Here is a 56176-nt window from a genome sequence, read left to right as displayed (position 1 = left end):
CCTCGACCGTGGCCGAGAGGACCTGCGCGGGCTGCTGGTCGAGCGCCGCCGCCAGCATCGAACGCCAGGGCGTGATGCGGGTCCAGGCCAGGTCCGTGTCGCCCGGCTGGTACGTCCGCGCCCGCACCGCCAGCTCCTCGAGCGGGTGCTCGGCGGAGTAGGAGTCGGTGATACGACGCTGGGCGAGCGCGCCCAGCGGGTCCTTGGCCGGGTCCTCGGGAGCGTCCTCCGGCCACCACACCACCACCGGGGCGTCCGGCAGCAGCAGGGGCAGGACGACGGACTGGGCGTGGTTGGCCAGCTCGCCGTGCAGACGCAGCACCACGGTCTCGCCGGAGCCCGAGTCGGAACCCACCCGTACCTCGGCGTCGAGCCGGGCGTCGCGGCGGGCACGCGGCGAACGGCTGACCCGCTTGATCACCGCGATGATCCGCGAGGGGTGCTCCCGGGAGGAGTCGCTCGCCGCCTTGAGCGCGTCGTACGCGTTCTCCTCGTCGGTGACGATGACAAGGGTGAGGACCATCCCGATGGCCGGGGCGCCTACTGCGCGCCGGCCCGAGATCATGGCCTGGTTGATCTTGCTGGACGTGGTTTCCGTGAGATCGATCTTCATGGCCGGCGCCAGCTCCGTCCGTCGCGTGCGAGCATCTCGTCCGCCTCGGCCGGGCCCCAGGTGCCGGCCGGGTACTGGGCGGGCTTGCCGTGCTTGTCCCAGTACTCCTCGATCGGGTCGAGGATGTTCCAGGAGAGCTCGACCTCCTGGTGACGCGGGAACAGGTTGGCGTCGCCGAGCAGGACATCGAGGATGAGCCGCTCGTACGCCTCCGGGCTCGACTCCGTGAAGGACTCGCCGTAGGCGAAGTCCATCGTGACGTCCCGCACCTCCATGGAGGTGCCGGGCACCTTGGAGCCGAAGCGCACCGTGACGCCCTCGTCGGGCTGGACCCGGATGACCAGGGCGTTGCCGCCCAGTTCCTCGGTCGCACCGGACTCGAAGGGCAGGTAAGGGGCGCGCTTGAAGACGACCGCGATCTCCGTGACCCGGCGGCCGAGCCGCTTGCCGGTACGGAGGTAGAACGGCACGCCCGCCCAGCGGCGGTTGTTGATCGTCAGCTTGATCGCGGCGAAGGTGTCGGTCTTCGACTTGGGGTCGATTCCCTCTTCCTCCAGATAGCCGGGCACCTCCTGGCCGCCCTGCCACGCGTGCGTGTACTGGCCGCGCACCGTGTGCTTGCCCAGGTCCTCCGGCAGTTCGACCGCCGTGAGCACCTTGAGCTTCTCGGCGACCAGCGCCTTGGGATGGAAGGAGCCGGGCTCCTCCATCGCGGTCAGCGCCAGGAGCTGGAGCAGGTGGTTCTGGATGACGTCACGGGCGGCGCCGATGCCGTCGTAGTAGCCGGCCCGGCCGCCGATGCCGATGTCCTCGGCCATCGTGATCTGGATGTGGTCGACGTACGACCTGTTCCAGATCGGTTCCCACATCGTGTTGGCGAAGCGCAGCGCCAGGATGTTCTGGACCGTCTCCTTGCCGAGGTAGTGGTCGATGCGGAAGACCTCGTTGGGCGGGAAGACGTCGTGCACGAGGTGGTTGAGCTCCTGCGCGCTCTCCAGATCGTGACCGAACGGCTTCTCGATGACGGCCCGTCGCCAGCTGCCTTCCTTCTGGTCGGCCAGCCCGTGCTCCTTGAGCTGCTCGACGACCTTCGGGAAGAACTTCGGCGGCACGGACAGGTAGAAGGCGAAGTTGCCGCCCGTGCCCTGCGCCTTGTCGAGCTCCTCGATGGTGGCGCGCAGCGTCTCGAACGCGACGTCGTCGTCGAAGTTGCCCTGGACGAAGCGCATGCCCTGGGCGAGCTGCTGCCAGACCTCCTCACGGAAGGGCGTGCGCGAATGCTCCTTGACGGCGTCGTGGACGACCTGGGCGAAGTCCTCGTCCTCCCAGTCGCGGCGCGCGAAACCGATGAGCGAGAAGCCCGGCGGCAGCAGGCCGCGATTGGCCAGGTCGTAGACGGCGGGCATCAGCTTTTTACGGGACAAATCGCCCGTGACGCCAAAAATGACCAGGCCCGACGGCCCCGCGATGCGCGGGAGCCGTCGATCCTGGGCGTCACGGAGCGGGTTGGCTCCGGGAACACCAGACAAAGTGGTCAGCCCTCCGAAGGGGCGAGGCGCTTGAGCTCCGCCTCGGTCGAGTTGAGCAGGTCGGTCCAGGCCGCCTCGAACTTGTCGACGCCCTCGTCCTCGAGCAGCTGGACGACGTCGTCGTAGCTGACCCCGAGCTTCTTGATCTCTTCGAGGTCGGCACGGCCCTGGTCGTAGGAACCGGCGACGGTGTTGCCGGTGATCTCGCCGTGGTCGGCCACCGCGTCCAGAGTCGCCTCCGGCATGGTGTTGACCGTGTTCGGCGCGACGAGGTCGACGACGTACAGGGTGTCCTTGAGGGACGGGTCCTTCACGCCGGTGGACGCCCACAGCGGGCGCTGCTTGTTGGCGTGCGCCTTGTCGAGAGCGGCCCAGCGCTCACCGGCGAAGACCTCCTCGTACGCCTCGTAGGCCAGGCGGGCGTTGGCGAGCGCGGACTTGCCCTTCGCCGCCTTGGCCTCGTCGCTGCCGATCGCGTCGAGCCGCTTGTCGATCTCCGTGTCCACACGGGACACGAAGAACGACGCCACCGAGTGGATCTTGGACAGGTCCAGGCCCGCGGCCTTCGCCTTCTCCAGGCCCGCCAGGTAGGCCTCCATGACCTCGCGGTAACGCTCCAGCGAGAAGATCAGCGTGACGTTGACGCTGATGCCCCGGCCGATCGTCTCGGTGATCGCCGGCAGACCGGCCTTCGTCGCAGGGATCTTGATGAGCGTGTTCGGCCGGTCGACCAGCCACGCGAGCTGCTTGGCCTCGGCGACCGTGGCCAGGGTGTTGTGCGCCAGGCGCGGGTCGACCTCGATGGAGACCCGGCCGTCCTGGCCGTCCGTCGCGTCGAAGACCGGGCGCAGGATGTCGGCCGCGTCCCGGACGTCCGCGGTGGTGATCATGCGGATCGCTTCCTCGACGGTCACCTTGCGGGCGGCGAGGTCGGTGAGCTGCTGCTCGTAACCGTCACCCGAGGAGATCGCCTTCTGGAAGATCGAGGGGTTGGTGGTGACACCCACGACGTGGCTCTGGTCGATCAGCTCGGCGAGGTTGCCCGAGGTGATCCGCTTGCGCGAGAGGTCGTCGAGCCAGATCGCCACGCCCTCGTCGGAGAGGCGCTTGAGTGCGTCTGTCATGAGAATTACATCTCCTACTTGTCGTATAACGGCGTCAGCGCGTGGCGGCGGCGAGAGATTCCCGCGCGGCGGCGGCGACGTGCTCGCCGGTGAAACCGAACTCACGGAACAGGACCTTGGCGTCGGCCGAGGCGCCGAAGTGCTCCAGCGAGACGATCCGGCCGGCGTCTCCGACGTACCGGTACCAGGTCAGGCCGATGCCCGCCTCGACGGCGACGCGGGCCTTCACGGACGGCGGCAGAACGCTGTCCTTGTACGCCTGGTCCTGCTCCTCGAACCACTCGACACACGGCATCGACACCACACGGGTGGGAATGCCGGCCGCCTGGAGCTCCTCGCGCGCCTCGACGGCGAGGTGCACCTCGGAACCCGTGCCGATCAGCAGGACCTGGGGCTCGCCGCCCTCGGCGTCGAAGAGCACGTAGCCGCCCTTGGCCACGTCCTCGTTCGCCTCGTACGTGGGGACGCCCTGCCGGGTCAGCGCCAGGCCGTGCGGAGCGCCCTTGCCGAACACCTTGGTGTAGCGGTGCAGGATCTCGCGCCAGGCGAGGGTCGTCTCGTTGGCGTCCGCCGGGCGGACGACGTTGAGGCCCGGGATCGCGCGCAGCGAGGCGATGTGCTCGACCGGCTGGTGGGTCGGGCCGTCCTCGCCGAGACCGATCGAGTCGTGCGTCCACACGTACGTCACCGGCAGGTGCATCAGCGCGGACAGCCGCACGGCGTTGCGCATGTAGTCGGAGAACACCAGGAAGGTGCCGCCGTAGATGCGCGTGTTGCCGTGCAGCGCGATGCCGTTCATGGCCGCGGCCATGGCGTGCTCGCGGATGCCGAAGTGGATCGTGCGGCCGTACGGGTCGGCCTCCGGCAGCGGGTTGCCGGCCGGGAGGAACGACGACGTCTTGTCGATCGTGGTGTTGTTCGAGCCCGCGAGGTCGGCCGAGCCGCCCCACAGCTCGGGGATGATGTCGCCGAGCGCCTGGAGCACCTTGCCGGAGGCGGCGCGGGTGGCGACGCCCTTGCCGGCCTCGAAGACCGGGAGAGCGTCCTCCCAGCCCTTGGGCAGCTCGCCCGCGGCGATCCGGTCGAACTCGGCGGCGCGCTCCGGGTTGGCGGAGCGCCATGCGGCGAAGGACTTCTGCCACTCGGCCTTGGCCTCGCGGCCGCGGTCCAGCGCCTCACGGGTGTGCGCGATGACCTCGTCGGCGACCTCGAAGCTCTTCTCCGGGTCGAAGCCGAGCACCCGCTTGGTCGCGGCGACCTCGTCGTCGCCGAGCGCGGAGCCGTGCGAGGCCTCGGTGTTCTGGGCGTGCGGAGCGGGCCAGGCGATGATCGAGCGGGCCGCGATGAACGACGGACGCTCCGTCTCGGCCTTCGCGGCCAGCAGCGCCTTGTACAGACCCGCCGGGTCCAGGTCGCCGCTGGGCAGCTGCTCGACGCGCTGGACGTGCCAGCCGTACGCCTCGTAGCGCTTGAGGGTGTCCTCGGAGACCGCGGTCTCCGTGTCGCCCTCGATGGAGATGTGGTTGTCGTCCCACAGCAGGACCAGGTTGCCCAGCTTCTGGTGCCCGGCCAGCGAGGACGCCTCCGCGGAGATGCCCTCCTGGAGGCAGCCGTCGCCGGCGATGGCCCACACCATGTGGTCGAAGGGGGAGGTGCCGGGGGCCGCCTCCGGGTCGAACAGGCCGCGCTCGTAGCGGGCGGCCATGGCCATGCCCACCGCGTTGGCGACGCCCTGGCCCAGCGGGCCGGTCGTCGTCTCCACACCGGTGGTGTGGCCGTACTCCGGGTGCCCCGGGGTCTTGGAGCCCCAGGTACGGAAGGCCTTGAGGTCATCGAGCTCCAGGCCGTACCCGGCCAGGTAGAGCTGGATGTACAGGGTCAGGCTGGTGTGGCCCGCCGAGAGCACGAACCGGTCGCGGCCGGTCCAGTCCGCGTCGGCGGGGTCGTGCCGCATCACCTTCTGGAAAATGGTGTACGCGGCGGGAGCCAGGCTCATGGCCGTACCCGGGTGGCCGTTTCCGACCTTCTGTACGGCGTCCGCGGCGAGGACGCGGACGGTGTCCACGGCCCGCTGGTCCAATTCGGTCCACTGGAGGTCTGTGGTGGTCGGCTTGGTGCTCACCCTGAGTCAGGGCTCCTCTCCACTGTCGTCAAAACCGGTGACTGTGACGCACCGGGCATGGCCGAGCCTACCCCCGTCAGGACCCGTGATTTCCGGCTCCTTCCAGGGTGCGGGCGGCCCGTCGGATCCGCCTCCCGTATGAGCGCGGAGGCTCACCGATGGGCTCACTCCGATGAGCGCGCGGGCCCACTCCTGAGGCCTCCGATGAGCGTTCCGGGGCACCTCTGAGACCTCTGTGTGAGCGTCCCGGGGCCACGTCTGCGCGGCGCGCCGGAACGCGCCTGAGCGGCGCGCCGGAACACGTCTGTACGAGCGATGCGCGCACCGGCGTCGCGCGGCGATGTGCGGGAGCGGCGCCAGCGGTGCGCGTACCGGGCACGGACGGGAAGGCGTGCGGGCGTTCGCACGTGTGCCGCGGCAACGCCTCGCGCCGCATCAACACGACCCCACCCCCGCGAAGGGCGCCCTGTCCCCAACGTCTACAGTGGTCTGGTTCGCGCAAGTCTTTACCGGGCCTTCACGCCCGGAGCTTGCTGGGATTTCTCTGTCAGGGGTGTGCGTGACGGCCGTCGAGTCCCGACCCGCAGGGGTCGCCTTGACTCCGAGCCCAGGGGGCCATCGCCCATTCGGGGCCCGTGTCAAGGCATTCGTGGCACTGACCAAGCCTCGGATCATCGAGCTGTTGCTGATCACCACTGTTCCGGTGATGTTCCTGGCCGCTCAGGGTGTACCCGACCTGTGGCTCGTACTCACTACCACCATCGGCGGATATCTGTCCGCCGGCGGTGCCAATGCGCTGAACATGTACATCGACCGCGACATCGACGCGCTGATGGACCGCACGTCGCAGCGTCCGCTGGTCACCGGCATGGTGAGCCCGCGCGAGTGCCTGGCCTTCGGCATCGCCCTCGCGGTGGTCTCGACGGTCTGGTTCGGCCTGCTGGTGAACTGGCTGTCGGCGGCCCTGTCGCTCGGCGCGCTGCTCTTCTACGTCGTCGTGTACACGATGATCCTCAAGCGCCGCACCTCGCAGAACATCGTCTGGGGCGGCATCGCAGGCTGCATGCCGGTGCTCATCGGCTGGTCCGCCGTGACGAACTCGATGTCCTGGGCCGCGGTGATCCTCTTCGCCGTCATCTTCTTCTGGACGCCGCCGCACTACTGGCCGCTGTCCATGAAGGTGAAGGACGACTACGCGCGGGTCGGCGTCCCCATGCTCCCGGTCATCGCCTCCAACCGGGTGGTGGCCCGCCAGATCGTGCTCTACAGCTGGGTGATGGTGGCCGTCTCGCTGCTGCTGACGCCGCTGGGCTACACCGGCTGGTTCTACACGGTGGTGGCGGCGCTGACCGGCGGCTTCTGGCTCTGGGAGGCGCACGGCCTGCTGAACCGGGCGAAGTCCGGTGTGACCGGCGGGAAGCTCAAGGAGATGCGGCTGTTCCACTGGTCGATCACCTATGTGTCCCTGCTGTTCGTCGCCGTGGCCGTGGACCCCTTCCTGAGATAGCGCCCGGCGCGCCTCCTCCGTACGACCTGCGACGGGCGGGGAGCGTGGCACAGGCCACGGTCCCCGCCCGTCGCACGTTGTTCTACCCATCGGTAGCATCCTGTGCATGGCAGAGACGGCTGAGACCCAGCAGGTGGACGGCAAGCAGGCGGCGCGCGCGGAGCGCAGGGCGGCCCGGCTGGCCAAGCAGATCGGTGCTTTCGCGAAGGCGCACGGCGGGGCGGAGGGGCAGCTCGCCTACCTCGGGCAGATGGGCGCCCGCATCGTCCTCGTCGGCGAGGACGGCGGCTGGGGCGATCTCGTCGCCCCCTCGTACGCGGTCGCCGAGAGCGCCGCGCAGAAGTCCGGGATCACGATGCACGAGTCCTTCGACGGCGAGTTCGCGGCGAAGGTCCACACGGGCCCGTACGAATGGACCCGGATGGCCGGCATCCAGGTCGGCGGCCCGGCGAACAAGGCCTGACGCGTCACCAGACGTACTGAGGGGCTCCCCGCGCAACGGCTCGCGTGCCGTCGTGCGGGGAGCCCCTCAGTACGTGTGAAGGTCTCCGGGAACGGCGTCAGCCCGCCGTAGCGGGCTCCGGCTGCTGGGCCGCCGGTCCGGGCACCGGGGCGAGCGCCACGGGCCGCTCGCGCAGCGACAGCAGGACGCGCACCACGCCGATCCACACCAGGCACGAGCCGAGCATGTGCACCCCGACCAGGATCTCCGGCGTGTCGGTGAAGTACTGCACATACCCGATCACCCCCTGCGCCATCAGGATCACGAACAGGTCCCGGGCGCGGTGCAGCGGCCCCACGGGCGCGTCGACGGCCTTCAGGACGAACCAGAGCGCGACGGTCAGCGCCACCACGACCCAGGCCAGGTCGGCGTGCAGCTGGGCGATCGTCTTCCAGTCGACCGGGATGCGGTGGACGTCGCTGGAGTCGCCGGCGTGCCGGCCGGCCCCCGTGACCACCGTGCCGACCGCGATCAGCAGCCCCGCCGCGACCCCCAGCAGCCAGGTGAGCTGAGCGACGGCCTTGCCCACCAGAGGGCGCGGCGCCGTGTCGCCCTCCCGGACCCGCTGCCATGTCACCAGGGCGACCGTCAGCAGCGCGGTGGAGAGCAGGAAGTGCGCCGCGACGGTGTACGGGTTGAGCCCGACGAGCACCACGACGCCGCCGAGCACGGCGTTGCCCATGACCACCCAGAACTGCGCCCAGCCGAGCCGGGTGAGGCTGCGGCGCCAGGGCTTGGCGGACCGGGCGGCGATGATCGCCCACCCGACCGCCGCGCACAGGACGTAGGTGAGCATCCGGTTGCCGAACTCGATGGCGCCGTGGAAGCCCATCGCGCTCGTCGCAGTCAGGCTGTCGTCGGTGCACTTGGGCCAGGTCGGGCAGCCGAGGCCGGAACCGGTCAGCCGTACGGCACCGCCGGTGACGACGATGACGACGGTCATGACGACGGCCGACATCGCCGCGCGGCGGACGGTCCGGGGGGACGGCGTCCAGCGCTCGGCGATGAAAAGGAGCGGGTTCCGCACGGCTTGAGCGACATGGGCTCGGGTCAGCTTGGGCACGCGCACCATCGTAGGCCGCCGCTTGTGCAAGCTTTCACGAGGGGGACGAGTTACAGGAGGGCCCGGCGACCGGGGGCGGCGTCGCGGGGCTGGGCACGCGCATCTGCGGCGTTGTCGTCAATCACCAGGGCTCCGCCCTGCCTCAATCCTCCGCCTTGCAGCTGCACGCACCCACCCCCGCTCCGTCACCCACCCCCGGTCGCCGGGCCCTCCTGCCGCCAAAGGGCGACGCAACGCATCCGCGGGCTCACTCCCAGCGGAAGAACCTCGCCGCCGCGCCCAGCCCCAGCACCGTCCACACCGCGAGGATCCCCAGGTCGCCCCACGGCATCGCGGCGCCGTGCTGCAGCACGTCCCTGAGGCCGTCGGAGAGGGCGGCGATCGGCAGCAGCCCCAGCACCGACTGCGCCGCGTCCGGGAACTTGTCCAGCGGCACGATGACCCCGCCGCCGACCAGCAGCAGCAGGAAGACCAGGTTGGCGGCGGCCAGCGTCGCCTCCGCCTTCAGCGCCCCGGCCATCAGCAGGCCGAGCCCGGAGAACGCGGCGGTGCCCAGCACCAGGAGCAGCAGCACGGCGAACGGGTTGCCGTGCGGCGACCAGCCCAGCGCGAAGGCGATCACCGTCAGCAGCACGACCTGGAGCACCTCGGTGACCAGGACCGCGAGCGTCTTCGCGGTCATCAGAGCCCACCGGGGGAGCGGGGACGCGGCGAGCCGCTTGAGCACGCCGTAGCGCCGCTCGAACCCGGTGGCGATGGCCTGGCCGGTGAACGCCGTGGACATCACGGCGAGGGCGAGGATGCCGGGCGTCAGGAAGTCGACCGGCTCGCCCGAGCCGGTGTCCACGATGTCGACCGCGCTGAACAGTACGAGCAGCAGTGTCGGGATGATCACCGTCAGCAGCAGCTGCTCGCCGTTGCGCAGCAGCATCCGGGTCTCCAGCGCGGCCTGCGCGGCGATCATGCGGCCCAGGGGGGCGGCGCCCGGCCGGGGGGCGTACGTACCGGCGCTCATGCGCGCAGCTCCTTGCCGGTCAGTTCGAGGAAGACGTCCTCCAGGGTGTGGCGCTCGACGGAGATACCGGAGGGCATCACGCCGTGCTGGGCGCACCACGAGGTGACGGTGGCCAGCAGCTGCGGGTCGACGTCGCCGGTGATGCGGTACGCGCCGGTGGCGAGCTCGGCCGCCTGCGTGCCGTCGGGCAGCGCCTTCAGCAGGGAGCCGAGGTCGAGCCCGGGACGGCCGGTGAAGCGCAGGGTGTTCTCGGCGCCGCCGCGGCACAGTGCCTCGGGGCTGCCCTGGGCGAGGAGCCGGCCGGCGTCGATGATGGCGACGTCGTCGGCGAGCTCCTCGGCCTCGTCCATGAAGTGGGTGGTGAGCACGACCGACACGCCGTCGGTGCGCAGTTCGCGCACGAGGTTCCAGGTGGAGCGGCGGGCCTGCGGGTCGAGGCCCGCGGTCGGCTCGTCCAGGAAGACGAGCTCCGGGCGGCCGACGACGGCCATCGCCAGCGCGAGCCGCTGCTGCTGGCCGCCGGAGAGCCGGCGGTAGGTGGTGCGGCCGCAGCCGCCGAGGCCCAGCCGTTCGATGAGAGCGTCCACGTCCAGCGGGTGGGCGTGCAGTTTCGCCATGTGGCGGAGCATCTCGTCGGCGCGCGCGCCGGAGTAGACGCCGCCCGACTGGAGCATCACGCCGATGCGAGGGCGCAGCCGTGCCGCGTCGGCGACGGGGTCGAGGCCGAGGACCCGGACCGTTCCGGCGTCGGGGCGGCGGTAGCCCTCACAGGTTTCGATGGTGGTGGTCTTGCCCGCACCGTTGGGGCCGAGGACCGCGGTGACCGCGCCGGCCCGGACGTCCAGGTCGAGGCCGTCCACCGCGGCTTTGCTGCCGTACCGCTTCACCAGGCCGCGGACCTGGACGGCCGGGCCGGAGAGGGGTGGGGCGGGCTCGCTCTTCATGGGCGGTAAGTCTAGGCAGCCACCTGCGGCGGCCCGGTCCGGGGGCTTGATTAGGTAACCCTAAGTGATGAACTGCACCCTTGATCGTTCCGGACCGTGGTTGTCAGGGCCGAGGGAATTACGCAACAATGGCGTTGTGAAATACGAGGGCGAGGCTCCGCAGGAGGAACTCGCGACCGGCGAGCGCTCGACGCGCAACCGGGTCGCGCGCTCCATCCTGGACCACGGCCCGTCCACCGTCGCCGACCTGGCGAAGCGCCTGGGGCTCACCCAGGCGGCCGTCCGCCGCCACCTCGACGCCCTCGTCTCGGACGACGTCGTCGAGGCCCGCGAGCAGCGGGTGTACGGGGCGCGGACCCGTGGCCGCCCGGCCAAGGTGTTCGCCCTGACCGACTGCGGCCGGGACGCCTTCGACCAGTCGTACGACAAGCTCGCCGCGGACGCCCTGCGCTGGATCGCCGAGACCTCGGGCGACGAAGCGGTCATGGCGTTCGCCCGGGCCAGGGTCGCCGACCAGTCGGCGGCCTACCGCGCGGCCGTCGAGGCCGCCGAGCCCGAAGCCCGTACGGAGGCGCTGGCCAAGGCCTTGTCCGCCGACGGGTACGCTGCAACGGCGCGCAGCGCGCCGGGCCCGCAACAGGGTGAGCAGCTGTGTCAGCACCACTGCCCGGTCGCCCACGTCGCCGAGCAGTACCCGCAGCTGTGCGAGGCGGAGACGGAGATCTTCTCCAGCCTCCTGGGGACCCATGTGCAGCGTCTGGCCACCATCGCCCACGGCGACGGGGTGTGTACGACGTACATTCCGCGCAGCGGCCACCCCACCCCACAGACCACCGATTCAGCATCTGCAAGAACGGCCGGGAGGAACCCCGCATGACGCTCCCTACGGAGACTGCCCACCCTGAGCTCGATGGCCTGGGCACGTACGAATTCGGCTGGGCCGACTCCGACGCGGCAGGCGCAGCGGCCAAGCGCGGCCTCTCCGAGGCTGTCGTCCGCGACATCTCGGAGAAGAAGAACGAACCCGAGTGGATGCTGAAGCTGCGGCTCAAGGGCCTCAAGCTCTTCGGCAAGAAGCCCATGCCGAACTGGGGCTCGGACCTGTCGGGCATCGACTTCGACAACATCAAGTACTTCGTGCGCTCCACGGAGAAGCAGGCGGAGTCCTGGGAGGACCTGCCCGAGGACATCAAGAACACGTACGACAAGCTCGGCATCCCCGAGGCGGAGAAGCAGCGCCTCGTCGCCGGTGTCGCCGCGCAGTACGAGTCCGAGGTCGTCTACCACCAGATCAACGAGGAGCTGGAGGCGCAGGGTGTCATCTTCATGGACACCGACACCGCGCTGAAGGAGCACCCGGAGCTCTTCAAGGAGTACTTCGGCACCGTCATCCCCGTCGGTGACAACAAGTTCGCCTCGCTGAACTCGGCCGTGTGGTCCGGCGGCTCCTTCATCTACGTGCCGAAGGGCGTGCACGTGGAGATCCCGCTCCAGGCCTACTTCCGTATCAACACGGAGAACATGGGCCAGTTCGAGCGGACGCTGATCATCGTCGACGAGGACGCCTACGTCCACTACGTCGAGGGCTGCACGGCGCCGATCTACTCCTCGGACTCCCTGCACTCCGCGGTCGTCGAGATCATCGTGAAGAAGGGCGGCCGCTGCCGCTACACGACGATCCAGAACTGGTCGAACAACGTCTACAACCTGGTGACCAAGCGCGCCGTCGCCTACGAGGGCGCGACGATGGAGTGGGTCGACGGCAACATCGGCTCCAAGGTCACCATGAAGTACCCGGCCGTCTACCTGATGGGCGAGCACGCCAAGGGCGAGACCCTGTCCATCGCCTTCGCCGGCGAGGGCCAGCACCAGGACGCCGGGGCCAAGATGGTCCACATGGCTCCGAACACCTCCTCGAACATCGTCTCCAAGTCGGTGGCGCGAGGCGGCGGCCGCACCTCCTACCGCGGTCTCATCGAGATCGGCGAGGGTGCGCCCGGCTCGAAGTCCAACGTGCTCTGTGACGCGCTGCTGGTCGACACGATCTCGCGCTCCGACACGTACCCGTACGTCGACGTCCGCGAGGACGACGTGTCGATGGGTCACGAGGCGACCGTCTCCAAGGTCTCCGAGGACCAGCTCTTCTACCTGATGAGCCGCGGCATGACCGAGTTCGAGGCGATGGCGATGATCGTGCGCGGCTTCGTCGAGCCGATCGCGAAGGAACTCCCGATGGAGTACGCCCTCGAGCTCAACCGGCTGATCGAGCTCCAGATGGAGGGTTCGGTCGGCTAGTACGCCGGCGCCCGAACCTTCCTGACATCTGTCCGACTGAGAAAGCGAGCACTACGACAGCCATGGCTGAGGCTCAGAACTCCCCCACTCTCGGCTCCGCTCGAGCGGGGGGACCCCCACCGGCCGGTTCGACGACCGCCGGCTCCATCGCGGTGGCCGCCGAGTCGACCGTCGCCACGCGCATGAGCGCGCCCCCGTCCTTCGACGTCGCGGACTTCCCGGTCCCGCACGGCCGTGAGGAGGAGTGGCGGTTCACGCCGCTGGAGCGGCTGCGCGGGCTGCACGACGGCACGGCCGTCGCCACCGGAAGCGGCGTCAAGGTCGCCATCGAGGCCCCCGCGGGCGTCACGGTCGAGACCGTCGGCCGCGACGACGCGCGCCTCGGCAAGGCCGGCAAGCCGGTGGACCGGGTCGCCGCGCAGGCGTACTCGTCCTTCGAGCAGGCCTCCGTCGTCACCGTCGAGAAGGAAGCCGTGCTCACCGAGCCGATCCGGATCGCCGTGCACGGCGAGGGCGGCGTGGCCTACGGCCACCAGGTCGTCGAGCTGGGCGCCTTCGCCGAGGCCGTCGTCGTCATCGACCACACCGGTGACGCGGTGCTCGCCGCCAACGTCGACTACGTCCTGGGCGACGGTGCGAAGCTGACCGTCGTCTCCGTCCAGGACTGGGACGAGCAGGCCGTTCACGTCGGCCAGCACAACGCGCTGGTCGGCCGCGACGCCTCGTTCAAGTCGATCGTCGTCACCTTCGGCGGCGACGTGGTCCGGCTCCACCCGCGGATCGCGTACGCGGGCACCGGCGGTGAGGCCGAACTCTTCGGCCTGTACTTCACCGACAAGGGCCAGCACCAGGAGCACCGCCTCCTGGTCGACCACAACACCCCGCACTGCAAGTCCAACGTGGCCTACAAGGGCGCGCTGCAGGGCGACGGCGCCCACGCCGTATGGATCGGCGACGTCCTCATCCAGGCCGCCGCCGAGGGCACCGACACCTACGAGATGAACCGCAACCTCGTCCTCACGGACGGTGCGCGGGTCGACTCGGTGCCGAACCTGGAGATCGAGACCGGCGAGATCGTCGGCGCAGGCCACGCCTCCGCGACCGGTCGCTTCGACGACGAGCAGCTGTTCTACCTCCAGTCCCGCGGCATCCCGGCCGAGGAGGCCCGCCGCCTCGTCGTGCGCGGCTTCTTCGCCGAGCTGGTCCAGCAGATCGGTCTGCCGGACGTCGAAGCCCGCCTCCTCGACAAGATCGAGACCGAGCTGAAGGCGTCGGTCTGATGACCTTCGTCAAGGCGTGCGCGCTGAGCGAGCTGGAGGACGACACCCCGAAGCGGGTGGAGCTCGACGGCACGCCGGTCTCCGTCGTCCGCACCGAGGGCGAGGTGTTCGCGATCAACGACATCTGCTCGCACGCGAACGTGTCGCTGTCCGAGGGCGAGGTCGAGGACTGCATGATCGAGTGCTGGCTGCACGGATCGAGCTTCGACCTGCGCACCGGCAAGCCGTCCGGCCTCCCCGCGACGCGCCCCGTCCCCGTATACCCCGTCAAGATCCAAGGGGACGATGTGCTCGTCTCCGTCACCCAGGAGACCTGAGTCACCCATGGCAACGCTTGAAATCCGCGACCTGCACGTCACCGTCGAGGCCGACAACGCCACGAAGGAGATCCTCAAGGGCGTCGACCTGACCGTGAAGCAGGGCGAGACCCACGCCATCATGGGCCCCAACGGGTCCGGCAAGTCCACCCTGGCCTACTCGCTGGCCGGTCACCCCAAGTACACGGTCACCAGCGGCACGGTGACCCTGGACGGCGAGAACGTCCTCGACATGACCGTCGACGAGCGCGCCCGCGCCGGCCTGTTCCTCGCCATGCAGTACCCGGTCGAGATCCCCGGTGTCTCGGTCTCCAACTTCCTGCGTACCTCCGCCACCGCCGTCCGCGGCGAGGCGCCCAAGCTGCGTACCTGGGTGAAGGAGGTCAAGGAGTCGATGGCTCAGCTGCACATGGACCCGGCCTTCGCCGAGCGCAACGTCAACGAGGGCTTCTCCGGCGGCGAGAAGAAGCGCCACGAGATCCTCCAGCTGGAGCTCCTCAAGCCGAAGATGGCGATCCTCGACGAGACCGACTCCGGTCTGGACGTCGACGCGCTCAAGACCGTCTCCGAGGGTGTCAACCGGGTCCGCGAGTCCGGTGAGGTCGGCACCCTGCTGATCACGCACTACACCCGTATCCTCCGCTACATCAAGCCCGACTTCGTGCACGTGTTCGCCAACGGCCGCATCGCCGAGTCCGGCGGCGCCGAGCTCGCGGACAAGCTGGAGGAAGAGGGCTACGAGGCCTACACGAAGGGTGGCGCTTCCGCGTGACTGACGCCCGACAGGGGCTCACCGGCCTCCTCGACACCGAGGCGATCCGCAAGGACTTCCCGATCCTGGACCGCACGGTCCATGACGGCAAGAAGATCGTGTACCTGGACAGCGCTGCGACCTCGCAGAAGCCGCGCCAGGTGCTCGATGCCCTCAACGAGTACTACGAGCGGCACAACGCCAATGTGCACCGCGGCGTGTACACGATCGCGGAGGAGGCCACGGCGCTGTACGAGGGCGCCCGTGACAAGGTCGCCGCGTTCATCAACGCGCCCAGCCGCAACGAGGTGATCTTCACCAAGAACGCCTCGGAGTCGCTCAACCTCGTCGCCAACATGCTCGGCTGGGCCGATGAGCCGTACCGCGTCGATCACGAGACCGAGATCGTCACCACGGAGATGGAGCACCACTCCAACATCGTGCCGTGGCAGCTGCTCTCGCAGCGCACGGGCGCGAAGCTGAAGTGGTTCGGCATCACCGACGACGGCCGGCTCGACCTGTCGAACATCGACGAGATCATCACCGAGAAGACGAAGATCGTCTCCTTCACGCTGGTCTCGAACATCATGGGCACCATCAACCCGGTCGAGAAGATCATCCGGCGCGCCCAGGAAGTCGGCGCGCTCGTCTGCATCGACGCCTCGCAGGCAGCCCCGCACATGGTGCTCGACGTGCAGGCGCTGCAGGCCGACTTCGTGGCCTTCACCGGTCACAAGATGGTCGGACCGACCGGCATCGGCGTGCTCTGGGGACGGCAGGAGCTCCTCGAGGACCTGCCGCCGTTCCTCGGCGGCGGCGAGATGATCGAGACCGTGTCGATGCACTCGTCGACCTACGCGCCGGCGCCGCACAAGTTCGAGGCCGGTACGCCCCCGATCGCCCAGGCCGTGGGCCTCGGCGCGGCCGTGGACTACCTCTCGGCAATCGGCATGGAGAACATCCACCGCCACGAGCAGGCCATCACCGAGTACGCGGTGAAGCGCCTGCTGGAGGTCCCGGACCTCAGGATCATCGGTCCGGCCACCGCGGAGGACCGCGGCGCCACGATCTCCTTCACGCTCGGCGACATCCACCCGCACGATGTGGGCCAGGTGCTCGACGAGCAAGGCATCGCGGTCCGGGTCGGACACCACTGCGCACGGCCGGTCTGCCTGCGGTACGGAATTCCTGCGACGACGCGAGCGTCGTTCTATCTGTACTCCACGCCCGCCGAGGTCGACGCCCTGGTGGACGGTCTGGAACACGTCCGGAACTTTTTCGGTTAGACAGCGGCTGAGGGTTGACTGGTGAAGCTTGATTCCATGTACCAGGAAGTGATCCTGGACCACTACAAGCACCCCCACGGGCGCGGCCTGCGGGACGGCGACGCCGAGGTGCACCACGTCAATCCGACGTGCGGTGACGAGATCACGTTGCGGGTGCGGTACGACGGCGAGACGATCGCCGATGTGAGCTACGAAGGCCAGGGCTGCTCCATCAGCCAGGCCAGCGCCTCCGTGCTGAACGAGCTGCTGGTCGGCAAGGAGCTGGGCGAGGCCCAGAAGATCCAGGCCGCGTTCCTGGAGCTGATGCAGTCCAAGGGACAGCTGGAGCCGGACGACGCGATGGAGGAGGTGCTGGAGGACGCGGTCGCGTTCGCCGGCGTCTCCAAGTACCCGGCCCGGGTCAAGTGCGCGCTGCTGAGCTGGATGGCGTGGAAGGACGCGACGGCGAAAGCGCTGTCCGAAGGGAAGACGGCATGAGCGAGAACGAGACTCTGACCACCAAGCCGGCCTCCGAGGAGGAGGTCCGCGAGGCGCTGTACGACGTCGTCGACCCCGAGCTGGGTATCGACGTCGTCAATCTGGGCCTGATCTACGGCATCCACATCGACGACGCCAACATCGCGACCCTCGACATGACCCTGACGTCCGCGGCCTGCCCGCTGACCGATGTCATCGAGGACCAGGCGAAGTCGGCCACCGACGGCATCGTCAGCGAGCTCCGGATCAACTGGGTCTGGATGCCGCCGTGGGGTCCGGACAAGATCACGGACGACGGCCGCGAGCAGCTGCGCGCGCTCGGCTTCAACGTCTGAGCACGTCCGTACACGTGTGAACGGCCTCCGGCATCCGCCGGGGGCCGTTCCGCGTTGTCCGTCAGGACCGTCGCCGCGTTTCCGACCCGAGCGACTCCCCGGGCGCGGAGTCAGGCCGTGTACTGGGGCGGCACCGCGGCGGCCTCGGCGAGGACCGGGCCCAGGTTCTCGGTGCGGATGCGGCGGTCGACGTACAGCAGCCCGGCGACCAGCGGCGGGAAGGTGGCCACGACCATCTGCGAGATCAGCTGGCCGACCAGCAGCGACAGCACATAGCCGCTCACGGCGACGACGACCGAGGCAGGATTCGGGTCGTCGCCCAGATTCATCGAGCCGAGCATGCCGGAGAACATGCCGAGCAGCGTGAACGGCAGCTGGATCACATAACTGGCGGCCCCCGCCAGGGCGCCGGCCAGCAGGGTCATCCCGAAGACGCGCCACCAGTCCCCGCGTACCAGCCGGGACGAGCGGCGCATCGCCGCTATCGGACCCTGGTTCTCGAAGACGACGGCCGAGGGGGCCAGACTGAACTTCACCCAGAGCCAGGTCGCCAGGGGAGCCGTCGCCAGGGCGCCCAGGACACCGATAACGATCATGAGGGGCTGGGCGCCACCGCTGTCCGTGCTCACCGCGGCGATCACGATGGCGAGGAAGGCGACCCAAACGAGCAGGATCGGGACCATCACGATCAGCCCGGTCAGCAGGACCGTGCCGACGACCGCGGGCATCCGGTTCCAGGCCCGCTTCCAGATGACGGAGAACGTGACCGGGCGGCCCAGCACGGCCTCCTGGAGGACCGCGGGTGCAGCCGTGTACATCAAGGCCGTGGACAGCACGGCGGCGATCATGCCCACCACCGCCACCGCCCCGAAGGCGACGACCAGCGGTACCCAGTCCTCGGTGCGGGGGTTCTCATCGGTGCCGAGCGCCAGGATGCTGTCCAGATGGTCCGCGACGGCCGAGTACGCGATCGCGGCGGCGGCCAGCACCACGGCCAGCGCCCCGCCGTACGCGGCGGCGCCGACGCCGAGCAACTGCTTGCCGTAGCGGCCCACCGTGGCGAACGCGCCGCCCATCAGATCCCCCAGCCGCAGCGGACCCAGGGGTATCACCCCGGGCTTCGGAGGCATCCAGCCACCACCCCAGCCGCCCCAGCCGGGCTGCCCCGGAGGCCCCCCGTACGGCGCACCCCCGTACGCACCGCCACTCCACCCTGCGTCCTGCGCCACTGCTGCTCCGTCGGTCCGTCACTCATGAACTGGCATGTACTGGACGGACACCGTAGCGCCCCCGTCACCCGTTCGGCCCATGACCTCCCCTTCGGCGACACACGCCCTCCGATGCGTACACTCGTACACATGGGATACGGACTGCTGGCAGCGGCCATCGCGGCAGAGGTCGCCGGAACGACCGCCATGAAGTACAGCGAGGGCTTCACCCGTCTGTGGCCCTCGCTGATCACCGTCGCCGGCTATCTGCTGGCCTTCTCGCTGCTCGCCCAGACCCTCAAGACGATGTCGATGGGGACGGCCTACGCGATCTGGGCCGGAATCGGAACCGCCGCCGTCGCCGTCATCGGCATGCTGTTCATGGGGGAGTCCGGCAGCCCGCTCAAGGCGGCGGGCATCGTCCTGGTCATCGCCGGTGTGGTGGTGCTCAATCTGGGCGGAGCGCACTGATGGCGCGCAGATACGACCCCGAGCGGCGCGAGCGGATCATCGACGCGGCGATCCGCGTGGTCGGAGCCCACGGGATCGCTGGGCTCAGCCACCGCTCCGTCGCCGCCGAGGCCGATGTGCCGCTCGGCTCGACGACGTACCACTTCGCCTCCTTGGACGAACTGCTGGTCGCCGCGCTGCGGCGGTCGAACGAGAACTTCGCCGCGCTCATGCGGCAGAGCCGGGCCCTCGCCGACCCGGCCGCCGATCTCGCAGACGAACTCGCCCGGCTGCTCGGGGAGTTCTTCGACGCGGGCCGCGGCCGGGCGGAGCTGGAGTACGAGCTGTACCTCGCCGCCCTGCGCCGGCCCGCGCTGCGGCCCGTCGCCGCCGAGTGGACCGACGACACGGCCGCGCTCCTGGCGCCGCGCACCGGATCGGCGACGGCGCGCGCCCTGGTCGCGCTGATGGACGGCATCTGCCTCCAGGTGCTGCTGACGGGCGGGGTCTACGACGAGGCGTACGCGCGCGAGATGCTGGGGCGGATCAGCGAGTGACTCCGTTCCTGAGGCCGTCCCCGTGAACCCGGAAGGCCGCTTCGGGCAACAGGAGGTGACACACCTCTCGTACGGAGTTGCTGAAGATGACGGAGACACCGTGACCGGACCACCGAGAGACGATGACGCGGCTGTGGTCAGCCAGTCGCTGGAACGGCCGGAGAGCTTCGCGCTGCTCTACGACCGGTACGCCGCCGGCATCCACCGCTACGCGGCCCGCCGGCTCGGCGAGGGTGTGGCCGACGACATCACCGCCGACACCTTCCTCGCCGCCTTCCGCGCCCGCGCCCGCTTCGACCTCCGCCGGGAGAGCGCGCGGCCCTGGCTGTACGGCATCGCGGCCAACCTCATCGGAAAGCACCGCCGCACCGAGGTCAGGGCCCTGCGCGCGCTGGCCCGCACCGGCACCGACCCCGTGGCCGAGTCCTGGACCGAACGCGCCGACCACCGGGTCAGCGCCCAGGCCGCCCACAGCGAACTCGCGGGCGCGCTCGCCGCACTGTCCTCCGGCGACCGGCATGTCCTGCTGCTGATCGCCTGGGCCGACCTCACCTACCAGGAGGTGGCCGACGCGCTGTCCCTGCCCGTCGGCACGGTCCGCTCCCGGCTCAACCGGGCCCGCCGCAAGGTGCGCCAGGCCCTGGGGGCCGATCCCACAGTCGTTACCGAAAGCCTGGAGGTGGCTCATGGACTCGGATGAGATGACGCTGGTACGGGAACTGCGAGCCGAGGCGCCCGCTCCGGACCGGGCGGCTCTGGCGGCGGGACGGCAGCGGCTGACCGAGGTGGCGGGGCGGCGGCGCCGCTTGCGCACCGACTGGCGGCTGGCCGCGGTGGCGACCGCGGCGGTGATCACGGTGGGGGCTGTGGCCGGCACCCAGTTCACGAGCGGCGGAAAGGGCGCACAGCAGGGCGCCGGACCCACCACCCTGTTCGAACTGGGCAGCGCCGCCCCGGTGCTGAGGAGTGCGGCCGATGAAGTCGCGGACGACCCGGTGCCCGTGCCGACGACGGGGCAGTGGGTCTACACCAAGCAGCTGGTGTCGGACGCGAACGCCGGCCCACGGCAGTCCGGCACGCAGGAGGCGGAGCGCGAACTGACGGCCCTGGCGCGGGAGGGCAAGTCGGGGGAGAAGGCGAACGGCCTCCGGGTGATCGAACACTGGTACCGCTACGCGGACCCGGCGTTCGAGAACGGGAGGTCGGGCGACGACCACTCGCCCCGCGAGCGGTTCACGCTCCTGGCAGCGCTGCCCACCGACCCGGCCGGGGTGAGGGAGCAGGCCCGCGCCTTCTACCCCGGCGAGAACGAGACCACCGCCCAGCACGACTTCCGGGCCCTGTCCGTCCTGGCGGCGTCCTACCCCGCCGACCCGAAAGGGCTCGCCTCGGTCTACCGGGCCATGGCCACGATCCCCGGGCTCGAAGCCGTCCAGACCGTGGACGTGCTGAACCGGCCGGTCATCGGCATCCATCTGCCGGGGGAGCGCGGCCTGTTGCTCCTGAACGCGCGGACCTCGCTGTACGCCGGCGGGGGGTCGACGGACGCGAGCGCCGACTCGGTCGTGACCGCCCGGGTGAAGGCCGTCGTCGTCGACCGGAAGGGGCAGCGCTCCTGACGTCGCGCCCGGGGGCGGGCGGCGAGTTCACAGGGCCGTCCGGGGCGGGGCCCAGTCGGGTGATCTGCCGAGCGTGGTGAGGATCCGGTCGAGCGTCGGGGCGGCCCCGGGCGCCGGGGGCAGCGCAGGCCGGAACGGCGCCGCCGGGGCGGTTCTGCGGTCGTCGTCCGGCACACGCAGCGCAATGACGAGCGCGGCTTCGGCGGCTCCCTCGTCCAGGTCGAGGCCGGCTCCGAGGGCGCGGGCCAGGTCCCAGCCGTGGACCACGCAGTCGAGGAAGTGGAACCCGATCGCTTGGGCGGCGGGGAAGCCGAGCGTGGAGCTGATCTCCGGAAGGACGAACTCCCGGGTGGTCACGCTCGGCGGGGCGAAGGCGTCGATGACCGCCTCGGCCGCGGCACGGTAGGTCTTCAGCGGTTCGTCGCCGAGCGCGCGCGGCCGCCACGCGGAGATGTCGCCCCCGTTCCCCGCCGCTGCTGCCGCGAAGCCGTGGTGCTGCCCGGCCATATGGGCCACGAGTTGGCGCAGGGTCCAGTCGGCGCAGGGAGTGGGCCGATCCCAGTCCTGGGGATCGGCCCGTTCCAGAATGCGTACGGTCTCCAGCACGGCGTCCCGGTCCAGCTTCCGGATGTCCATACGGAACCTCTCGGTGAGTATCGGGCCACGTACGCCCTGGGGGATTCAGCGCGATCGTGCGTGCACTTTTCGTCGGCAGGGAGCGTCCTTTGAGGGGGCGACGCAATGGGTCAGGGAGAGTCGGGGAGCTCGGTCGGGTCGGTGGCGACGCCCCGCAGGCGGTTCAGAATGGCCTTGGCCGCCTTGTCGTAACTGGTGAACTCGTCGTGCAGGACGGATTCGGCGTTGGCCATCTCCATGAGCGCCGTCAGTTCGAACACCAACTGGGGGACGTCGGCCTCCGTGTCGATCCCGCCCGCCACCTGCCCCTCGCGCACGGACTGTTCGAGGAACGCGATCCAGTTGGTGCGCGCCGCCGCGAGGATGTCGTGCACCTTGCCGCTGCGGGCGTCGTACTCGGCGGAGACCGAGTAGAAGAAGCAGCCGCCCGGAAAGACCCGCGTCCGGGAGTAGTCCAGCCAGCTCCCGCACACCTGCCACAGGTGCTTCACGCCCGGCGGCAGATCGCGGGCGGGCTGGACGACACGCTCCTGGTAGATGCTGACGGCGGCCCGGACCGTGGCGAGCTGGAGGTCCTCCTTGGAGCCGAACAAGGCGAACACGCCGCTCTTGCTCAGTTGCAGCTCGGTCGCCAGCTGTCCGAGCGAGAGCCCTTCCAGGCCGTTGACCGAGGCGATGTCCACCGCGCGCGCGAGGACCAGCCGGCGTGTCTCGTTCCCGCGCGCGATCCGCCCGTCGGTGTGTGTCACTGCCATGGCCGCCCGTCTTTCCTGCGTCGGCCCCTCGCGGTGCCGGTGGCGGTCCAGTCTACCGAGTATGCAGACGACTGTGCGCTCAGTCTTCCCGGCGCTGACGGCCTCCGGGTGCGGGTGTCATCGCGCCGTGACGGCCTCCGTGCCCGCTTCCGCGATCCGGCCGTGCCCGACGAAGTCCAGGACGGCGGCCACGACCTCCGGGTCGCCCAGGATGCGACGGTGCCCGAGGCCGCTCGTGACGACGAGCCGTGCACGGTCGCCGAACGCGTCGGCGAGCCTGTGTCCCTGCTCCACCCGGATCCGCAGGTCGTCGGCGTCATGGACGACCAGGAGGGGGATGCCGAGGGAGGCGGCGGTCCCGTTCGCGGCGGAGAACGGCCGCTGGTCCGCAGGCAGGTCGGAGAAGAGGTTCTTCACGACGAGGGCCCGCAGCCGCGCCTTCAGCCGCGGCCGCAGGGGAACGGTGGAACAGAACTCGTCGATGAGGTACTCGTAGTCGCAGACCCCGCTGATGGTGGCGATCCGCTTCGTCCGCACCCCGTGCCGCAGGGCGAAGAACGAGCCCAGAGCGCCGAGAGAGTGTGCCACCACGGCGTCGAACTCACCGTACCGCTCCTGGAGTCCGGTGAGGATGTGGCGGTAGTCCTGGATCGTCGTGCTGCGGCCCGCGGAATCACCGTGTGCGGGTGCGTCGAAGGTGATGACGCTGTGGCCGCTCGCGAGGAGTCCGGGTATGAAGTCCGCGAGCCGTGAGCCGCGGGACTGCCAGCCGTGCACCAGGATCACGGGCCGTTCGCCGTTGCCCCAGCGGTAGACCACCGTGGACCGGCCGCCGGCCTCCATCCGCTGGACTTCGGCTGTGGCGAAGAGCTCCTGTTCGGCGGGGCGTATACCGCTCCGGGCGAGCGGCATGTGAAAGAGGCGGTAGGCGCCGTGCCCCGCGAGCCGGTTGGAGACCCGGGAGGTGAGGTTGAGTGCGATGCCGGCAAGCGCTGCGATGGGGGCCATGCTCAGTGCTCCTCGTTGGTGTCATGAGGACAGTAAATTAGCACGCACGACCGTGCTTATAAATCCCTGGAAGACCGGGAGCTTCGACCCGGACGCCACCCGGGATGCGGCCAGGCCGATGCTCTCCGGCCGCTCGCCTGGCCCGCCTGACGCAGGGAGTGCGGGCCCGGGGGCCACGGCGTTGCCGGGTCCCCCAGCCGTTCGGGGGTGCCGGGGCCGCCGCTCGCCCGGACGCTGAGACCGGTTGGCCCGGGCCGCCCCCGGCCGGTTAGGTTCGGGGCATGACCGACACGACTTCCCCCCGTACCACCGGCGCCGTCGCCGCCGGCCTCGCCACCATCGCCGGCGACGGTTCCGTTCTCGACACCTGGTTCCCCGCTCCCGAGCTCACCGACGAGCCCGGACCGGCCGGAACCGAGCGGCTCACCCCCGACGCCGCCGTCAACCTGCTCGGCGAGGGCGCCGCCAAGGCCATCGGTCTGGACGCCCGCCGCGGGGTCGAGGTCGTCGCCGTCCGCACGGTCATCTCCTCGCTCGACGACAAGCCGCTCGACGCGCACGACGTGTACCTGCGCCTGCACCTGCTCTCGCACTGTCTCGTCCAGCCGCACGGGCAGAACCTCGACGGCATGTTCGGTCTGCTCACCAACGTGGCCTGGACCTCGCTCGGCCCGGTCTCCGTCGACGACCTGGAGAGGGTCCGGCTCAACGCCCGCGCCGAGGGCCTGCACCTCCAGGTCACCTCCGTCGACAAGTTCCCGCGCATGACGGACTACGTCGCGCCGAAGGGTGTCCGCATCGCCGACGCCGACCGGGTGCGGCTCGGCGCGCACCTCTCCGCCGGCACCACCGTCATGCACGAGGGCTTCGTCAACTTCAACGCGGGCACCCTCGGCACCTCCATGGTCGAGGGCCGGATCTCGGCCGGCGTCGTCGTCGGCAACGGCTCCGACATCGGCGGCGGCGCCTCCACCATGGGCATGCTCTCCGGTGGTGGCAAGGAACGCATCGTGATCGGCGAGCGCTGCCTGGTCGGCGCGGAGGCCGGTGTCGGGATCGCGCTCGGCGACGAGTGCGTCGTCGAGGCCGGTCTGTACGTCACCGCCGGTACGCGGGTCACCCTGCCGGACGGTCAGATCGTCAAGGCGCGCGAGCTGTCCGGCGCCTCGAACATCCTGTTCCGCCGCAACTCGGTGACGGGCGCCGTCGAGGCCCGCCCGAACAACGCGGTCTGGGACGGCCTCAACGACGTCCTGCACAGCAACGACTAACAGGCGGCGAGCAGTCGCTCGTACGCCCTGCGCAGCCCGTCGGACGCCTCGCGCCCGGCGGGCTGCAGCGGTTCGCGGACCGGGCCCGCGTCCAGAAGGGACTTCGCCGTCACCGTGCCCGGCAGGCCTGACGCCATCATCAGCTCGGTCAGCGGGGTCAGCAGGCCGTTCAGCCGGGCCGCCCCGGTCGTGTCCCCGGCGTCGAAGGCGTCCAGCACGGCACGCAGCGGACCGGGCGTCACATTGGCGACGGTGCTGACGTATCCGGCGCCGCCCACCGCGTACAGCGGCAGGTTCAGTTCCTCGCAGCCCGAGTAATACGCGAGCGCGGTGGCGGCGATCACCTTCGTCGCCCCCAGCAGGTCGTACGAGCAGTCCTTCACCGCCACGATGCGCGGGTGCTCCGCCAGCCGCAGCATCGTGGCCGGCTCGATGCGGGTGCCGGTGCGGCCGGGGATGTCGTAGAGCATGAGCGGGAGGCCGGCCGACTCGGCGACGCGCAGGAAGTGCGCCTCCACGGCCGCCTGCGGGGGCCGGCTGTAGTACGGGGTGACGACCAGCAGCCCGTCGGCGCCCGCCTGCTCCGCCTGCCCGGCCAGTTCCACGGTCTGCCGGGTGTCTGCGGTGCCGATGCCCGCGACCAGCGGTACGTCCGTGCCGACCGCCTCCCGTACCGCGCGCACCAGGGCGGCCTTCTCGGCGTCGGAGGTGGTCGGGGACTCGCCGGTGGTGCCGCTGAGCACCAGTCCGTCACAGCCCCCGGCGACCAGCGCCGCCGCGTGCGCGGCGGCGGCGTCCGGGTCGAGGGCGCCTGCGGCGGTGAAGGGCGTGACCATGGCGCAGAGAGTGCGGCCGAAGGGGCGGGGGCGGGAGGATGCGGGCGGCGTCATGTCCGAAGTGTCCGCCGTCAGACCGTGAAGGTCCACTTAGTTCTTCTCGGGGTGAAGGTGAAGCAGCGCTCAACTGCGGCGGAGGTCAGAGGGCGAGCTTGAAGCCTTCATGGCTCGCGGCGAAGCCCAGAGAGGCGTAGAAGCGGTGGGCGTCGGCCCGGTGCCGGTTGCTGGTCAGCTGGACCAGTGCACATCCCCGCTGCCGCGCCCGCTCGACCGTGCGCTCCATCAGCTGCCGCCCGAGCCCGCCGCCCCGCCGGTCCGGCCTGATCCGGACGGCCTCGATCAGTGCCCGCTCGGCGCCGTGCTTGCCCAGCCCGGGGATGTACGTCGCCTGCAGGCATCCCACCACCGTGTCGCCGTCCACCAGCACCAGGATCTCGTTGCGCGAGTCGCCCGCGACAGCGGCGAACGCCTTCTCGTAGGCGTCGTCGATGACCACCGAGGCGGGGTCGACGACCTTCTCCTCGTCGGCGAGGAGAGCGAGCACGGCGGGCAGGTCCTGGCGGGTGGCGGTACGCAGCATCACATCGGGGATGATGTCACCCGGCCCCGGCGTGGCGTCGCGCAGCACCGCGAAGTGAACGGCGACCCCGGGCCGTACGGCCCCCTCAGCGTCGGGCCATGTACAGGCCGAACGCCTTGTGCAGCAGCTTGCTGACCGGATAGTCCCACTCGCCGATGTACTCCGCGGCCCGCCCCCCGGTGCCCGCCTTGAAGCGCAGCAGGCCCAGCAGGTGGTTGCCCTCGTCGAGGGTGTCGGTGATGCCCCGCAGGTCGTACACGGCGGCGCCCCGCTCGTGCGCGTCGCTCATCATCCGCCACTGGATCGCGTTGCTGGGCTGTACCTCGCGCCGGCGGCTCGTCGAGGCGCCGTACGAGTACCAGACGTGGGTCCCCACGGTCAGCATCGTCGCCGCCGACAGCACCTCCCCGTCGTGGTGGGCGAGATAGAGCCGCATCCGGTCCGGGTCCTCGGATCGCAGCGCGGTCCACATGCGCTGGAAGTACGTGAGCGGGCGGGGGACGAAGCGGTCGCGCTCGGCGGTCTCGCGGTACAGCTCGTAGAAGACCGGAAGGTCGTCGAGGCCGCCCTCGACGACCTTCACGCCTGCCTTCTCCGCTTTCTTGATGTTGCGCCGCCACTGCTGGTTCAGGCCGTCCCGGATCTCCTCCAGCGACCGCCCGGCGAACGGCACCTGGAACACGTACCGGGGCTGACCGGCGCTGAAGCCGTCCCCGTCCGCGCCCTGCTGCCAGCCCAGCCGGCGCAGCTGCTCCACGACCTCGGCGGCCCGGCGCTCGGTCACATCCGCCTCGACGTCGCGCAGCCGGCGTGCGGCCGGGTCCGCGATGGCGTCCTTGACCGTCGACGCCTCCCAGCGGCGGGCGATCACGGGCGGCCCCATCCGTACCGTGAACGCACCCCGCGCCTTGGCGTGGGCCACCAGCGGATCGAGCCAGGGACGCAGGTCGCCCTCGTCCCACGGAAGGACCGGGCCCTCCGGGAGATAGGCCAGATACCGCTTCAGTCCGGGGACCGGGCGGTACAGCACCAGACCGGCGCCGACGATCACCCCCTCCTCGTCCAGCCAGCCGATGCTCTCCGCGCGCCAGTCGGGCTTCACCTCGCCCCAGGACGGGACCTGCATATGACTCGCCGAGCCCCGGCCGGCGACGAACGCCAGGTGCTGTTCGCGCGTGATCTCCTCGACCCGCAGCGTCATGCGGTACTCCGTTCGTTGTCCGATCCGTCAGCCCAGGGCGGCGCGCGCGGGCCGCTGTTGACCTCAAGCGCGCTTGACGTATCAGGGTGGCTGTCACGGGCGCACCGCAAGGGTGCGCCGGTGGGAGGAGCAGTCATGACAGTGGAGTTCGTGTCCCGGCCCGATGTCACCCGAGCGGATGCGGGGATCGTCAAGGCCAGCACCTGGGACGTCGGCACGCCGGAGCGCGGGCGGCGGGCCGTCGGGGCCATCCGTGCCGCGTGGGAGGCGAGGCCGTGGCCGCACCCGGGCCTGCTCTCGTACAGCGTGTACGCCGGGGAGGACGGCAGGACGCTCTTCCACTACTCGCAGTGGACCGCCGAGGAGAGCTACCGGGACTTCGTCCGGGAGGGCCGCGACGAGCGGAACGCCGAGATCGACGCGGCCGTGCCGGGCATCGAACGGCTCGGCCTGCACACCTACGAGCTCTACCGCTCCTCGTCGCCCGGTGGCGGCGAGCCCGGCTGTGTCGTTGTCGTCGACGTCGAGTTCGACGGGGCGGACAGGGCTCGCCAACGCGACTGGGTGGACGGTGTGTTCGAGGCCCTCGGCACGGACCCCGCCCCCGCGCCCGGCGGCCTCGCAGGCCACTTCCACGTGAGCACCGACGGGAGGCGGGTGCTCAACTACGCGGAGTGGGTGAGCGCCGAGGCCCACATCGACGCCCTGGCCGCGCCCGGGGACGGCATCGGGTCGCGCACGCCCCAGTGGGAACGGGTGCAGTCCTACCCGGGTGTCACCGGTGGCGGCGTGCACCGCTACACCCCCGCGCTCAGCCTGCGGCCGGGCGAAGGCGGATAGCGGGGCGGCCGGGAACGAAACCTTCCGCGTAGGTACCTCCGCCTGTACGGGAAGTGGTTGTTACGCGACCTCCCGGCGGCGGGCCGCCTTCTGTTCCGAGCACCGGGCGGCAGGGGACGAAATGCGTCTAGGCTTGGGCCGCCTGACCCCGTACACGCCCGGAGCCGTGGCGCCGGCGACGTGTACGCCCGCACGTTTTCGAGGAGACCCCGTGATGTCCGCAGAGCGCCCCACCCTGCCGCCGGTACGGCTGCACACCGAGGCGGAGCTGGCCCGGGACGCGCTCGCCGCGCCGCTGCTCGCCCGTGCCGTCCGGCTCGCCCGCTGGGCAGGACCCGAGACACGCGTCGGCGCCGGCGGCGAACTCGTCGAGGCACAGCTGCCCGCGGCGGCTGAGCACCTGGGCCTCGCGGCGGACGAGGACGGCGCCGCGGAGGCCAGCGAGGCCTGGCGGCTCGCGGTCGACACCGGCCTGGTCGAGGTCGAGGACCCGGAGACCGAGCCGGACGCCGATGACGAGGGCTTTCTCGACGACCGGGAGGGAACCGTCACCGTCGGGGAGAATCTGGCGCTGCTGACCGGCGGTTCGCCGCAGGACGTCCTGTCGGTCTGGCTCGACGGCCTGGAGGCCGCCCACGCCGACGCCACCGCCCCGGTCTTCGACGACTTCGCCGACCTCGTCGGCGAGGACGGGTCGATCGACTTCGATGCTCTGGACTGGGACCCGGAGACCGAGGCGGAATTCCTCGACGGGGTGCTCGGCAACCTCTATCTGCTCACGGCCGGCGAGGGCGCGGCGGACGAGTCCGTACCGCTGCCCGCGCTGGCCGCCTCGATGATCGTCCCCGACGACATGGGCGAGCCCACCGACGACATCCTGGAACAGGTGTCGGACGCGATGATGCGCCTCGACGACCAGTTCCGCATCCTCGAACCCATCGGCATCGTCGAATACCGGCCGGTGGACGAGGCGTTGCTGGCCGAGGAGGGCGAGGAGTCCGTGCCGCCCGCCGATGACGACGACGTCACCCGGTACGGCATGGTGAAGCTGACCCCGCTCGGCGTCTACGGGATCCGCGCCCGGATGCTGGACGCCGGTGTGGACGCCCCGGCCATCGGCGATCTGGCGGACAAGGGGGCCGACGTGCTGCTCGGCGGCATCGCGTACTACCCCGAGGAGGCCGCCCGCAGCGAGATCGAGCTGTGGCTCGCGCGGCACGGCGCCGACGGGGCGGCCGGCGAACTGCTGGACGCCGCACGGGGCGAGGACCCGCAGGCCCCCCTGCGCCGGCTGCACTGCCAGCAGGCACTCGCCCTGGTCGGCGCGGACGCCGAACCCGCGGTGCGCGCGGTGCTGGACGACCCGCAGCTCGGCGGACTCGCCCGGGTCTGGCTCGCCGAGCGGGGCGCCGCCGACGTACCGGCCCCCTCCGAGGCGATGATCTTCTGGCTCGCCATCGACACGATCGCGGCCCAGCTGGAGGCGGACGGCGATCTCGACGAGCTCCAGGGCCTGGTCGAGGGGCTGTCCAGCCAGCACAGCGGCTTCTTCGACCAGGCCTGGCGGGTCGACCACCCCGCGACGGCGGACGTCCTGGAGGCGATGGGGCGGCTGCACAGCGACAAGAAGCAGGCGAAGGACGCCCGCAAGGCCGCGTTCAAGGCCCGCTCCCGGAGCGGCTCGGGCAGCTGAGAAGCGGTACGGGGCGGGGGCGGCCGGCGGACCCGGCCGCCCCCGCCGCCGAGGATGTTCACGGAAGGCATTCCCTCAAAGTCGTCCTCAGTTCAACTGATGTTGGCGCAGGGGCGGGACGGTGATCCCGCAATCAACCCGCCCCAGCAGCACCAGGAGTACGTGATGGCCTTCACGCGCAGGGAATTCACCACACAGTCCGCCCTCACCGGTGCCGGCATCGCCCTCACCGGAACCGTCGCCGCGCTGGCCACCGCACCCGGCGCCCTCGCCGCCGGGGACTCGAAGCACGGCCACGACGACCACGGTCATGACCACGACGGACACGGACACGGGCACAGCCACGAGCCCGGTTACGGGCCGCTGCTGCCCGACCCGAAGGGCATACTCGCGCTGCCCGCCGGATTCTCGTACAAGGTCATCACGCACAGTGGTGTCACCAAGCTGGAGACCGGTGAGTACACCCCCTCCAACCACGACGGCACGGCCGCCTTCGAGGGTGCGCGCGGCGTGACCCTGCTGGTGAACAACCACGAACTGAGCGGCACCCGGGCGGGCTGGGCGCACCCCGTTCCGCTCACCGACGGCCTCGTCTACGACCCGGTCGCGGCCGGCGGCTGCACCGTCGTGGAGACCCGCCGCGACGGCCGCACCGCCGAATGGGTCGGCATCGCCGGCACCTCCACCAACTGCGCCGGCGGCTCCACCGCCTGGGGCACCTGGCTGACCTGCGAGGAGACCGAGGACAAGGCCGGGAAGAACGGTCTGCTCAAGGACCACGGCTACGTCTTCGAGGTCGACCCGTACGACAAGCGCGCCAACCGCGACCCGCGCCCCATCAAGGCGTTCGGCCGCTACGCCCACGAGGCCGTCGTCATCGACCCCAAGCGGGGTCACGCCTACCTCACCGAGGACGCCTCCGGACCCAACGGACTGCTCTACCGCTGGGTGCCGCCGCAGGGCTTCAAGCACGGCCGCGGCAAGCTCCGCACGCTCGCCGACGACGCCGGTGTCCTCCAGGCCACCAAGTGCTTCGACAAGAGCGGAAAGTTCGTCGACGACCTCTCGCGCGCCACGAAGACCGGCACCGTGTACGGCGTGGACTGGGTCGACGTGCCCGACCGCGACGCGAAGACCGTCTCGGTGCGCAAGCAGTTCGGCGACCAGGAGGTGACCCGCGCCCGCAAGCTCGAAGGCATGTGGTGGGGCGACGGCGGCGCCTACATCGTCTCCTCGTTCGCCCGTGGCGAGAGCCCCGTCGCGCACGACGGCCAGGTCTGGTTCTACGACCCCAAGCGCCGCACGCTGACGCTGAAGGTGCTCCTCGGCGTCAACGCGGACCCCTCCAAGGACGGCGCCTTCGACGGCCCGGACAACATCACGGTCTCGCCCTACGGCGGCCTGGTCATCTCCGAGGACGGCGAGGGCGTCCAGCACCTGTTCGGGGCGACCGAGAGCGGCCGTACCTACCCCATCGCGCGCAACGAGCTGAACGCCGGCACGGCGGCCGAGCCGGAGTACAGCGAGTTCACCGGCGTGACCTTCTCGCCCGACGGCAAGACGCTCTTCGCCAACATCCAGACGCCCGGCATCATGCTGGCCATCACCGGCCCGTGGAAGCGTCAGCCGCGTCGCGAGCAGTAACTCCAACCAGGTGAACCGGCCCGCCCGCGGCGGCACCGCCGCACCGGGCCGGTCCCTCACGGGGCCTTCCACCACGCGCCGCGGGGAAGCGATAACCGCCACATCCGGGCAGGTCCGGCGGGGGCCGCCGCACGGGCGGTGCCCTTGCCGGAAGCGGGGAGGAACGGTCCACGGTCCCGGAACCGCTGATTACGAATCCGGCATCAGTGCGGCCCCAGGAGCGGTCGGGCATGGCGTCGGGCCTTTCCAGGGCGCATACTCGAGGTAATGAAACAGTCAGCCGGATCCCGGCGTCACCTGCCTTCCAGTCCCTTCAACCGCCCGGCCCAGGCGGCCCCACCGGTCGAAATGTTCGATGTGGGCGACAGGGTGTCGCATGACCAGTTCGGACTCGGCCGAGTCCTTGCTGTCGAGGGCGACAACGACGCAGTGCTCATCGACTTCTCGGGGCGACAGGGGAGGATCCTGAGCCCGTACTCCAAGCTGACCAAGCTCTGAGAGAAGCGACGAGCACGCGCCGAGTACGCCATATTTCTCTCGCCGACCGCCTTCAGGGGCGCCCGCAGTCAGCCGGGTGCCCCTGAAGCCGTTTGCGTCCCGCTAGAGGGACTGGGCGGCCTAGAGGGACTGGGCGGCGGGCTTGACCATGCCGCGGACGGTGCGCGACTTCACGAAGTCGCCCATCGCGGTCATCTCCCACTCGCCGGAGAACTGCTTGATCAGCTTGGCCATCATCACGCCGGTCTGCGGCTCCGCGCCCGTCAGATCGAAGCGGACCAGCTCCTCGCCGGTGGCCGCGTCGATCAGCCGGCAGTAGGCCTTCGCCACCTCGGTGAACTTCTGGCCGGTGAACGAGTTGACCGTGAACACCAGTCCGGTCGCCTCCGGGGGGATCCGGCCCAGGTCCACGACGATCACCTCGTCGTCGCCGGCGCCCTCACCGGTGAGGTTGTCCCCCGAGTGCTTGATGGCCCCGTTCAGGATGGAGAGCTTGCCGAAGTAGCAGCTTTCCAGGTGGTTGCGGTTGGGGCCGTAGGCGATCACCGAGGCGTCGAGATCGATGTCCTTGCCACGGAACGCGGGCTCCCAGCCGAGGCCCATCTTGACCTGGGAGAGCAGCGGGCGGCCGCCCTTGACCAGCGACACCGTCTGGTTCTTCTGCAGGCTGACCCGGCCCTTGTCCAGGTTGATCTTCCCTGAAGCGACGGGCGCCGGAGGTGCCGGGGGTGCGGCGGGCGGGGCCGGCGGTGCGGCGATCCGCGGGTCCACCGGCGCGGTGGGCGCTGCCGCTACCGGGGGCGCGACGGGGGCCGGGGCGGGGGCGGGCTCCTCCTCGACCGAGACGCCGAAGTCGGTGGCGATGCCCGCCAGGCCGTTGGTATAGCCCTGGCCGACCGCCCGGGCCTTCCAGGCGCCGGCCCGGCGGTAGATCTCGATGACCACGAGCGCGGTCTCGGCGCCCAGCCGGGGCGGGGTGAACGTGGCGAGCGCACTGCCGTCGTCCGCGTTGCGCACCGTGGCGGTGGGCTCGATGCCCTGGAAGGTCTGACCCGCCCCGTCCGGGCTCGCCGTGACGACGATCTTCTCGATGCCGGGCGGCACGGCCGCGGTGTCCACCACGATCGCGTCGGGCGCGGTGCCGCCGCCGGAGCGGTAGGTCACACCCGGGCCCGCGGGCTGGTTGTAGAAGATGAAGTCCTCGTCGGATCGCACCTTGCCGTCGGCGGTGAGCAGCAGGCCCGATACGTCGAGCCGCACGGGGGCGGCGACGTCCACCGCCACGCGGAGGGCGGAGAGGGGGATGTTCGAGCCGGGTGTCATAGCGGTCATGCACGGGGTAACGAATGACCCGGCTTTGCCGTTCCCTTACCTTCGGCCGGCTTCGCCCGTACGGCGGCAGTATCCGCTCAGTACGGCCAGATCGGCGGGTTGGTGCAGAAGTGGCCGCCGAGGTGGGCGTGGTCCGGGTTGTCCGGGTCGAGCTCGCCGTGCTCGGCGATGAGCTTCGCCGCGTACTCCTCCGAGTCGTCCTGCGGCTCGTAGCCGAGGGAACGGGCCGTCGTCAGGTCCCACCACAGGCGGGTGTTGTCCGAGGAGCCGTGGATGACGGTGTGGCCCACGTTCTCCGCGGTGAGCGCGGCGTCGAAGAGCCGGGCGCCGTCGGCGGGACTCATCCAGACGGACAGCATCCGTACGGACGTCGGCTCGGGGAAGCACGAACCGATCCGCACCGAAACGGTCTCCAGGCCGTGCCGGTCCCAGTACAGCTGCGCGAGGTCCTCGCCGAAGGACTTGGAGAGGCCGTAGAACGTGTCCGGGCGGCGCGGGGTGTCGACCGGGATGAGCGGGTCCCCGTCGCGCGGCCGGGGGGTGAAGCCGATCGCGTGGTTCGACGACGCGAAGACGATCCGCCGCACGCCCTCCGCGAGGGCCGCCTCGTACAGGTTGTAGGTGCCCTCGATGTTCGCCCGGAGGATCTTGTCGAACGAGGCTTCCAGAGAGATGCCCGCAAGGTGGATGATCGCGTCGACACCCCGCACGGCCTCGCGCAGCGCCTCCTTGTCGGCCAGGTCCGCCGTGATCGCGTCCGGCTCGCCCTCGATGGGGACCATGTCGAGCAGGCGGAGGTCGTAGCCGTGGGCGGGCAGCAGCCCGCGCATCAGGGTGCCGAGACCGCCGGCTGCGCCGGTGAGCAGGACGGCGGGGCGGGGCGCGGTCATTCGCGGATCTCCTCGTTTGGACTGCATTCACATCCGTGGACAAGTTACGGAGCGGTGGGGTTTTGCGTCAAGGGTTGCCCCGGTCCGGGGCGGCGGGGTTCCGTCCTCAATTGCCGGACGGGCTTGTGTGCGGGTGCGGATGCTCCGCGGGGTGCGGGTGCGCCAGGCCGGTGGGTGGGGGTGGGGTCCCTCCGGGGAGACTCCTCAGAAATGGCGTGTGCGGCCGGGTGCGAAAAGGGCCTGAGTCGTACGCCATTTCCTGCGGGGACTCCCCTGCACGCCCCCACCCGGCCGCCCTGCGCCTGTACGCCCGGTGGATCGACTGTCGCAGACGCAAGGCGGCAGGGGCCGGGGGCGTGCAGGGGAGTCCCCGCAGGATGACGAACACCGACCCGGGTCCCCCGCGTACCGGTGGAACGTTCGTCGTTTGAGGAGACGCCCCGGAGGGACCCCGGACCCCCACGAGGGGGCTAGCGCGCCACCCCGCGGGGCCAGCCGCACCCACCAAGCCCGTCATGGGGGTCCCCCCGTGCCCTTAAGGCCATGGGGGAGATTGAGGACGGAACCGGCCCGCCGGAGCAACCTGCACCCCCGCAGGGCACCCGCACAATCAAGCCCGTCCGGCGATTGAGGACAAGGCCCCCGCCCGGCCAGGGCGACCTATCTTGACCCCAAGCAACTCGCTGGCTAGCGTACGTTCATAAGTATGGACGTCAGTCAGAAACATGCACACCGCCACCCGCAGGGAGCGCCCGTGACCTCAGCCCCACTCGCCGCCCGACTCACCGCTGTCGCCGGGCCGCTCTTCTTCCCAGTCACCGCCTACGGGCCCGACGGCTCCGTCGACCTCGACGTCTTTCGCGCGCACGTGCGCAAGGGCATCGACGCCGGTGCGGCGGCCGTGTTCGCATGCTGCGGCACGGGTGAGTTCCATGCGCTGACGCCCGAGGAGTTCCGCCTCGTGGTCGCCGCGGCCGTCGAGGAGACCGCCGGTGAGGTGCCCGTCGTGGCGGGCGCCGGATACGGCACCGCGCTGGCGGTCCAGTTCGCGAAGCTCGCCGAGGAGGCCGGCGCGGACGGGCTCCTCGCCATGCCGCCGTACCTGGTCGTCGCGGACCAGGAGGGGTTGCTGGCGCACTACACGGCGCTGGCCGCCGCCACCGGGCTGGAGACGATCGTCTACCAGCGCGACAACGCGGTCTTCACGCCCGAGACCGTGGTGGCGCTGGCGCAGACGCCGGGCGTGATCGGGCTCAAGGACGGCTACGGCGACCTGGACCTGATGCAGCGCATCGTCAGTGCCGTCCGCACCGGGCTGCCCGGCCAGGAGTTCCTGTACTTCAACGGGCTGCCCACCGCCGAGCTCACCGGCCTCGCCTACCGGGGCATCGGCGTCACGCTCTACTCCTCCGCCGTGTTCGCCTTCGCACCCGATATCGCGCTGGCCTTCTACCGCGCCCTGGAGGCGGGCGACGACGCGCTCGTGAACGCGTTGCTCGACCACTTCTACCGTCCGCTCGTCGAACTGCGCTCCCAGGGCCGCGGCTACGCCGTCTCACTGGTCAAGGCGGCCGTCCGTCTGCAGGGGCTGGACGTCGGCGAGGTGCGCAGCCCGCTCACCGAGCCGCCGGCCGCGCACATCAAGGAGCTGACGGAGATCATCGAGGCGGGCCGTGCGCTGCTGGGGGAGCGCGGGTGAAGACCTCCGCCTTCCTGTATCCGTGGGACATCGTCGGGGACCCCGGCGCGGCCGACCGCGTCGCCGGGCTCGGCGTCCAGCAGGTGACGCTCGCCTCCGCCTACCACTCCACCCGGGCGCTGACCCCGCGCCATCCCGCCCGCCGCATCGTCACGGCGGAGCACGCCGCGGTGCTGTACCCGCCGGACGCGGAGCGGTGGGCGGGGCGCACCCTGCGCCCGTACACGCAGTCCTGGGTCGACGCGTCCGACGCCTACGCGGAGGCCGCCGAGGCACTGGCGGGCGCCGGGCTCGACGTGCACAGCTGGGTGGTGCTCGCGCACAACTCCCGGATGGGCGCGGAGCATCCGGAGACGTCCGTGGTCAACGCGTACGGGGACCGCTACCCGTGGGCCCCCTGCATCGCGCAGCCCGACGTCCGCGCGTATCTCGTGGATCTGGCCGCGGAGGCGGCCGTGCGGGACGGGGCGGGCGGCACCGAGCTGGAGTCGTGCGGCTGGTACGGCTTCGCGCATCTGCACGCCCACGACAAGACCGCGGGCGTCGGCCTCGGCGACGCGGCGCAGTACCTGATGTCGCTGTGCTTCTGCCCCGACTGCCGGGCCGGCTACGGCGGGCAGGGGCTGGACGCCGAGGAGCTGGGCCTCGCTGTGCGCCGGGCGCTGGAGCCGATGTGGTCCGGTGCGGGCGCGCCGGAAGCGGGCTGGGGCGGTGTCGAGAAGCTGCTCGGCGCCGATCTCGCCGCCGCCACCCTGCGGTGGCGTACCCAGGTGGCCCGCGGGCTCCAGGAGTCGGTGGTCGCCGCGGTGCGGGCGGCCGCGGGCCCCGGGTTCCAGGTGCTCCTGCACGCCGACCCCGCGCCGTACCGCTCCGGCGCCAACGTGGGCGTCGACCCGGAGTACATCCTTTCCGTGGCGGACGGCGTGGTGCTGCCCTGCACCGGCGACGACGCGGCGCGCGAGGCCGTGCTCGGCCCGTTCGCCGGCCGCGGCGGGGTCCTCGCGGCCAACCTCACCGTGGTGCGGGGGATGGGCGGCAACCCCGGGACGCTGGCGCGCGACGTCGCCCACGCGGCCTCGCTCGGCGCGAACGAACTGCGCCTCTACCACGCGGGGCTGGCCTCGGGACCGGACCTCGCCGCCGTCGCCGGAGCGCTCTCAGGCTGATACGCGCGGGCCGGCGGAATGGGTGCCCCGCCGGCCCGCGACCAGCCAGGCCGCCGTCAGCAGGGCCGCCGCGCCCACCAGCGGCAGCAGCACCGTCACGTCCACCAGGGCCACCAGTCCCGCGCCGAGCGCCAGCGCCACCGCGTTGGGCGCCATCATCAGCGTGCCCGCGGTCGCGGCCGTCCGGCCCAGGACCGCGTCCGGGGTCTCCCGCTGCACCGCGGTCATCGCGGCGATCAGCACACAGGGCAGGCCCGCCCCGATCAGGCCGCAGGCGAGCAGCGCCACCGCGTCGTACGGCAGGGCCCGCAGCGCCACGCCCACCGCGAACGCGGTGATCCCCGCCGCCGTGAACACCCGTTCCGGCAGCCGCCGCAGCAGCGGTCCGGCCAGCAGCCCGATCGTGACGGACCCGGCGCCCTGCACAGCGGTGAGCACTCCGGCGTACGCGGGGGAGTGGCCGAGCGTCTTGTCGACGACGGCGTACAGGGCCGCCCCGTTGAGTCCGGCGCACAGCATCGTGACCGATCCGGCGAGCACCAGGGGCCGCAGAACGGGCGAGTTGCGGAGTTGCCGCAGTCCCGAGGATCGTCCGCTCTCGCGGTCCGGGGCGGGCACCCGTACCCGCAGCAGTGCGTAGAGCCCTGCGGCAAGGGCGAAGGAGGCCGCGTCCAGCAGGGCCACCGCGCCGCCGCCGAAGCGGGCGTAGAGCGCCGCGCCGGTGAGCGGGGCCACCAGCTTCATGCCCTCGTTCGCCGTCATCCGCAGGCCGTTGAAATCGCCCAGCAGGCGGGCGTCCACGGCCTGCGCGACCACGGCCGACTCGGCAGCGTCCATGAGGACGTAACCGGTCCCGTACACCAGGAGCACCGCGAACAGGAGCCAGATCCGCCCCGCCGAGTCCACCGCGGTCAGGGTGGTCAGCAGCAGGGCCATGACGACGTTCGACCCCACCAGCAGTGGTTTCCTGGGCAGCCGGTCGGCCACCGACCCGATGAACGGCCCGAGGAGTACCGGGAGCCAGACGGCGAAGAGGGCGAGCGCCGCCAGGCTGTCCGAGCCCGTCAGCGACTTGACCCAGACACCGGCGGCCAGCGACATCGCGGAACTGCCGAAACCGGACACCACGACCGCCGCGAGGAACAGGGCCGCTGTCCGGTCCCGCAGTACCCGCCCTGTTGCCGACCTCACCGTCGAAACCTCCCTGACCTGCGTGTTCGTTGTGCAACCAGGGTTTCCGGTAAGGCCGTTGCCGGGCATCGGGCAGATGCCGTAGGCCGCGCGGCGGCGATGGCCGGGGCGGGAGATCGGTGTACGGCACACGTCGTAGTCCACCGAAGTTCTTCTGTCAGAAGCGTTGACGAAACATTCACGGCGCCTCTAGCTTCATCGCGTCGTACTTCGTACGTCATATATGAGACGCGATACGCGAGATGCGAGAGCCCTTCACTCATGACCTTTGCGCCCACCCCGATTCCGTCCCGCACCCAGTACGTGCTGGAGGCGATCAAGCACGCGATCCTGACCGCGCAGCTGAGACCAGGGCAGGCGCTCGTCGAGACCGAACTCGCCGCACAGTTCGGGGTGTCCAAGACCCCCGTCCGTGAGGCGCTCAAGACGCTCGCCGGGACCGGCCTGGTCGTCATGAGTCAGTACAAGGGCGCCATCGTGCGGCTGGTCGACGCGACCATGGCCCGCGAGGTCTACGACGTACGGCTGCTGCTCGAGCCGGAGGCGCTGCGCCGCTCGATCACCCGCAAGGCCTCGCTGGAGGAAGCCCAGGAAGCCCTGGAGCGCGCCGACTCGGCCGGCGACCAGGCCGACAGGTCGCTCGCCAACCGGGACTTCCACCGGGCGCTCTACCTTCCCTGCGGCAACCCGCTGCTGGCCCGGATGCTCGACGAGGTGCGCGACCAGGCGGCGCTCGTGTCGACCGTCGCGTGGACGGCCATCCCGTCCTGGGAGCGGGAGGCGGCCGAGCACCGGGAGATCCTGCGGCTCGCGCTCGCCAAGGACGCGGACGCGGCGGCCGGGGCTCTGCACGACCACATCGCGTCGTTCGTGCGCCGCGCGTTCCCCGCCGACGAAGACGGGGGCGGGGCGGCGTGAACCAGCAGCACACCGACGAAAGGCCTGTCCGCATGGACCTCACACCGCTGAAGGCGGCCCTCGCAGATGTCGTGGCGATCCCGGTGACCCCGTTCGCCGCGGACGGCACCATCGACACGGCGGCGCACCGCGCCCTGCTGCGGAGGCTGCTCGACGGCGGCGTACGCATCCTCACCCCGAACGGCAACACCGGGGAGTTCTACGCGCTCACCCCCGAGGAGCGGCGCACCGTCACCGAGCTGACCATCGACGAGGCCGGCGGCCGCGCGACGATCCTGGTCGGTGTCGGGCACGACGTGCCGACCGCCGTCGCCGCCGCCGAGCACGCCCGCGACGCCGGCGCCGAGATGGTGATGGTGCACCAGCCCGTTCACCCGTACGTCTCGCAGGACGGCTGGATCGACTACCACCGGGCCATCGCCGAGGCCGTCCCCGGGCTCGGCGTCGTCCCCTACATCCGCAACCCGCACCTCGACGGTGAGTGTCTGGCCGTCCTCGCCGACAGCTGCCCGAACGTCATCGGCGTCAAGTACGCCGTTCCGGACGCCGCGCGCTTCGCCGCCTTCGCCCGGGACGCCGGACTGGACCGTTTCGTCTGGGTCGCGGGTCTCGCCGAGCTGTACGCCCCCGCCTACTTCTCCGCCGGCGCCACCGGATTCACCTCCGGCCTCGTCAATGTCGCCCCCGGTGTCTCGATCGCCATGCTGGAGGCGCTGCGGGCCGGCGACCACCCGGCAGCCATGAAGGTCTGGGAGCAGATCCGCCGCTTCGAGGAGCTGCGCGCCGACCGGCAGTCCGCCAACAACGTGACGGTCGTCAAGGAGGCCCTGGCCTCGCTCGGCCTGTGCGGCCGCGATGTCCGCCCGCCCAGCCGGGTGCTGCCCGAGTCGCAGCGCGCCGAGGTCGCCGACCAGGTCGCGGGGTGGTCCATATGACCGGCCGCATCGCCCCCGAGGAGCTCCGCAGCCACCAGTGGTACGGCACCGACGGGCTGCGCTCCTTCAGCCACCGGGCCCGCACCCGCCAGCTGGGCTACCTCCCCGAGGAGCACCTGGGCAAGCCGGTCATCGCGATCCTCAACACCTGGTCCGACATCAATCCGTGCCACGTCCACCTGCGCGACCGCGCACAGGCGGTCAAGCGCGGGGTCTGGCAGGCCGGCGGCTTCCCGCTCGAGTTCCCGGTCTCCACCCTCTCGGAGACGTTCCAGAAGCCGACCCCGATGCTCTACCGCAACATGCTGGCGATGGAGACGGAGGAGCTGCTGCGCTCCTACCCCGTCGACGGCGCGGTGCTGCTGGGCGGCTGCGACAAGTCGACGCCCGCCCTGCTGATGGGCGCCGCCTCCGTGGACCTGCCCGCGATCTTCGTACCGGCCGGGCCGATGCTGCCGGGGCACTGGCGCAACGAAGTCCTCGGCTCCGGCACCGACATGTGGAAGTACTGGGACGACAAGCGGGCCGGACTCATCGGCGACTGCGAGATGGGCGAACTGGAGAACGGGCTCGCCCGCTCACCCGGCCACTGCATGACGATGGGCACCGCATCGACCCTCACCGCCGCCGCCGAGGCACTCGGCGTCACCGTCCCCGGCGCCTCCTCCATTCCGGCCGTCGACTCCGGCCACGACCGGATGGCGGCGCAGTCGGGCCTTGGAATCGTCGAACTGGTGTGGCAGCAGCGGAAGCTGTCGTCGATCCTCACGGCGGAGGCGTACGAGGACGCCGTCGCCACGGTCCTCGCGCTCGGCGGCTCCACCAACGCCGTCATCCATCTGATCGCCATGGCGGGCCGCTCCGGCATCAAGCTCACCCTGGACGACTTCGACCGCATCGCCCGCACCGTGCCCGTGCTCGCCAATCTGCGGCCCGGCGGGAAGTACCTCATGGAGGACTTCCACTTCGCCGGCGGACTGCCCGGGTTCCTGGCCCGGCTGACCGACGTACTGCATCTGGACCGGCCCACGGTCACGCACGACACCCTGCGCGCACAGCTCGACGGCGCGCTCGTGCACAACAGCGACGTCATCCGCGAACGCGACAACCCCCTGGCCGAGGAGGGCGGCGTCGCGGTCCTGCGCGGCAATCTCTGCCCGGACGGCGCGGTCATCAAACACATCGCCGCCGAGCCGCACCTGCTGCGCCACACCGGTCCCGCGGTCGTCTTCGACGACTACAAGGAGATGCAGCGCACCATCAACGACCCGGCCCTGGCCCTCACCCCGGACCATGTGCTGGTGCTCCGCAACGCCGGCCCCAAGGGCGGCCCGGGGATGCCCGAGTACGGCATGCTGCCGATCCCCGACTACCTGCTGAAGCAGGGCGTACGGGACATGGTGCGGATCTCCGACGCCCGGATGAGCGGCACCAGTTACGGCGCCTGCGTCCTGCACATCGCGCCCGAGTCGTACGTCGGCGGGCCGCTCGCGCTGGTGCGCACCGGTGACTCCATCACCCTGGACGTCGAGGCGCGCCTGCTCCACCTCGACGTGACGGAGGAGGAGCTGACGCGGCGCAGGGCCGAGTGGACGCCGCCGGCCACCCGGTACGAGCGCGGCTACGGGGCGCTCTACCACGACCAGATCACCCAGGCCGACACCGGCTGCGACTTCGCCTTCCTGGCCCGGCAGGGAGAAGTCCCCGACCCCTACGCCGGCTGAACGGCCCACCGGAATTCCGGCGCTCCGCCCCGTCCGGCCCGTCGAACGGCATGCGGTAAGCGCTTGTGCACGCCACGCAACACCCCGCACAGCACCACCTCGCACCCCCGTACCTGAGAGAACGGAGACGTGTCATGGCCCAAGCCGCCGCTGTGGCCACACCGCCCAAGGTGCCCAGGCGCCGCTCCGCGAGCCCGCGCCGACTGCCGTACCTGCTGATCGCCCCGGCGGGGCTGCTGATGCTGGGCTTCATCGCCTACCCGGTGATCAGCGTCTTCTACTACAGCCTGCAGAACTACAACGTCACCAAGCCGTGGCGGAACGGCTTCGCGGGCTTCGACAACTTCACCCGGATCTTCACCGACGACGACCAGTTCTGGACGACGCTGGGCTTCAGCGCCCAGTGGGTGGTCGTCCAGGTCGCGCTCCAGCTCACCCTCGGGCTCGCCCTCGCCCTGATCGTCAACCAGAGCTTCATCGGCCGCGGCATCTCCCGCGCGATGGTCTTCTCGCCGTGGGCCGTCTCCGGTGTGCTGACCAGCACCATCTGGATCCTGCTCTACAACTCCTCGACCGGGTTCAGCCGCTACCTCGCGGACGCCGGGATCGGCGACTACGGCACCTCCGTGCTCTCCGACACCGGAACCGTCTTCTGGGCCGCGACGGTCGCCGAACTCTGGCGCGGAGTCCCCTTCTTCGCCATCCTCATCCTCGCCGACCTGCAGTCCGTCTCCAAGGAGCTGTACGAGGCGGCGTCGGTCGACGGCGCCGGGCGGATGCGCCAGTTCTTCCACATCACCCTGCCCCACCTGAGGGACGCGATCATCCTGTCCACGCTGCTGCGCGGGGTGTGGGAGTTCAACAACGTCGACCTGCTCTACACCCTCACCGGCGGCGGACCGGCCGGCGAGACCACCACCCTGCCGCTCTACGTCGCCAACACCGGCATCGAGGGCCACGACTTCGGATACGCCTCCGCGCTCACCACCGTCGCCTTCGTGATCCTCCTCTTCTGCTCGATCGTCTATCTGCGCCTGAGCAAGTTCGGAGGCGACCACAAGTGACTGCCGCACTGGCCGAGAAGAACGGCACCGACGCCGCACCACCGTCCGTCCAGGACAGCGGCCCCCCTTCCGCGCACCGGCGCACCAAGCCCGGCCGTGAACGCGCCTTCGACGACGTGCCGCGCTGGCAGATCTACGTCCCGCTCGGCGTCTACCTCGTCTTCACCCTCATCCCCTTCTACTGGATGTTCCTGTTCGCCGTGCGTCCCGCGGGCTCCACCTCGCTGGTGCCCTGGCCGATGACCGGGGAGCACTTCTCCAAGGTCTGGAACGAGCGCAGCTTCGCCATCTTCTTCCAGAACAGCATGATCGTCGGGGTCTGCACCCTGATCAGCACCACGCTCGTCGCGCTGGCCGGCGGCTACGCGCTGGCCCGGTTCAACTTCAAGATCAAGAACGCCTTCATGCTGGCGCTGCTCTGCTCGCAGTTCATCCCGGGCGCGCTGATGCTCGTACCGCTCTTCGAGATCTTCAAGAACCTCCAGATGATCAACTCCCTGGGGAGCGTGGTCATCGCCGAGACGGTGTTCCAGCTGCCGCTCTCCATCATTCTGATCAGCGGATTCATCAAGAACGTGCCGGTCACGCTGGAGGAGGCCGCGTGGGTGGACGGCTGCTCGCGCTTCCGCGCCTTCTGCGCGGTGGTGCTGCCGCTGCTGCGGCCGGGGCTCATCGCGGTCGGCTCCTTCGCCTTCGTACACAGCTGGAACCACTTCCTGTTCGCCCTGATGTTCCTCAGCGAACAGGACAAGCAGACGATCCCGGTCGGCCTGAACACCCTCATCGGCGCGGACAGCGTCGACCTGGGCGCGCTCGCCGCGGGCGGAGTGATCGCCGCGGTCCCCGTGGTGATCGTCTTCGCCTTCATCCAGAAGTGGCTGATCACCGGCTTCAGCGCCGGCGCAGTGAAGGGGTGACGGACATGCCGTCGATACCCAGCACACCCGTTCCGATCGTCCTCGCGGGCGCCCGCGGCCACGGCCGCTGGCACCTCGCCAACATCCGGCGCCTTCAGCACCTGGGCCTCGTCCGGCTCGCCGGAGTCTGCGAACTGAAGCCGCTCGACGACGGTGAACTCGACGCCTTCGCCGGTGAACTCCCCGAGCAGTCGGCCGACTTCGGTGCCCTCCTGGACTCCACCGGGGCTCGCGCCGCCGTCATCTGCACCCCGATCCAGACCCACACCGAACTGGCGCTCACCGCCGCCGCCAGCGGCGTCCACCTCCTGCTGGAGAAGCCGCCCGCCGCGACGCGGGCCGACTTCGACCGGATCCTGGCCGGGGTACGAGACGCCGGCATCGCCTGCCAGGTGGGCTTCCAGTCCTTCGGCTCGCACGCCGTGCCCGCCATCCGTGAGCTGGTGCGCAGCGGCGCCATCGGCACCGTCCTGGGCTACGGGGCCGCGGGCGCCTGGGTCCGGGACGAGGCCTACTACCGGCGGGCGCCCTGGGCCGGGCGGCGCCGCATCGGGGACACCGACGTCGTCGACGGGGTCCTGACCAACCCGCTGGCCCACGCCGTCGCCACCGCCCTCGAACTCGCCGGCAGCGGCACCGCCCAGGACATCGCCTCCGTCGAGACCGAGCTCTTCCGGGCCCATGACATCGAGGCCGACGACACCTCCTGCGTACGCGTCACCACCATGGCCGGCGTCCCCGTCACCGCCGCCGTCACCCTCTGCGCCGAACAGGCGGGGGAGCCCTATGTGATCGTCCACGGCGACCGCGGCCGGATCACCTTCTGGTACAAGCAGGACCGCGTCCTCGTCCAGCGCGCGGGCCACGGCCCCGAGGAGGCGGTGCACGGACGGACCGACCTCTTGGAGAACCTCGTCGACCACCTGGTGCGCGATGCCGCACTCCTCGTACCGCCGCACCGCACCGGCGCGTTCATGGAGGTCGTCGAGGCCGTGCGCACCGCCCCCGAACCGGCCGCCCTGCCGGACGACGCCTGGTACACCGTGCCCGCGAGCGCCTCCGCCGCCGCCCGACGTGTGGTGCGCGGCATCGACGGACTCGTCGCGGCGGGAGCCGACACCCTCACGCTCTACTCCGAACTCGGCGTCCCCTGGGCGCTCAGGTCCCCCACCGAGGTGAGTTCATCGTGACCACCACCGCACTGCTGAGCTGCGCCGGCCGCCCGGTCGGCCGCTACACCTACCTCCCCGCCCCCGACGGCCGCCCCTACCTGCACCCGGTCACCACCCTCGCCGGCACCCCCGTCACCGAGGAGCGCCCGGCCGACCACGTGCACCACCTGGGCACCTCCGTCGCCGTTCCCGACGTCGCCGGGTACAACTTCTGGGGCGGCCGCACCTTCGTCCGCGACCAGGGCCCCACCGTGCTCGACAACCACGGGGTCCAGCGCCATCTCGGCTGGAAGCTCCGCGACCCGGACGGATTCGTCGAGGAGCTCAGCTGGGAGGCGGACGACACCGAGCTGCTGCGGGAGCACCGCACGGTCGCCACCGCCGAGCTCTCCGCCACCGCCTGGGCGCTGGACTTCTCGTTCTCGCTCACCAACCGGGGCGCCACGGACCTGTCGATCGGCAGCCCCGCCACCAACGGCCGGCCGGGCGCCGGATACGGCGGCTTCTTCTGGCGCGCGCCCAAGGAACCCTCGGCGCCCGCCGTGTTCAGCGCGTCCGCGGACGGCGAGGAGGCGGTGCACGGACAGGCCGCCGACTGGGTGGCCATGAGCGGCGACGGCTGGACCCTCGTCTTCGCCGGGGCGACCGAGGAGACCCGCCGCGACCCGTGGTTCGTGCGGACCACCGAGTACCCGGGCGTCGGCTCCTCCCTCGCCGCCGACCACCGGCTGCCCGTCCCCGCGGGGGCGACGATCGTGCGCCGGGTCGTCACCGTCATCGCGGACGGCCGGCTCGACCGCGACGCGGCCGCCGCCTACGTCCGCCGGGCGGTGACCGCGTGAGCGCCCCGGACGAGCGCCCCTGGACCGCCGACCTCGGCGACGGCACCTACCGCAACCCGGTGCTGAACGCCGACTGGTCCGACCCCGACGTGATCCGGGTCGGCGACGACTTCTACCTCACCGCCTCCAGCTTCGGCCGGGTCCCCGGCCTGCCGCTGCTGCACTCGCGCGACCTCGTCAACTGGACCCTCATCGGCCACGCCCTGGACCGGCTGGAACCGGCCGCGGACTTCGCCGTGCCGCGCCACGACTGCGGGGTGTGGGCGCCGTCGCTGCGGCACCACGCCGGACGGTTCTGGATCTTCTGGGGCGACCCCGACCACGGCGTCCAGCAGATCAACGCCGAGGACATCCGCGGCCCGTGGACCGCTCCTCATCTGGTCAAGGCCGGCAAGGGACTGATCGACGCCTGCCCGCTGTGGGACGAGGAGACGGGCGAGGCCTACCTGGTGCACGCGTGGGCCAAGTCGCGCTCCGGCATCAAGAACCGGCTCACCGGCCACCGGATGAGCCCCGACGGACGGGAGCTCCTCGACGAGGGCAAGACCCTGATCGACGCCGACACGATCCCCGGCTGGTTCACCCTGGAGGGCCCCAAGCTCTACCGGCGCGACGGCGAGTTCTGGATCCTCGCCCCGGCCGGCGGGGTGACCACCGGCTGGCAGGGCGCCTTCCGCTCCCGGGAGTTCTTCGGGCCGTACGAGGAGCGCGTCGTCCTCGCCCAGGGCCGTACCGAGGTCAACGGGCCGCACCAGGGCGGCTGGGTAACGACCGCGACCGGTGAGGACTGGTTCCTGCACTTCCAGGAGCGCGGGGCGTACGGGCGGGTGGTCCACCTCCAGCCGATGCGCTGGGACGCGGCGGACGGCGGCTGGCCGGTCATCGGTGACGGGGGCGAGCCCGTCTCCGTCCACACCAAACCCGCCGCGCCCGAGCAGTCCGTCACGGCCCCGGCCAGTGGCGACAGCTTCCCGGGCGGACGTTACGGCAGGCAGTGGCAGTGGACCGCCAACCCCCGCCCCGGCTGGACCGTCGAGCACGGCGGGGACGGGCTGCGGCTCAGCTGCGTACGGACCGCGTACGCGCATGATCTGCGGGCCCTGCCCAACGTGCTGGTCCAGCGGCTGCCCGCCGAGACGTTCACCGCCGAGGCGGAACTCACCCTCGGCAGCGAGGTGGTGGGGGCCAAGGCCGGGCTCGCGGTGCTCGGGGACGCGTTCAGCTGGATCGGTCTGGAGCGCGCGGCGGACGGCGTACGGCTCGTACACCGGTACGCCGAGACGGTCGCCGAACACGAACGCGACGCCGAACACGGCAGGCCGGCACCCGAGGGCCGGGTCCGGCTCCGGATCGAGGTCGCCCCCGGCGCCCGTTGCCGCTTCTTCGCCGACACCGGGGACGGGTCCGGATACCGGCCCTCGGGCCAGGTCTTCGCCGCCACGCCGTGGCGCTGGGTCGGCGCCCTGCTCGGCCTGTTCGCCACCGCGCCCCCCGGGACGGGGCCGGCCGGGACGGCCTGTTTCACCGGTTTCCGCACCACCCCCTGACCCGTGCCGGCCGGGCAGTCGTCAGGACGACGGCCGGGCCGGCACCGGAACCACCGAACCCCCCACTCACGCGCACGGACCGAGAGAACCGAGAGAGAAGAGCCGATCATGAACATCTCGAAGACGCAGCGGGGGCGTGCCACGGCCGCTGTCTCCCTTGTCGCGGTGCTCGCGCTTGCCGCCACCGCCTGCGGTGACGACGGCAGCGACACCGGCACCGACGGCAGCGGCAAGGGCGAGATCACCTTCTGGGACAACAACGGTGGTCCCCGCACCGAGATCTGGGCCGAGATCATCAAGGACTTCGAGGCGAAGTACCCGGACATCAAGGTCAAGTACGTGCCGATCCCGATCGCCGACGTGCAGTCCAAGTACGACACGGCCATCGCGGGCGGCGGCCTGCCCGACGTCGGCGGCGTGGGCACCGCCTACCTCGCCAACATGGTCTCGCAGGAGGCCCTCGACCCGCTCAACGACCGGATCAAGGGCTCCTCGCTCAACGGCAAGCTCGTCGAGAGCATGGTCGACGGCGTCAAGGCCGCGGGCGGCCGGGGCGACGACATGTACTCCGTGCCGACCTCCGCCAACAACGGTGCCCTCTGGTACCGCACCGACCTGTTCAAGGCGGCGGGCCTCGAAGCACCCACCACCTGGGCCAACTTCTACAAGGCGGCGGAGAAGCTCACCGCGGCCAAGGACAACAAGTTCGGCTACACCATCCGTGGCGGCGCCGGCTCCATCGCCCAGGCGATCGACGCCTCGTACGGCCAGTCCGGCATCACGGAGTTCTGGAACGGCGACAAGACGACGCTCAACGACCCGAAGAACGTCGCCGCGCTGGAGAAGTACGTGGCGCTGTACAAGAAGGCGACGCCCGAGGCCGACGTCAACAACGACTTCACCAAGATGGTCGCCCAGTTCGACACCGGAACCATCGGCATGCTGAGCCACAACCTCGGCTCCTACCAGGACCACCTGAAGGCGCTGGGCAAGGACAAGTTCGCCGGCATACCGAACCCGGTCGGTGACGGCGGCACCCGGGTCCAGGTCTCCAACCCGGTCGACGGGCTCGGCCTGTTCCGGTCGAGCAAGAACAAGACGGCTGCCTGGAAGTTCATCGAGTTCGCCGCCTCGCACGAGTCGAACAGCAAGTGGAACGAGTCCGCGGGCGCCATCCCGGCCAACACCGAGGCCGCCAAGGACCCGTGGATCAGCGCCAGCGAGCCGACCGAGCTCGCCGCGAAGGCCCTCACCGACGGCTCCACCAAGATCGTGCAGCTGCCGTACTACCTGCCGGACTGGAACAACATCAGCAAGGCGGACAACGAGCCGGAGTTCCAGAAGCTGCTGCTCGGCAAGGTCACGGCCAAGGCCTTCCTCGACAAGATCGCGGACGAGCTGAACAAGGCGCAGAAGGAGTGGAAGGAGATCGGCAACGGCTGATCGGACTCCCTGCCAGGCCGACACCCCGGTGACCGGGGACCGGCGGCGGTTCGGGTCGCGCCCCGCCGCCGGTCCCCTCCACTCCTGCACTTCTCCTCCTGCACCCCGTACCGCCCGTACGCCCCGTGTACGCACCGCTACGCACCCATGAGAGAGGCAGCTCCACCGTGTCACTCACCCGCAGGCAGACCGCGGCCGCCCTCGCCGCGCTGCCCCTGGCGCTCGCCACCCCCGCCGCCGCCGCGGCGGCGCACGGCCGCCCGCGCCCCCGCACCCTGCACATCGCCGGCGATTCGACGGCCGCGCAGAAGTACGCCGACGCGGCGCCCGAGACCGGCTGGGGCATGGCCCTGCCGTTCTTCCTCGGCCGCACCCTGGGCGTCGCCAACCACGCCATGAACGGCCGCAGTTCGAAGAGCTTCATCGACGAGGGCCGGCTCGCCGCCCTGCTGGAGGAGGTGCGGGAGGACGACCTCCTGCTGATCCAGTTCGGACACAACGACGAGAAGACCGAGGACCCGGCCCGCGGCACCGATCCGTACACCACCTACCAGGACCACCTGCGCCAGTACGTGCACGCCGCACGGTCCCGCCGGGCCCGGCCGGTCCTGCTCACCCCGGTGGAGCGCCGCCGCTTCGCCGCCGACGGCACGGCGAAGCCCACCCACGGCGAGTACCCCGCCGCGATGCGCGCGCTGGCCGCCGAGGAACGCGTCCCCCTGCTCGACCTCCAGGCGCTCACACTCGCGCGCTGGCAGGAGCTCGGCCCCGACGCCACGACGGCGTACTTCAACTGGCTGGAGCCCGGCCAGTCGCCCAACTACCCCGACGGGCGCCAGGACAACACGCACTTCCAGCCCCGCGGCGCCGTCGAGGTCGCACGGCTCGTCGCCCGGGCCCTGGTGGCCGGGCGGGTCCTCGCCCCGCGCGACGTACGACGCACCGATTCCGCGATCCCTCTCGAATGGATCACCTGGCCGCAGGCCTGACAGCTGCCCGGCCCCCTTTCGCCCCCGCCTCACTTCACCTTCCTCACCACCGAAGGAACCGCCATGCCCGCACGCATCTGTCATGCCCGCGCCATTGCCTTGGTGATGGGCTGCGCCTCCCTGGCGCTCGCCGTGTCCGTCCCCGCCCAGGCCATCGGACACCCGGGCGGCCCCGGCCACCACAAGGGCATCGACCGCGCCGTCCTCGCCGAGGGCGACGGCTGGGCCGCCGCCGACGGCTCCACCACCGGGGGCGCCGCCGCCACCCCCGACCACATCTACACCGTGAGCAACCGGGCCGAACTGATCGCCGCCTTCAATGAAGCGGGCGACGCCCCGAAGATCGTCAAGATCGACGGCACCGTCCACGGGAACTCCGACGCGGCCGGCACCCCGATCGACTGCGCCGCGTACGAGACCGACGGCTACACGCTGGACAAGTACCTCGCCGCCTACGACCCGGCCACCTGGGGCCGCGACGAGGTTCCGTCCGGCCCTCTCGAGGACGCCCGGCTGGCCTCCGCCAAGCTGCAGAAGGCCGCGGTCAACGTCTACGTCCCGTCCAACACCACGCTTGTGGGCGTCGGCAAGGACGCGACGGTCATCGGCGCCAGTCTCCAGATCCAGAACGTCTCCAACGTCATCGTCCGGAACATCTCGTTCGAGGACACCTACGACTGCTTCCCCCAGTGGGACCCCACGGACGGCACCACCGGCCACTGGAACTCCGAGTACGACAACCTCGTCGTCTACGGCTCCGACCACGTCTGGGTCGACCACAACACCTTCAGCGACGGGGACCGCCCCGACGCCGCCCAGCCGCGCTACTTCGACGAGCTGTACCAGCAGCACGACGGCCTCTTCGACATCGTCAAGGGCGCCGACCTCGTCACCGTCTCGTACAACGTCCTCAAGGACCACGACAAGACGATGCTCATCGGCAACAGCGACGGCGCCGGCGCGACCGACGCCGGCAAGCTCCGCGTCACCCTGCACCACAACCTCTTCAAGGACGTGAACGAGCGCGCCCCCCGCGTCCGCTTCGGACAGGTCGACTCGTACAACAACCACTTCGTCGCCACCAAGGGCAGCGTCTACGGCTACACGTACGGCATCGGATCCAAGTCCCAGCTCGTCGCCGAGCACAACGCGTTCAGCCTCGGCGCCGGATTCGACCAGGCGAAGATCCTCAAGAAGTGGTCCGAGTCCTCGCTCACCGCCGCGGACAACTACGTCAACGGCCGCCGGACGGACCTCATCGCCGTCCACAACGCGGGCGTCCCGGCGGAGCAGCTCACCGCCGGTGCCGGCTGGACGCCGACCCTGCGCACCAGGGTCGACCACCCGCTGCTCGTGCCGCTGATCGTCGGCCTCAAGGCCGGCGCCGGCCGGATCCCCGGCGCCTGACCATCGGCCGCCCTCGTGCGGACGGGCCCCCTCGGCGCCTTCACCGGCGCCGGCGGGGGCCCGTCCGGCCCTCGCCGCACCCCGCGTACGTAAGGAAGTACCGCCATGCCCAGCAGACGCAGCGCCCTGACCCTGCTCGCGGGCGGCAGCGCCGCCCTCGTCCTCGGCGCGGCGCCCACCGCGCACGCCCACGGCCCACGCCTCCCCTTCGGCCGCTACGGCTCACCGTCCCGCCGCCTCGACGCCGCGACGCTGTACGTCGACGCACGCGGAAGGGGCGACCACACAGGCGTCCAGGCCGCCGTGGACGCCGCGACCGGCACGGGCCGCACCCTGGTGATCGCCCCCGGCACCTACCGCGAGACGGTCGACATCCCCGCCGACCGGACCGGCCTCACCCTCATCGGCGCGAGCGGCGACCCGCACGACACCGTCATCGTGTACGCCAACGCCAACGGCACCCCCCGGCCGGACGGTTCGGGAACGTACGGCACCAGCGGATCGGCCACCATCACCGCCCGGCCCGACGGGCTCACGGCCCACGGCCTGACCTTCGCCAACGACTGGCTCCGCGCCGACCACCCCGAATACACCGGCACCCAGGCCGTCGCCATCAAGGTGCAGGGCGACCGTTCGGCGTTCTACGGCTGCCGCTTCCTGGGACACCAGGACACTCTGTACGCCGACTCCCTCGCCCTCACCGCCTTCGCCCGCCAGTACTACCGCGACTGCTACGTCGAAGGAGACGTCGACTTCGTCTTCGGCCGCGCCACCGCCGTCCTGGACCGTTGCCACTTCCGCACCCTGACCCGCACCGACCTGGGCGCGAAGCCGTACGGATTCGTCTTCGCGCCCAGCACCGCGGGAGCCAACCCGCACGGCTACCTGGTGCAGCGCTCCCGCGTCACCAGCACCGCGCCGGACGGGTACTTCAAGCTGGCCCGCCCCTGGGTGCCCTCCTCCGACCTCACCGCCCACCCGATGCTGACCGTGCGCGACAGCCACCTCGGCGCCGGCATCGACACGGACGAGCCGTACGGGACGATGTCCGCCGGCTTCCCGTGGCAGGAGCAGCGGTTCGCCGAGTACCGCAACACGGGCCCCGGCGCACGCGTCACCATCCCCGCCAACCGCCCCCGGCTGACGGCCTCCCAGGCACGCCTGCACACCCCGGCCGCCTGGCTCGGGGACTGGCGTCCGTACGCGTAGAACGCCCCACCGCATGACGGGAGCCCCGCCGGACCTGTCCGGCGGGGCTCCCGTCACCGTGCATCAGTTGTAACTGATGTCCGAGCTGCTGTACTTGCAGTACGTGCCGTCCGGCCCGCTGCCCGTCTCCTTCGGCTCGTCACCGTCGTCGTTGCCCGTGTAGCGGACGCACGGCTTGATCTTCTTGCTGCTGTCGCCGTGGATCCGTACGGACCTCAGCGTCGCGGTGTCCCCGTAGTTGGTGTTGATCCCGACCAGGGCTTTGCCCGGCGCCGTCACGTCGATGTCGCTGACCGCGATCGTGCGCTTGTACTGCTTGGAGCAGTTGCCGCAGGAGCGGACGAGCTTGCCGAAGTCCGATACCTGGAAGCCGCTGATGGTCAGCGTGCCCGCGCCGTTGAACTGGAAGACCTTGTCGTCGGCCTTCCTGGCGCCGCCGCCCGTCACCTTGTACGTGGCGCCCGACGAGGTGCCCTTGAAGGACGCCGCGTCCTCGCCGACGTCCTGCCACCACACGTTCTGGATCGTGCAGCTGCCCTTGCAGTGAATGCCGTCGGCGGCCGGCGAGCCGACGACGACGTTCTTCAGGACGGCCCCGTCGGCCAGTTCGAAGATCGGGTCCTGACCCTCGTCCTGGCCGCCGTCACCCAGGTCCCCGCTTCCGTAGAAGCGCTTCAGCTTGCCGTCGTACGTCCCCGAGACCTTGATGGTCGCCGAGACGGCCTGCGAACCCGTGGGCGTCGGCCACGCGGCCGCCGCGGTGGCGGTGGTGGCCGCGCCGGCCTGGACCAGCAGGCCGGTGGTGAGCGCGGCGCCGGTGAGGGAGAGCGCGGCGGCCGAGGCGACGATCATGCGGCGGCGGCCGGAGCGCCGGGCGTGACTGCCGTGCGATACGGCTCGGTTCTTCATGTCGGTGTCCCGTTCCTTTTCGGTGGGGGGAGCGTTGCGCTCCTTGGTCGCCACCGGGCGGGGCAAAGGTTGCCGGGTTTTGCCGTCTCCCTTTCCCGTCCGCCGGATACGGTCAGTGCTCCGGGCCGAAGTAGTCGCCCACCGAGGCCCGTTCACCCGTGGTGCGGACCGCGTGCGCGGTCACGTAGTCGCCCGTCGCGACCCGGGCGCCCTCGGCGTGGTTGTACTGCCCGGCGAACGTGTGGGTGCCGACGGGCACGGTCCGGCCCGCCCGCAGCGCCCACCGGTAGACGAGAAAGCCGCCGTCCTCGGACACCGAGACGGTGAAGTCCTCCGCAGGCAGCGAGCGCCAGGCCCCTGTGCTGTTCACCCCGCCGGTGAGCGCGACCCGCAGCTCCACGGTGAGCGAGGACAGCGGCCGGTCCGTCCGCAGCGTCACATCGCTCTGCGCCCAGTACGCGTTGGAGTGCGGGTCCACGGCGGCGTCCATCCACAGCGGCCCGTCCTCGGTACGCAGCCGGCCCAGCGCGGCGGGCGTTGTCACGGACGGGGCGGGGGAGGCCGTCGGCGGTGCGGCCACGCGCTCCCCGTGCGTTCCGTCCGCACCCTCGTCACCGGCGGAGGTGACGGCGACCGCACCGAACGCCAGCACTCCGCAGACCGCGGCCGTCGCCCCGGCGACCCGCAGCCACGGCCCCGCGGCCCGCCGCGGGCGCACCACCCGGGCCGGCGGACGGCCCTCGGTCACGCCGCGCTCCACCCGGGCGAGCATCCGCTCCCGGTCGGGGCGGTGGGCCTCGGCGGCCTCCCGCAGCCGCACGGACAGCTCCTCGTCCTTCACCGTTCTCCTCCGCTGCGCTGCGCCGCGACGGCCGCCTGCATCTGCGCGGCGGCGGACGTCTCCGGACCCAGCAGCCGCTGCAGTTCCGCCACGGCACGCGAGGTCTGGCTCTTCACCGTACCCACCGAGATGCCCAGCACCAGAGAGGTGTCGCGCTCCGAGAGATCGAAGGCGTGCCGCAGCACCACACAGGCACGCTTGCGGAACGGCAGTCTGCGCAGCGCCCCCTGGACGTCGACGACCGCCGACACATCCGGACCCTCGACCGCGTCCCCGTCGCCGCGCGGCGCCCAGAACAGCGCGATCCGCCGCCGCTCACGCACCGCGGTGCGGATCCGGGTCCGCGCCATGTTGGCGACGACGCCGCGCGCGTACGCCACCGGATGGTCGGCGTTCCTGACCCGGTCCCAGCGGTGCCAGAGCGCCAGCAGGGCGTCGGCCGCCAGATCGTCGGCGGCATCGGCCTCACCGGTCAGCAGGTGGGCCAGCCGGGCGAGTTCGGCGTAGTGGGCCTCGAAGAACTCATGGAACTCGGCGGCAGCGGTCTGGTCGGTGGACGTGCCCACAGCTACCTCATCTCTGCGCTCGAATCCCGGTGCCCGCCCGGCCGGACTGTGTACGTTCCCAGCCGCCGCCGGGCCGCCGCCCATGGTGAGCGGGCGGGGGAGGGAGCGTACCAGCGCGGCAGGCAAGCGCTTCGACATGGGTGCGTAACCAAGTAAGACGTAACCGGGCGAAAACCTGAAGGGCCCGGACACGCGAACGTCCCGGCACCCTCTCCTGGACAAGGGCTGCCGGGACGCTGCTCCGGTTCCGCTCTACCGCCGGAGCGCGGCCTCCATCATCTTCCGGGCGATGGGCGCCGCGAGACCGTTCCCGCTGACCTCCGACGCCGCCGAACCCGAGTCCTCCACGATCACCGCGACCGCGACCTCCCGACCGGTGGAGTCGTCCTTCGCGTACGAGGTGAACCACGCGTACGGGGTGTTGCTGTTGCCCACGCCGTTCTCCGCGGTGCCCGTCTTGCCGCCCACCTCCGCCCCGCCGATCCGCGCGTTGGTGCCGGTTCCCTTCTCCACGACGGTCACCATCGCGCTGCGCAGCTGCTCGGCCGTGGACGAGGAAACGATCCGCTTCGTGTCCCCGTCCTCGAAGTCCTCCAGCGTGCCGCCGTCCGCGTCCGTCACCTTGGACACCATGTGCGGCGCGGCGAGTCGGCCGTCGTTGGCGAGGGCCGCGGAGACCATCGCGATCTGCAACGGCGTCGCGGTGACCTCGAACTGGCCGATCCCGCTCAGCGCCGTCTGCGCCTTGTCCATCCCGGACGGGTAGACGCTCTTCGAGGCCCGCACCGGCACGTCGAGCTTCTCGGTGTTGAAGCCGAACTTCTCCGCCATCGCCCGCACCTTGTCCTGGCCGAGGTCGGCGGCGACCTTGCCGAAGACGTTGTTGCAGGAGTACTGGAGGGCCACGCGCAGCGTCGCGTTCTCGCAGGGGGCGGTGGCGCTCTCGTTCTTCAGGACGGTGCTGGTCCCCGGCAGCGTGTACGGCACGGGGCTCTTGGTGGGCTCGTCGACCGAGCTGTACAGCCCGTTCTCCAGCGCGGCCGACGCCACCACCAGCTTGAACGTCGAACCCGGCGCCAGCGGCTGCCGCAGCGCCCGGTTGACCAGCGGCTTCTCCGGGTCGGCGAGCAGCTTCTGCCAGGCGTCGCCGTCCGTCGTCCCGCTGATGCCGGACGGGTCGTAGGACGGCGAGGAGACCATCCCGAGGATCTGCCCGCTCTGCGGATCGATCGCGACGGCCGCGCCCTTGTCGTCGCCGAGCGCGTCGTGCGCCGCCTTCTGGACGTCCGGGTCGATCGTCGTCACCACGTCGCCGGGCGCACTCCGCTTGCCGGTCAGCGCGTCCAGCGGATTCTTCAGCCGGGTGTCGGTGCCGTCGAGCACATGGCTGTAGATGCCTTCGAGCTGGGTCGAGCCGTACGCCTGCGAGCCGTAACCGGTGACGGCCGCGTACAGGTCC

The 56176-nt window shown here is 70.9% G+C and carries 54 protein-coding genes (2 of these 54 running past the window's edge); 33 read left to right on the top strand and 21 right to left on the bottom strand.

Translation table 11 applies throughout. The features are described from left to right. The 4 genes in view from opcA to tkt are tightly spaced (at most 34 nt apart) and all read right to left on the bottom strand, a layout consistent with a single transcriptional unit that may run on beyond the window. Positions 1-613, bottom strand: the 5' portion of a protein-coding gene (opcA, locus tag ABTX18_RS25120) for a glucose-6-phosphate dehydrogenase assembly protein OpcA (protein WP_352124999.1). Its footprint begins 410 nt before the window's first position; 613 of the gene's 1023 nt are visible here — the first part of the coding sequence; it begins with the start codon at positions 611-613; its stop codon lies beyond the left edge, outside the window. Then, a complete protein-coding gene (gene zwf, locus ABTX18_RS25115; protein WP_352124998.1) occupies positions 610-2142 on the bottom strand; it encodes a glucose-6-phosphate dehydrogenase in 1533 nt (510 codons plus the stop codon). Before zwf ends, opcA begins: the two co-directional genes overlap by 4 nt. A gap of 5 nt (positions 2143-2147) precedes the next feature. Next, positions 2148-3266 carry a transaldolase gene (gene tal, locus ABTX18_RS25110; protein WP_352124997.1) on the bottom strand — a complete coding sequence of 373 codons (1119 nt, stop codon included), beginning with the start codon at positions 3264-3266 and terminating at the stop codon, positions 2148-2150. A 34-nt stretch (positions 3267-3300) separates the two neighbouring features. Then, positions 3301-5388 (bottom strand): transketolase, encoded by a 2088-nt coding sequence (gene tkt / locus ABTX18_RS25105; protein ID WP_352124996.1) that lies wholly within the window; start codon positions 5386-5388, stop codon positions 3301-3303. A 553-nt stretch (positions 5389-5941) separates the two neighbouring features. Between tkt and ABTX18_RS25100 the strand changes: the two genes are divergently transcribed. Together ABTX18_RS25100 and ABTX18_RS25095 are read left to right on the top strand one after the other, a co-directional pair. Continuing rightward, positions 5942-6895 carry a heme o synthase gene (locus ABTX18_RS25100; protein WP_352124995.1) on the top strand — a complete coding sequence of 318 codons (954 nt, stop codon included), beginning with the start codon at positions 5942-5944 and terminating at the stop codon, positions 6893-6895. Between the two features lie 106 nt (positions 6896-7001). Next, positions 7002-7358 (top strand): hypothetical protein, encoded by a 357-nt coding sequence (locus ABTX18_RS25095; protein ID WP_352124994.1) that lies wholly within the window; start codon positions 7002-7004, stop codon positions 7356-7358. Between the two features lie 97 nt (positions 7359-7455). Here ABTX18_RS25095 and ABTX18_RS25090 read toward each other — a convergent pair whose 3' ends face one another. From ABTX18_RS25090 to ABTX18_RS25080, 3 genes are all read right to left on the bottom strand, one after another. Further along, the gene (locus ABTX18_RS25090) at positions 7456-8469 is read right to left on the bottom strand and encodes a COX15/CtaA family protein (protein ID WP_352124993.1); all 1014 of its coding nucleotides are present in this window, start codon (positions 8467-8469) and stop codon (positions 7456-7458) included. Between the two features lie 238 nt (positions 8470-8707). Beyond that, positions 8708-9475, bottom strand: coding sequence for an ABC transporter permease (locus ABTX18_RS25085; RefSeq protein WP_352124992.1), 768 nt, complete (start codon positions 9473-9475; stop codon positions 8708-8710). Continuing rightward, positions 9472-10419 (bottom strand): ABC transporter ATP-binding protein, encoded by a 948-nt coding sequence (locus ABTX18_RS25080; protein WP_352124991.1) that lies wholly within the window; start codon positions 10417-10419, stop codon positions 9472-9474. Before ABTX18_RS25080 ends, ABTX18_RS25085 begins: the two co-directional genes overlap by 4 nt. A 136-nt stretch (positions 10420-10555) precedes the next feature. Here ABTX18_RS25080 and ABTX18_RS25075 point away from each other — a divergent pair, with 136 nt between their 5' ends. The 8 genes from ABTX18_RS25075 (at position 10556) to ABTX18_RS25040 (ending at position 17160) form a co-directional block, all read left to right on the top strand. Beyond that, on the top strand, positions 10556-11296 hold the full coding sequence (locus ABTX18_RS25075; protein WP_352124990.1) for a helix-turn-helix transcriptional regulator: 741 nt from the start codon (positions 10556-10558) through the stop codon (positions 11294-11296). Next, entirely contained in the window at positions 11293-12714 is a 1422-nt protein-coding gene (sufB, locus tag ABTX18_RS25070; protein WP_136328638.1) for a Fe-S cluster assembly protein SufB, read from the top strand. Before ABTX18_RS25075 ends, sufB begins: the two co-directional genes overlap by 4 nt. A gap of 62 nt (positions 12715-12776) precedes the next feature. Next, positions 12777-13994 (top strand): Fe-S cluster assembly protein SufD, encoded by a 1218-nt coding sequence (gene sufD, locus ABTX18_RS25065; RefSeq protein WP_503061205.1) that lies wholly within the window; start codon positions 12777-12779, stop codon positions 13992-13994. Next, positions 13994-14311 (top strand): bifunctional 3-phenylpropionate/cinnamic acid dioxygenase ferredoxin subunit, encoded by a 318-nt coding sequence (locus ABTX18_RS25060; protein ID WP_352124989.1) that lies wholly within the window; start codon positions 13994-13996, stop codon positions 14309-14311. Before sufD ends, ABTX18_RS25060 begins: the two co-directional genes overlap by 1 nt. A 7-nt stretch (positions 14312-14318) precedes the next feature. Further along, the gene (sufC, locus tag ABTX18_RS25055; protein WP_352124988.1) at positions 14319-15083 is read left to right on the top strand and encodes a Fe-S cluster assembly ATPase SufC; all 765 of its coding nucleotides are present in this window, start codon (positions 14319-14321) and stop codon (positions 15081-15083) included. Further along, positions 15080-16348, top strand: coding sequence for a cysteine desulfurase (locus ABTX18_RS25050; protein ID WP_352124987.1), 1269 nt, complete (start codon positions 15080-15082; stop codon positions 16346-16348). The genes sufC and ABTX18_RS25050 overlap by 4 nt, the downstream gene beginning before the upstream one ends. Before the next feature lie 21 nt (positions 16349-16369). Continuing rightward, complete coding sequence (sufU, locus tag ABTX18_RS25045) at positions 16370-16825, top strand: Fe-S cluster assembly sulfur transfer protein SufU (protein ID WP_024492621.1); 456 nt, start codon at positions 16370-16372, stop codon at positions 16823-16825. Next, a complete protein-coding gene (locus ABTX18_RS25040; RefSeq protein ID WP_145802444.1) occupies positions 16822-17160 on the top strand; it encodes a metal-sulfur cluster assembly factor in 339 nt (112 codons plus the stop codon). Before sufU ends, ABTX18_RS25040 begins: the two co-directional genes overlap by 4 nt. A 110-nt stretch (positions 17161-17270) precedes the next feature. Here the strand turns inward: ABTX18_RS25040 and ABTX18_RS25035 are convergent, their stop codons facing one another. Then, positions 17271-18290, bottom strand: coding sequence for a DUF7847 domain-containing protein (locus tag ABTX18_RS25035; RefSeq protein ID WP_352124986.1), 1020 nt, complete (start codon positions 18288-18290; stop codon positions 17271-17273). 228 nt (positions 18291-18518) lie between these two features. On the opposite strand from ABTX18_RS25035, the gene ABTX18_RS25030 reads away from it, so the two are divergent. The 4 genes from ABTX18_RS25030 (at position 18519) to ABTX18_RS25015 (ending at position 20994) form a co-directional block, all read left to right on the top strand. Further along, a complete protein-coding gene (locus tag ABTX18_RS25030) occupies positions 18519-18839 on the top strand; it encodes a DMT family transporter (RefSeq protein WP_352124985.1) in 321 nt (106 codons plus the stop codon). Beyond that, positions 18839-19375 (top strand): TetR/AcrR family transcriptional regulator, encoded by a 537-nt coding sequence (locus ABTX18_RS25025; RefSeq protein WP_352124984.1) that lies wholly within the window; start codon positions 18839-18841, stop codon positions 19373-19375. The genes ABTX18_RS25030 and ABTX18_RS25025 overlap by 1 nt, the downstream gene beginning before the upstream one ends. 100 nt (positions 19376-19475) lie before the next feature. Beyond that, on the top strand, positions 19476-20075 hold the full coding sequence (locus ABTX18_RS25020) for an RNA polymerase sigma factor (RefSeq protein WP_352124983.1): 600 nt from the start codon (positions 19476-19478) through the stop codon (positions 20073-20075). Next, complete coding sequence (locus ABTX18_RS25015) at positions 20062-20994, top strand: CU044_5270 family protein (RefSeq protein ID WP_352124982.1); 933 nt, start codon at positions 20062-20064, stop codon at positions 20992-20994. Before ABTX18_RS25020 ends, ABTX18_RS25015 begins: the two co-directional genes overlap by 14 nt. Positions 20995-21021: 27 nt before the next feature. Here the strand turns inward: ABTX18_RS25015 and ABTX18_RS25010 are convergent, their stop codons facing one another. From ABTX18_RS25010 to ABTX18_RS25000, 3 genes are all read right to left on the bottom strand, one after another. Further along, positions 21022-21630 carry a TIGR03086 family metal-binding protein gene (locus tag ABTX18_RS25010; protein WP_352124981.1) on the bottom strand — a complete coding sequence of 203 codons (609 nt, stop codon included), beginning with the start codon at positions 21628-21630 and terminating at the stop codon, positions 21022-21024. A 110-nt stretch (positions 21631-21740) separates the two neighbouring features. After that, a complete protein-coding gene (locus ABTX18_RS25005) occupies positions 21741-22385 on the bottom strand; it encodes a TetR/AcrR family transcriptional regulator (RefSeq protein ID WP_352124980.1) in 645 nt (214 codons plus the stop codon). Positions 22386-22502: 117 nt separating this feature from the next. Next, positions 22503-23393: an alpha/beta fold hydrolase gene (locus ABTX18_RS25000; protein ID WP_352124979.1), complete on the bottom strand. Its 891-nt coding sequence runs from the start codon at positions 23391-23393 to the stop codon at positions 22503-22505. Positions 23394-23674: 281 nt separating this feature from the next. Here ABTX18_RS25000 and dapD point away from each other — a divergent pair, with 281 nt between their 5' ends. Next, on the top strand, positions 23675-24664 hold the full coding sequence (gene dapD / locus ABTX18_RS24995; RefSeq protein ID WP_352124978.1) for a 2,3,4,5-tetrahydropyridine-2,6-dicarboxylate N-succinyltransferase: 990 nt from the start codon (positions 23675-23677) through the stop codon (positions 24662-24664). Here the strand turns inward: dapD and dapA are convergent. The 3 genes from dapA to ABTX18_RS24980 form a co-directional block, all read right to left on the bottom strand. After that, positions 24661-25554 carry a 4-hydroxy-tetrahydrodipicolinate synthase gene (dapA, locus tag ABTX18_RS24990; protein ID WP_352124977.1) on the bottom strand — a complete coding sequence of 298 codons (894 nt, stop codon included), beginning with the start codon at positions 25552-25554 and terminating at the stop codon, positions 24661-24663. The genes dapD and dapA overlap by 4 nt on opposite strands. Before the next feature lie 85 nt (positions 25555-25639). Then, positions 25640-26080, bottom strand: coding sequence for a GNAT family N-acetyltransferase (locus ABTX18_RS24985; protein ID WP_352125197.1), 441 nt, complete (start codon positions 26078-26080; stop codon positions 25640-25642). A gap of 85 nt (positions 26081-26165) precedes the next feature. Then, positions 26166-27281, bottom strand: a complete 1116-nt coding sequence (locus tag ABTX18_RS24980) for a lipid II:glycine glycyltransferase FemX (RefSeq protein ID WP_352124976.1) — start codon at positions 27279-27281, stop codon at positions 26166-26168. Between the two features lie 135 nt (positions 27282-27416). On the opposite strand from ABTX18_RS24980, the gene ABTX18_RS24975 reads away from it, so the two are divergent. The 4 genes from ABTX18_RS24975 (at position 27417) to ABTX18_RS24960 (ending at position 31956) form a co-directional block, all read left to right on the top strand. After that, positions 27417-28121, top strand: coding sequence for an antibiotic biosynthesis monooxygenase (locus ABTX18_RS24975; protein ID WP_352124975.1), 705 nt, complete (start codon positions 27417-27419; stop codon positions 28119-28121). 214 nt (positions 28122-28335) lie between these two features. Further along, positions 28336-29814 carry a hypothetical protein gene (locus ABTX18_RS24970; protein ID WP_352124974.1) on the top strand — a complete coding sequence of 493 codons (1479 nt, stop codon included), beginning with the start codon at positions 28336-28338 and terminating at the stop codon, positions 29812-29814. Between the two features lie 165 nt (positions 29815-29979). Next, the gene (locus tag ABTX18_RS24965; protein ID WP_352124973.1) at positions 29980-31458 is read left to right on the top strand and encodes an alkaline phosphatase PhoX; all 1479 of its coding nucleotides are present in this window, start codon (positions 29980-29982) and stop codon (positions 31456-31458) included. A 267-nt stretch (positions 31459-31725) separates the two neighbouring features. Continuing rightward, positions 31726-31956, top strand: coding sequence for a hypothetical protein (locus tag ABTX18_RS24960; protein ID WP_136328623.1), 231 nt, complete (start codon positions 31726-31728; stop codon positions 31954-31956). A 120-nt stretch (positions 31957-32076) separates the two neighbouring features. Here ABTX18_RS24960 and ABTX18_RS24955 read toward each other — a convergent pair whose 3' ends face one another. Beyond that, on the bottom strand, positions 32077-33288 hold the full coding sequence (locus ABTX18_RS24955; RefSeq protein ID WP_352124972.1) for a TerD family protein: 1212 nt from the start codon (positions 33286-33288) through the stop codon (positions 32077-32079). 77 nt (positions 33289-33365) lie between these two features. Beyond that, complete coding sequence (locus ABTX18_RS24950; protein ID WP_352124971.1) at positions 33366-34178, bottom strand: NAD-dependent epimerase/dehydratase family protein; 813 nt, start codon at positions 34176-34178, stop codon at positions 33366-33368. 754 nt (positions 34179-34932) lie between these two features. Between ABTX18_RS24950 and ABTX18_RS24945 the strand changes: the two genes are divergently transcribed. Together ABTX18_RS24945 and ABTX18_RS24940 are read left to right on the top strand one after the other, a co-directional pair. After that, positions 34933-35877 carry a 5-dehydro-4-deoxyglucarate dehydratase gene (locus tag ABTX18_RS24945; RefSeq protein ID WP_352124970.1) on the top strand — a complete coding sequence of 315 codons (945 nt, stop codon included), beginning with the start codon at positions 34933-34935 and terminating at the stop codon, positions 35875-35877. Next, entirely contained in the window at positions 35874-37043 is a 1170-nt protein-coding gene (locus ABTX18_RS24940) for a hypothetical protein (protein WP_352124969.1), read from the top strand. Before ABTX18_RS24945 ends, ABTX18_RS24940 begins: the two co-directional genes overlap by 4 nt. Here ABTX18_RS24940 and ABTX18_RS24935 read toward each other — a convergent pair. Further along, positions 37035-38234, bottom strand: a complete 1200-nt coding sequence (locus ABTX18_RS24935) for an MFS transporter (protein ID WP_352124968.1) — start codon at positions 38232-38234, stop codon at positions 37035-37037. The genes ABTX18_RS24940 and ABTX18_RS24935 overlap by 9 nt on opposite strands. A 261-nt stretch (positions 38235-38495) precedes the next feature. Here ABTX18_RS24935 and ABTX18_RS24930 point away from each other — a divergent pair, with 261 nt between their 5' ends. The 12 genes from ABTX18_RS24930 to ABTX18_RS24875 all read left to right on the top strand — a co-directional run bounded on the left by ABTX18_RS24930 (position 38496) and on the right by ABTX18_RS24875 (position 52401). Further along, positions 38496-39152 carry a GntR family transcriptional regulator gene (locus ABTX18_RS24930; RefSeq protein WP_352124967.1) on the top strand — a complete coding sequence of 219 codons (657 nt, stop codon included), beginning with the start codon at positions 38496-38498 and terminating at the stop codon, positions 39150-39152. Positions 39153-39184: 32 nt separating this feature from the next. Then, entirely contained in the window at positions 39185-40087 is a 903-nt protein-coding gene (locus tag ABTX18_RS24925) for a dihydrodipicolinate synthase family protein (RefSeq protein WP_352124966.1), read from the top strand. Continuing rightward, complete coding sequence (gene araD / locus ABTX18_RS24920; protein ID WP_352124965.1) at positions 40084-41811, top strand: L-arabinonate dehydratase; 1728 nt, start codon at positions 40084-40086, stop codon at positions 41809-41811. The genes ABTX18_RS24925 and araD overlap by 4 nt, the downstream gene beginning before the upstream one ends. 134 nt (positions 41812-41945) lie before the next feature. Then, positions 41946-42875 carry a carbohydrate ABC transporter permease gene (locus tag ABTX18_RS24915; RefSeq protein WP_326735514.1) on the top strand — a complete coding sequence of 310 codons (930 nt, stop codon included), beginning with the start codon at positions 41946-41948 and terminating at the stop codon, positions 42873-42875. Continuing rightward, the gene (locus ABTX18_RS24910) at positions 42872-43792 is read left to right on the top strand and encodes a carbohydrate ABC transporter permease (RefSeq protein ID WP_352124964.1); all 921 of its coding nucleotides are present in this window, start codon (positions 42872-42874) and stop codon (positions 43790-43792) included. Before ABTX18_RS24915 ends, ABTX18_RS24910 begins: the two co-directional genes overlap by 4 nt. A 5-nt stretch (positions 43793-43797) precedes the next feature. Then, positions 43798-44982: a Gfo/Idh/MocA family protein gene (locus tag ABTX18_RS24905; RefSeq protein WP_352124963.1), complete on the top strand. Its 1185-nt coding sequence runs from the start codon at positions 43798-43800 to the stop codon at positions 44980-44982. Further along, positions 44979-45806 (top strand): DUF6807 domain-containing protein, encoded by an 828-nt coding sequence (locus tag ABTX18_RS24900; protein ID WP_352124962.1) that lies wholly within the window; start codon positions 44979-44981, stop codon positions 45804-45806. Before ABTX18_RS24905 ends, ABTX18_RS24900 begins: the two co-directional genes overlap by 4 nt. Beyond that, complete coding sequence (locus ABTX18_RS24895; RefSeq protein ID WP_352124961.1) at positions 45803-47353, top strand: glycoside hydrolase family 43 protein; 1551 nt, start codon at positions 45803-45805, stop codon at positions 47351-47353. Before ABTX18_RS24900 ends, ABTX18_RS24895 begins: the two co-directional genes overlap by 4 nt. A 108-nt stretch (positions 47354-47461) precedes the next feature. Then, positions 47462-48796: an ABC transporter substrate-binding protein gene (locus ABTX18_RS24890; RefSeq protein WP_352124960.1), complete on the top strand. Its 1335-nt coding sequence runs from the start codon at positions 47462-47464 to the stop codon at positions 48794-48796. A 167-nt stretch (positions 48797-48963) separates the two neighbouring features. Then, on the top strand, positions 48964-49785 hold the full coding sequence (locus tag ABTX18_RS24885; RefSeq protein WP_352124959.1) for a rhamnogalacturonan acetylesterase: 822 nt from the start codon (positions 48964-48966) through the stop codon (positions 49783-49785). A 63-nt stretch (positions 49786-49848) separates the two neighbouring features. Beyond that, complete coding sequence (locus tag ABTX18_RS24880) at positions 49849-51192, top strand: pectate lyase family protein (protein ID WP_352124958.1); 1344 nt, start codon at positions 49849-49851, stop codon at positions 51190-51192. A 105-nt stretch (positions 51193-51297) separates the two neighbouring features. Continuing rightward, positions 51298-52401: a pectinesterase family protein gene (locus tag ABTX18_RS24875; RefSeq protein ID WP_352124957.1), complete on the top strand. Its 1104-nt coding sequence runs from the start codon at positions 51298-51300 to the stop codon at positions 52399-52401. A gap of 63 nt (positions 52402-52464) precedes the next feature. On the opposite strand, the gene ABTX18_RS24870 is transcribed toward ABTX18_RS24875, so the two are convergent. From ABTX18_RS24870 to ABTX18_RS24855, 4 genes are all read right to left on the bottom strand, one after another. Then, positions 52465-53310, bottom strand: a complete 846-nt coding sequence (locus ABTX18_RS24870) for a pectate lyase (protein ID WP_352124956.1) — start codon at positions 53308-53310, stop codon at positions 52465-52467. Positions 53311-53422: 112 nt separating this feature from the next. Beyond that, the gene (locus ABTX18_RS24865) at positions 53423-54151 is read right to left on the bottom strand and encodes a hypothetical protein (RefSeq protein ID WP_352124955.1); all 729 of its coding nucleotides are present in this window, start codon (positions 54149-54151) and stop codon (positions 53423-53425) included. Next, positions 54148-54717 (bottom strand): SigE family RNA polymerase sigma factor, encoded by a 570-nt coding sequence (locus tag ABTX18_RS24860; protein WP_352124954.1) that lies wholly within the window; start codon positions 54715-54717, stop codon positions 54148-54150. The genes ABTX18_RS24865 and ABTX18_RS24860 overlap by 4 nt, the downstream gene beginning before the upstream one ends. A 252-nt stretch (positions 54718-54969) precedes the next feature. Next, positions 54970-56176, bottom strand: the 3' portion of a protein-coding gene (locus tag ABTX18_RS24855; protein WP_352124953.1) for a peptidoglycan D,D-transpeptidase FtsI family protein. It continues 245 nt past the right edge of the window; only the last 1207 of its 1452 coding nucleotides appear in the window; its start codon lies beyond the right edge, outside the window; it ends in the stop codon at positions 54970-54972.

It is taken from the genome of Streptomyces sp. NPDC096323 (assembly GCF_040302845.1).
GTDB lineage: Bacteria > Actinomycetota > Actinomycetes > Streptomycetales > Streptomycetaceae > Streptomyces.
This window is presented reverse-complemented; position numbering and strand designations above follow the sequence as displayed.

Coding starts and splice junctions, on each gene's coding strand:
- ABTX18_RS24905 (WP_352124963.1), top strand. CDS start 43,798: ATGCCGTCGATACCCAGCACACCCGTTCCGATCGTCCTCGCGGGCGCC.
- ABTX18_RS25010 (WP_352124981.1), bottom strand. CDS start 21,630: ATGGACATCCGGAAGCTGGACCGGGACGCCGTGCTGGAGACCGTACGC.
- ABTX18_RS24955 (WP_352124972.1), bottom strand. CDS start 33,288: ATGACCGCTATGACACCCGGCTCGAACATCCCCCTCTCCGCCCTCCGC.
- ABTX18_RS24985 (WP_352125197.1), bottom strand. CDS start 26,080: ATGCTGCGTACCGCCACCCGCCAGGACCTGCCCGCCGTGCTCGCTCTC.
- ABTX18_RS25035 (WP_352124986.1), bottom strand. CDS start 18,290: ATGCCTCCGAAGCCCGGGGTGATACCCCTGGGTCCGCTGCGGCTGGGG.
- ABTX18_RS25060 (WP_352124989.1), top strand. CDS start 13,994: ATGACCTTCGTCAAGGCGTGCGCGCTGAGCGAGCTGGAGGACGACACC.
- ABTX18_RS25005 (WP_352124980.1), bottom strand. CDS start 22,385: ATGGCAGTGACACACACCGACGGGCGGATCGCGCGCGGGAACGAGACA.
- sufD (WP_503061205.1), top strand. CDS start 12,777: ATGGCTGAGGCTCAGAACTCCCCCACTCTCGGCTCCGCTCGAGCGGGG.
- araD (WP_352124965.1), top strand. CDS start 40,084: ATGACCGGCCGCATCGCCCCCGAGGAGCTCCGCAGCCACCAGTGGTAC.
- sufC (WP_352124988.1), top strand. CDS start 14,319: ATGGCAACGCTTGAAATCCGCGACCTGCACGTCACCGTCGAGGCCGAC.
- ABTX18_RS24960 (WP_136328623.1), top strand. CDS start 31,726: ATGAAACAGTCAGCCGGATCCCGGCGTCACCTGCCTTCCAGTCCCTTC.
- ABTX18_RS25095 (WP_352124994.1), top strand. CDS start 7,002: ATGGCAGAGACGGCTGAGACCCAGCAGGTGGACGGCAAGCAGGCGGCG.
- ABTX18_RS24980 (WP_352124976.1), bottom strand. CDS start 27,281: ATGACGCTGCGGGTCGAGGAGATCACGCGCGAACAGCACCTGGCGTTC.
- ABTX18_RS25085 (WP_352124992.1), bottom strand. CDS start 9,475: ATGAGCGCCGGTACGTACGCCCCCCGGCCGGGCGCCGCCCCCCTGGGC.
- ABTX18_RS24880 (WP_352124958.1), top strand. CDS start 49,849: ATGCCCGCACGCATCTGTCATGCCCGCGCCATTGCCTTGGTGATGGGC.
- ABTX18_RS25040 (WP_145802444.1), top strand. CDS start 16,822: ATGAGCGAGAACGAGACTCTGACCACCAAGCCGGCCTCCGAGGAGGAG.
- ABTX18_RS24875 (WP_352124957.1), top strand. CDS start 51,298: ATGCCCAGCAGACGCAGCGCCCTGACCCTGCTCGCGGGCGGCAGCGCC.
- ABTX18_RS24930 (WP_352124967.1), top strand. CDS start 38,496: ATGACCTTTGCGCCCACCCCGATTCCGTCCCGCACCCAGTACGTGCTG.
- sufB (WP_136328638.1), top strand. CDS start 11,293: ATGACGCTCCCTACGGAGACTGCCCACCCTGAGCTCGATGGCCTGGGC.
- tal (WP_352124997.1), bottom strand. CDS start 3,266: ATGACAGACGCACTCAAGCGCCTCTCCGACGAGGGCGTGGCGATCTGG.
- ABTX18_RS25000 (WP_352124979.1), bottom strand. CDS start 23,393: ATGGCCCCCATCGCAGCGCTTGCCGGCATCGCACTCAACCTCACCTCC.
- ABTX18_RS24950 (WP_352124971.1), bottom strand. CDS start 34,178: ATGACCGCGCCCCGCCCCGCCGTCCTGCTCACCGGCGCAGCCGGCGGT.
- ABTX18_RS24915 (WP_326735514.1), top strand. CDS start 41,946: ATGGCCCAAGCCGCCGCTGTGGCCACACCGCCCAAGGTGCCCAGGCGC.
- ABTX18_RS24975 (WP_352124975.1), top strand. CDS start 27,417: ATGACAGTGGAGTTCGTGTCCCGGCCCGATGTCACCCGAGCGGATGCG.
- ABTX18_RS25025 (WP_352124984.1), top strand. CDS start 18,839: ATGGCGCGCAGATACGACCCCGAGCGGCGCGAGCGGATCATCGACGCG.
- ABTX18_RS24970 (WP_352124974.1), top strand. CDS start 28,336: ATGTCCGCAGAGCGCCCCACCCTGCCGCCGGTACGGCTGCACACCGAG.
- ABTX18_RS25030 (WP_352124985.1), top strand. CDS start 18,519: ATGGGATACGGACTGCTGGCAGCGGCCATCGCGGCAGAGGTCGCCGGA.
- ABTX18_RS24965 (WP_352124973.1), top strand. CDS start 29,980: ATGGCCTTCACGCGCAGGGAATTCACCACACAGTCCGCCCTCACCGGT.
- ABTX18_RS25090 (WP_352124993.1), bottom strand. CDS start 8,469: ATGGTGCGCGTGCCCAAGCTGACCCGAGCCCATGTCGCTCAAGCCGTG.
- ABTX18_RS24890 (WP_352124960.1), top strand. CDS start 47,462: ATGAACATCTCGAAGACGCAGCGGGGGCGTGCCACGGCCGCTGTCTCC.
- dapA (WP_352124977.1), bottom strand. CDS start 25,554: ATGACGCCGCCCGCATCCTCCCGCCCCCGCCCCTTCGGCCGCACTCTC.
- ABTX18_RS25080 (WP_352124991.1), bottom strand. CDS start 10,419: ATGAAGAGCGAGCCCGCCCCACCCCTCTCCGGCCCGGCCGTCCAGGTC.
- ABTX18_RS25015 (WP_352124982.1), top strand. CDS start 20,062: ATGGACTCGGATGAGATGACGCTGGTACGGGAACTGCGAGCCGAGGCG.
- dapD (WP_352124978.1), top strand. CDS start 23,675: ATGACCGACACGACTTCCCCCCGTACCACCGGCGCCGTCGCCGCCGGC.
- ABTX18_RS24870 (WP_352124956.1), bottom strand. CDS start 53,310: ATGAAGAACCGAGCCGTATCGCACGGCAGTCACGCCCGGCGCTCCGGC.
- ABTX18_RS24925 (WP_352124966.1), top strand. CDS start 39,185: ATGGACCTCACACCGCTGAAGGCGGCCCTCGCAGATGTCGTGGCGATC.